The organism is Streptomyces sp. NPDC018947, assembly GCF_044390505.1.
Taxonomy (GTDB): domain Bacteria; phylum Actinomycetota; class Actinomycetes; order Streptomycetales; family Streptomycetaceae; genus Streptomyces.
The window spans coordinates 57,672-115,342 of sequence record NZ_JBIRZD010000020.1 but is presented as its reverse complement, the minus strand read 5'-3'; the positions used below and the strand labels follow the sequence as shown (position 1 = coordinate 115,342).

The 57,671-nt window shown below is 72.6% G+C and carries 45 protein-coding genes, 1 tRNA gene and 1 riboswitch (2 of these 47 cut by a window edge); of the genes, 35 read left to right on the top strand and 11 right to left on the bottom strand.

All coding sequences use genetic code 11. The features are described from left to right. On the top strand, nucleotides 1-752 hold the 3' portion of the coding sequence (locus ACH499_RS30930; protein WP_399020005.1) for a cellulose-binding protein. 133 nt of this gene lie to the left of the window's left edge; the window shows 752 of its 885 coding nt (coding positions 134-885); its start codon lies off the left edge, out of view; it ends in the stop codon at nucleotides 750-752. A gap of 187 nt (nucleotides 753-939) precedes the next feature. Here the strand turns inward: ACH499_RS30930 and ACH499_RS30925 are convergent, their stop codons facing one another. After that, the gene (locus ACH499_RS30925) at nucleotides 940-2,439 is read right to left on the bottom strand and encodes an MFS transporter (protein WP_399020003.1); all 1,500 of its coding nucleotides are present in this window, start codon (nucleotides 2,437-2,439) and stop codon (nucleotides 940-942) included. 479 nt (nucleotides 2,440-2,918) lie between these two features. Between ACH499_RS30925 and ACH499_RS30920 the strand changes: the two genes are divergently transcribed. The 3 genes from ACH499_RS30920 (at nucleotide 2,919) to mfd (ending at nucleotide 10,107) form a co-directional block, all read left to right on the top strand. Then, a complete protein-coding gene (locus tag ACH499_RS30920; protein WP_392834553.1) occupies nucleotides 2,919-3,707 on the top strand; it encodes an ABC transporter ATP-binding protein in 789 nt (262 codons plus the stop codon). Next, nucleotides 3,704-6,268, top strand: coding sequence for an ABC transporter permease (locus ACH499_RS30915; protein WP_399020000.1), 2,565 nt, complete (start codon nucleotides 3,704-3,706; stop codon nucleotides 6,266-6,268). Before ACH499_RS30920 ends, ACH499_RS30915 begins: the two co-directional genes overlap by 4 nt. Before the next feature lie 296 nt (nucleotides 6,269-6,564). After that, nucleotides 6,565-10,107 (top strand): transcription-repair coupling factor, encoded by a 3,543-nt coding sequence (gene mfd, locus ACH499_RS30910; protein WP_399019998.1) that lies wholly within the window; start codon nucleotides 6,565-6,567, stop codon nucleotides 10,105-10,107. Nucleotides 10,108-10,214: 107 nt separating this feature from the next. On the opposite strand, the gene ACH499_RS30905 is transcribed toward mfd, so the two are convergent. Beyond that, nucleotides 10,215-10,412: an antitoxin gene (locus ACH499_RS30905; RefSeq protein ID WP_399019995.1), complete on the bottom strand. Its 198-nt coding sequence runs from the start codon at nucleotides 10,410-10,412 to the stop codon at nucleotides 10,215-10,217. Nucleotides 10,413-10,548: 136 nt separating this feature from the next. Here ACH499_RS30905 and ACH499_RS30900 point away from each other — a divergent pair, with 136 nt between their 5' ends. Together ACH499_RS30900 and ACH499_RS30895 are read left to right on the top strand one after the other, a co-directional pair. Continuing rightward, on the top strand, nucleotides 10,549-11,319 hold the full coding sequence (locus ACH499_RS30900; RefSeq protein WP_399019993.1) for an HNH endonuclease family protein: 771 nt from the start codon (nucleotides 10,549-10,551) through the stop codon (nucleotides 11,317-11,319). A gap of 73 nt (nucleotides 11,320-11,392) precedes the next feature. Next, a complete protein-coding gene (locus ACH499_RS30895) occupies nucleotides 11,393-12,136 on the top strand; it encodes an N-acetyltransferase (protein ID WP_399019991.1) in 744 nt (247 codons plus the stop codon). Nucleotides 12,137-12,166: 30 nt separating this feature from the next. On the opposite strand, the gene ACH499_RS30890 is transcribed toward ACH499_RS30895, so the two are convergent. Together ACH499_RS30890 and ACH499_RS30885 are read right to left on the bottom strand one after the other, a co-directional pair. After that, nucleotides 12,167-12,961 carry a hypothetical protein gene (locus ACH499_RS30890; RefSeq protein ID WP_399019989.1) on the bottom strand — a complete coding sequence of 265 codons (795 nt, stop codon included), beginning with the start codon at nucleotides 12,959-12,961 and terminating at the stop codon, nucleotides 12,167-12,169. A gap of 146 nt (nucleotides 12,962-13,107) precedes the next feature. Beyond that, nucleotides 13,108-13,800 (bottom strand): hypothetical protein, encoded by a 693-nt coding sequence (locus ACH499_RS30885; RefSeq protein WP_399019987.1) that lies wholly within the window; start codon nucleotides 13,798-13,800, stop codon nucleotides 13,108-13,110. A gap of 190 nt (nucleotides 13,801-13,990) precedes the next feature. On the opposite strand from ACH499_RS30885, the gene ACH499_RS30880 reads away from it, so the two are divergent. The 15 genes from ACH499_RS30880 to ACH499_RS30810 all read left to right on the top strand — a co-directional run bounded on the left by ACH499_RS30880 (nucleotide 13,991) and on the right by ACH499_RS30810 (nucleotide 31,085). Then, nucleotides 13,991-16,024 (top strand): N-6 DNA methylase, encoded by a 2,034-nt coding sequence (locus tag ACH499_RS30880; RefSeq protein ID WP_399019985.1) that lies wholly within the window; start codon nucleotides 13,991-13,993, stop codon nucleotides 16,022-16,024. A gap of 124 nt (nucleotides 16,025-16,148) precedes the next feature. Continuing rightward, nucleotides 16,149-16,895, top strand: coding sequence for a hypothetical protein (locus ACH499_RS30875; RefSeq protein ID WP_399019983.1), 747 nt, complete (start codon nucleotides 16,149-16,151; stop codon nucleotides 16,893-16,895). 17 nt (nucleotides 16,896-16,912) lie between these two features. Continuing rightward, complete coding sequence (gene pkaE / locus ACH499_RS30870) at nucleotides 16,913-18,424, top strand: serine/threonine protein kinase PkaE (RefSeq protein WP_399020035.1); 1,512 nt, start codon at nucleotides 16,913-16,915, stop codon at nucleotides 18,422-18,424. Nucleotides 18,425-18,427: 3 nt separating this feature from the next. After that, nucleotides 18,428-18,649 (top strand): hypothetical protein, encoded by a 222-nt coding sequence (locus ACH499_RS30865; protein ID WP_399019981.1) that lies wholly within the window; start codon nucleotides 18,428-18,430, stop codon nucleotides 18,647-18,649. Between the two features lie 147 nt (nucleotides 18,650-18,796). Then, nucleotides 18,797-19,444, top strand: a complete 648-nt coding sequence (locus ACH499_RS30860) for a SurA N-terminal domain-containing protein (RefSeq protein ID WP_356198562.1) — start codon at nucleotides 18,797-18,799, stop codon at nucleotides 19,442-19,444. 105 nt (nucleotides 19,445-19,549) lie between these two features. Next, nucleotides 19,550-20,536 (top strand): nucleoside triphosphate pyrophosphohydrolase, encoded by a 987-nt coding sequence (locus ACH499_RS30855; RefSeq protein ID WP_399019978.1) that lies wholly within the window; start codon nucleotides 19,550-19,552, stop codon nucleotides 20,534-20,536. Next, entirely contained in the window at nucleotides 20,533-21,846 is a 1,314-nt protein-coding gene (locus ACH499_RS30850; RefSeq protein WP_399019976.1) for a cytochrome P450, read from the top strand. The genes ACH499_RS30855 and ACH499_RS30850 overlap by 4 nt, the downstream gene beginning before the upstream one ends. Nucleotides 21,847-21,989: 143 nt before the next feature. After that, nucleotides 21,990-23,018: a transglycosylase family protein gene (locus tag ACH499_RS30845; RefSeq protein ID WP_399019974.1), complete on the top strand. Its 1,029-nt coding sequence runs from the start codon at nucleotides 21,990-21,992 to the stop codon at nucleotides 23,016-23,018. Between the two features lie 176 nt (nucleotides 23,019-23,194). Continuing rightward, nucleotides 23,195-23,361, top strand: a riboswitch (cyclic di-AMP (ydaO/yuaA leader). Between the two features lie 3 nt (nucleotides 23,362-23,364). After that, entirely contained in the window at nucleotides 23,365-24,087 is a 723-nt protein-coding gene (locus ACH499_RS30840) for a transglycosylase family protein (RefSeq protein WP_356198557.1), read from the top strand. 269 nt (nucleotides 24,088-24,356) lie between these two features. Continuing rightward, entirely contained in the window at nucleotides 24,357-25,646 is a 1,290-nt protein-coding gene (eno, locus tag ACH499_RS30835) for a phosphopyruvate hydratase (RefSeq protein ID WP_351018139.1), read from the top strand. Nucleotides 25,647-25,767: 121 nt separating this feature from the next. Then, nucleotides 25,768-26,250: a septum formation initiator family protein gene (locus ACH499_RS30830; RefSeq protein WP_356198555.1), complete on the top strand. Its 483-nt coding sequence runs from the start codon at nucleotides 25,768-25,770 to the stop codon at nucleotides 26,248-26,250. Nucleotides 26,251-26,279: 29 nt separating this feature from the next. Continuing rightward, nucleotides 26,280-26,819: a DUF501 domain-containing protein gene (locus ACH499_RS30825; RefSeq protein WP_399019970.1), complete on the top strand. Its 540-nt coding sequence runs from the start codon at nucleotides 26,280-26,282 to the stop codon at nucleotides 26,817-26,819. Beyond that, nucleotides 26,816-27,757, top strand: a complete 942-nt coding sequence (locus ACH499_RS30820) for an exopolyphosphatase (protein WP_399019968.1) — start codon at nucleotides 26,816-26,818, stop codon at nucleotides 27,755-27,757. Before ACH499_RS30825 ends, ACH499_RS30820 begins: the two co-directional genes overlap by 4 nt. Before the next feature lie 418 nt (nucleotides 27,758-28,175). Continuing rightward, on the top strand, nucleotides 28,176-29,567 hold the full coding sequence (locus ACH499_RS30815) for an NAD(P)/FAD-dependent oxidoreductase (protein ID WP_356198552.1): 1,392 nt from the start codon (nucleotides 28,176-28,178) through the stop codon (nucleotides 29,565-29,567). A 216-nt stretch (nucleotides 29,568-29,783) separates the two neighbouring features. Further along, nucleotides 29,784-31,085, top strand: coding sequence for a class I SAM-dependent methyltransferase (locus ACH499_RS30810; protein ID WP_399019964.1), 1,302 nt, complete (start codon nucleotides 29,784-29,786; stop codon nucleotides 31,083-31,085). Nucleotides 31,086-31,153: 68 nt separating this feature from the next. Here the strand turns inward: ACH499_RS30810 and ACH499_RS30805 are convergent, their stop codons facing one another. Both ACH499_RS30805 and ACH499_RS30800 read right to left on the bottom strand, forming a co-directional pair. After that, nucleotides 31,154-33,682: an ABC transporter permease gene (locus tag ACH499_RS30805; protein WP_399019962.1), complete on the bottom strand. Its 2,529-nt coding sequence runs from the start codon at nucleotides 33,680-33,682 to the stop codon at nucleotides 31,154-31,156. 44 nt (nucleotides 33,683-33,726) lie between these two features. Then, on the bottom strand, nucleotides 33,727-34,497 hold the full coding sequence (locus ACH499_RS30800; protein WP_356198547.1) for an ABC transporter ATP-binding protein: 771 nt from the start codon (nucleotides 34,495-34,497) through the stop codon (nucleotides 33,727-33,729). A 407-nt stretch (nucleotides 34,498-34,904) separates the two neighbouring features. On the opposite strand from ACH499_RS30800, the gene ACH499_RS30795 reads away from it, so the two are divergent. The 7 genes from ACH499_RS30795 (at nucleotide 34,905) to ACH499_RS30765 (ending at nucleotide 43,002) form a co-directional block, all read left to right on the top strand. Continuing rightward, nucleotides 34,905-34,988 (top strand) — tRNA-Leu (locus ACH499_RS30795). A gap of 799 nt (nucleotides 34,989-35,787) precedes the next feature. Then, nucleotides 35,788-38,055, top strand: coding sequence for a CDP-glycerol glycerophosphotransferase family protein (locus ACH499_RS30790; protein WP_356198545.1), 2,268 nt, complete (start codon nucleotides 35,788-35,790; stop codon nucleotides 38,053-38,055). Between the two features lie 179 nt (nucleotides 38,056-38,234). After that, nucleotides 38,235-38,813 carry a hypothetical protein gene (locus ACH499_RS30785; protein WP_356205478.1) on the top strand — a complete coding sequence of 193 codons (579 nt, stop codon included), beginning with the start codon at nucleotides 38,235-38,237 and terminating at the stop codon, nucleotides 38,811-38,813. After that, entirely contained in the window at nucleotides 38,810-39,958 is a 1,149-nt protein-coding gene (locus ACH499_RS30780) for a glycosyltransferase family 4 protein (protein ID WP_399019959.1), read from the top strand. Before ACH499_RS30785 ends, ACH499_RS30780 begins: the two co-directional genes overlap by 4 nt. Nucleotides 39,959-40,267: 309 nt before the next feature. Further along, on the top strand, nucleotides 40,268-41,443 hold the full coding sequence (locus ACH499_RS30775; protein ID WP_399019957.1) for a 4-hydroxybenzoate 3-monooxygenase: 1,176 nt from the start codon (nucleotides 40,268-40,270) through the stop codon (nucleotides 41,441-41,443). Nucleotides 41,444-41,601: 158 nt separating this feature from the next. Next, entirely contained in the window at nucleotides 41,602-42,513 is a 912-nt protein-coding gene (locus ACH499_RS30770) for a Bax inhibitor-1/YccA family protein (RefSeq protein ID WP_356205475.1), read from the top strand. Between the two features lie 177 nt (nucleotides 42,514-42,690). Then, on the top strand, nucleotides 42,691-43,002 hold the full coding sequence (locus ACH499_RS30765; RefSeq protein WP_356205474.1) for a hypothetical protein: 312 nt from the start codon (nucleotides 42,691-42,693) through the stop codon (nucleotides 43,000-43,002). A gap of 21 nt (nucleotides 43,003-43,023) precedes the next feature. On the opposite strand, the gene ACH499_RS30760 is transcribed toward ACH499_RS30765, so the two are convergent. From ACH499_RS30760 to ACH499_RS30750, 3 genes are all read right to left on the bottom strand, one after another. Further along, nucleotides 43,024-43,806: a hypothetical protein gene (locus tag ACH499_RS30760; protein WP_356205473.1), complete on the bottom strand. Its 783-nt coding sequence runs from the start codon at nucleotides 43,804-43,806 to the stop codon at nucleotides 43,024-43,026. A gap of 292 nt (nucleotides 43,807-44,098) precedes the next feature. After that, complete coding sequence (locus ACH499_RS30755) at nucleotides 44,099-45,319, bottom strand: acetyl-CoA C-acetyltransferase (protein ID WP_399019954.1); 1,221 nt, start codon at nucleotides 45,317-45,319, stop codon at nucleotides 44,099-44,101. A gap of 254 nt (nucleotides 45,320-45,573) precedes the next feature. After that, nucleotides 45,574-46,602: an SGNH/GDSL hydrolase family protein gene (locus ACH499_RS30750; protein ID WP_356205471.1), complete on the bottom strand. Its 1,029-nt coding sequence runs from the start codon at nucleotides 46,600-46,602 to the stop codon at nucleotides 45,574-45,576. A gap of 208 nt (nucleotides 46,603-46,810) precedes the next feature. Here ACH499_RS30750 and ACH499_RS30745 point away from each other — a divergent pair, with 208 nt between their 5' ends. Beyond that, nucleotides 46,811-48,199 (top strand): cystathionine beta-synthase, encoded by a 1,389-nt coding sequence (locus ACH499_RS30745; RefSeq protein WP_356205470.1) that lies wholly within the window; start codon nucleotides 46,811-46,813, stop codon nucleotides 48,197-48,199. A gap of 348 nt (nucleotides 48,200-48,547) precedes the next feature. On the opposite strand, the gene ACH499_RS30740 is transcribed toward ACH499_RS30745, so the two are convergent. After that, nucleotides 48,548-48,979 (bottom strand): hypothetical protein, encoded by a 432-nt coding sequence (locus ACH499_RS30740; RefSeq protein ID WP_399019952.1) that lies wholly within the window; start codon nucleotides 48,977-48,979, stop codon nucleotides 48,548-48,550. A 164-nt stretch (nucleotides 48,980-49,143) separates the two neighbouring features. On the opposite strand from ACH499_RS30740, the gene ACH499_RS30735 reads away from it, so the two are divergent. Together ACH499_RS30735 and ACH499_RS30730 are read left to right on the top strand one after the other, a co-directional pair. Further along, on the top strand, nucleotides 49,144-49,995 hold the full coding sequence (locus tag ACH499_RS30735) for a MurR/RpiR family transcriptional regulator (protein WP_356205468.1): 852 nt from the start codon (nucleotides 49,144-49,146) through the stop codon (nucleotides 49,993-49,995). Between the two features lie 114 nt (nucleotides 49,996-50,109). Further along, on the top strand, nucleotides 50,110-50,694 hold the full coding sequence (locus ACH499_RS30730) for a hypothetical protein (RefSeq protein ID WP_356205467.1): 585 nt from the start codon (nucleotides 50,110-50,112) through the stop codon (nucleotides 50,692-50,694). 70 nt (nucleotides 50,695-50,764) lie between these two features. Here ACH499_RS30730 and ACH499_RS30725 read toward each other — a convergent pair whose 3' ends face one another. Next, nucleotides 50,765-52,168 carry a diaminopimelate decarboxylase gene (locus ACH499_RS30725; RefSeq protein WP_399019949.1) on the bottom strand — a complete coding sequence of 468 codons (1,404 nt, stop codon included), beginning with the start codon at nucleotides 52,166-52,168 and terminating at the stop codon, nucleotides 50,765-50,767. A gap of 162 nt (nucleotides 52,169-52,330) precedes the next feature. Between ACH499_RS30725 and hutU the strand changes: the two genes are divergently transcribed. The 4 genes in view from hutU to hutI are tightly spaced (at most 38 nt apart) and all read left to right on the top strand, a layout consistent with a single transcriptional unit that may run on beyond the window. Further along, a complete protein-coding gene (gene hutU, locus ACH499_RS30720) occupies nucleotides 52,331-54,058 on the top strand; it encodes a urocanate hydratase (RefSeq protein ID WP_399019946.1) in 1,728 nt (575 codons plus the stop codon). Next, nucleotides 54,055-55,272 carry an allantoate amidohydrolase gene (locus tag ACH499_RS30715; RefSeq protein ID WP_356205464.1) on the top strand — a complete coding sequence of 406 codons (1,218 nt, stop codon included), beginning with the start codon at nucleotides 54,055-54,057 and terminating at the stop codon, nucleotides 55,270-55,272. The genes hutU and ACH499_RS30715 overlap by 4 nt, the downstream gene beginning before the upstream one ends. Beyond that, nucleotides 55,269-56,612: a formimidoylglutamate deiminase gene (locus tag ACH499_RS30710; protein WP_399019944.1), complete on the top strand. Its 1,344-nt coding sequence runs from the start codon at nucleotides 55,269-55,271 to the stop codon at nucleotides 56,610-56,612. Before ACH499_RS30715 ends, ACH499_RS30710 begins: the two co-directional genes overlap by 4 nt. Nucleotides 56,613-56,650: 38 nt before the next feature. Next, nucleotides 56,651-57,671, top strand: partial view of an imidazolonepropionase gene (hutI, locus tag ACH499_RS30705; RefSeq protein ID WP_356205462.1) — the 5' portion only. It continues 155 nt past the right edge of the window; only the first 1,021 of its 1,176 coding nucleotides appear in the window; it begins with the start codon at nucleotides 56,651-56,653; its stop codon lies off the right edge, out of view.

The following is a 57,671-nucleotide window of genomic DNA, read 5'->3' as shown; positions in this document are numbered from 1 at the left end:
TCACCGTGCTGGCCCGCGACATGGAGGCCGCACTGGCCGCGCTGCGCGAGACGGCGGCGGGGCTCGCCCCGCAGACGTACGAGACGCTCGGGGAGCGCGCACGGCTCCTGTTCCGGCTCGGTCAGGAGGAGGCCGACGCCGTGCGGGAGGGGGCACGGCGCGCGGCGCAGGGACTGGTGGACGAGGCGCGGGCGTACGCGGCCGGCGTGCGGGAGTCCGCCCGCGCCCACGCCGACGCCGTACGCGCCGAGGCCGACGAGGAGGCCGGGCGCCGGCTGTCGGCGGCGCGTGCGCGGGCCGACGAGGTGCGGATCACCGCGCGGCGCGAGGTGCGCGCCGGGCGCCGGGAGGCGCTGTCCGTGCTGCGGGAGGCGCGGGCGCGCACCTCCGCGCTCCTCGACGAGCAGGCGGCCGAGCACGCCGCGCGGTGGGCGGACGCCGAGCGGGAGGAGGCCGGCCGGGCGGCCGCCCTCGACGCCCGCCACGAGGAGCTGATCGCGGACGCCGAACGGAAGCTGGCCGGGGCGCGGCGGGCCCTGGCCGACGCCGAGGAGTCGGCCGGGCACCGTCCGGAGGAGGCCCGCGCCCGGGCGGCGGAGATCGTCGCCGGTGCTCGGGCGCGGGCGGAGCGGATCGCGCGGGAGACGGAGCGGGTGCTGCGCGAGCACGGGGAGCGCTGGGACGAGGTGCAGGAGCAGATCACCTCGGTACGCGGCAGGCTGGGCGCGCTGACCGGCCGCGCGGCGGACTGACGCCCCGCGGGCCGGCTCCGGGGAGCGGCTGCGCCCGCCGGCACCCGGGACCGCCGCACGCGGCGCGGCCTCCCGGCCGCACGGGCGGCCCGGGCTCCCGCGTGGCGGGGGGAGGCGACCCGGCGTCGGCCGCCCCCGCGCCGTCCCGGGGCGCTTGCCGGCCGGCCCCCCGCTTCGAGAGTCCTGGTCAGTCCTTCAGCACCGGGAACCTCCGCGGCGCGACCACCAGCAGCACCAGGAACCCCAGCGTCGCCGCCCCGGCCGCCCCCAGGTAGACCGCGTCGACGGCCTCGGCGATGGCGCGGCGCACGGTCTCCCCGGCGGCGCCCGAGTCCAGGTCCCGGGTCACCGAGTCGAGGTCGCCCGCCCCGCCGAGGTGTGCGGCCAGCACCCCGTTGGCGACCGCGCCGAAGACGGCCGCGCCGACCGTCTGCCCGGTCTGGCGGCAGAAGAGGACCGACGCGGTCGCCGTGCCGCGCTCCGACCAGCCGACCGTCGACTGCACGCCGACGATGAGCGGGAGCTGGAACAGGCCGAGCGCGGCACCGAGCACCAGCATCAGCAGCATCGGCTGCCAGGCCCGGCCGGGATGGGGCAGCAGGGGGAAGGCGGACAGCAGCAGGGCGGCGGCGCCCATGCCCAGCAGCGCCGTGTCGCGGAAGCCGATCCTGCGGTACACGTGCTGGCTCAGCGCCGCCGCCAGCGGCCAGGTCAGCGTCCACACCGACATCACGAAACCGGCGGCCACGGGCGCGAGGCCCAGCACCGACTGGGCGTACGTGGGCAGGAACACGGTCGGGGCCACCATCAGCACGCCCAGCGCGCCGAGCCCCAGGTTCACCGCGGCGATCGTGCGGCGCCGCCACACCCAGCCGGGGATGATCGGCTCAGCCGCCCGGCGCTCGATCACCACCACGGCCGCCAGCAGCACCAGCCCCGCCCCGGACAGGACGAGCGACGGCACCGACAGCCACGGCCAGGCCACCCCGCCCTGCACCAGCGCGGTCAGCAGCACCCCGCCGCACGCGAACACGGCCAGCGCGCCCGCCCAGTCGACGCGCGGCCGCCCCCGCGACGCCGTCTCCCGCGGCCGCTCGTGCAGGTGACGGACGATCAGCCACAGGGCGAACGCGCCGATCGGCAGGTTGATCAGGAAGATCCAGCGCCAGTCGGCGTAGGCGGCCAGCACCCCGCCGAGTCCCGGCCCGGCGACCGCCGACACCGCCCACACGGTGGACAGCCGGGCCTGGATCCTCGGGCGCTCCTCGAGGGGGTACAGGTCGGCGGCGAGGGTCTGCACCGTGCCCTGGAGGGCACCGCCGCCCAGCCCCTGCACGATGCGGAACGCGATCAGGGCGGCCATGTTCCAGGCGAGCGCGCACAGCAGCGAGCCGAGGAGGAAGACGGCCGCGCCCGCGACCAGCACCGGTTTGCGGCCGAAGGTGTCGGAGAGCTTGCCGTAGACGGGCAGCGTCACGGTGACGGCCAGCAGATAGCCGGAGAAGAGCCAGGAGAAGAGGGAGAAGCCGCCGAGGTCGCCGACGATCTGCGGCACGGCGGTGGACACGATGGTCGAGTCCAGGGCCGGCAGCGCCATCGACAGCATCAGCGCGGCGACGACGGCACCGCGCCGGTCCGTTCCGCCGCCCGGTACCGCCTCGCGTACCGCGGATCCGGTGCCGCCCACCCCGGGCCTCCCCTCGCCCTCGCCCGGGGCCAGAGTGCGTGCCCCGTGCATCCATCTGCCGGGACCAGCTTGCCACTTGCGCCTGACGCGGCGGGAGGGTGGAGGCTCGGTGCGCCGGGAGGAGGAGACCGACCCCGAGGGAAGCTCCCCCCGGGGGCGGACTGCCCCTAGGGGTACCTCCGTACTACGGCCCGGGGAGGGTTCGTACCGACGGAGGACGAGAAGGGGCCCGGCGCGTCCTTAATCTGGCTTCACGCCGCTGGGGGGCGGCGAACCGGACCCCGGGGGGTGGGGTTTTCCCCCGTAGAAGACGGTGCCGGGCACCAGCGCGCCCGGCCCCCGGCCCGGGCCAGACTCATGGGGTGACGGACGGGGCTCCGGCGCCCCGGCGGCAGCGGCACAGGCACAGCGGACTTCGAGCGGTACGCGTACCGCGGGCACCACCCGGCTCATCTGATGACCGACATAGGAGACTTGACATGACATCGGCCGTAACCATTCCCCGGCACGGGAGCACTGGAGGGCGTACGGCCGTCGCCGCGCGGGCGCGGCAGGTCGTCAAGGCCTACGGCAGCGGTGAGACCCGGGTCGTCGCCCTCGACCACGTGGACGTGGACATCGCCCGCGGCCAGTTCACCGCGATCATGGGGCCCTCGGGATCCGGCAAGTCCACGCTGATGCACTGCCTGGCCGGCCTGGACACCGTCACCGGCGGGCAGATCTACCTCGACGAGACCGAGATCACCGGCCTGAAGGACAAGAAGCTCACGCAGCTCCGCCGGGACCGGATCGGCTTCATCTTCCAGGCGTTCAACCTGCTGCCGACGCTGAACGCGATCGAGAACATCACGCTGCCCATGGACATCGCCGGCCGCAAGCCCGACCGGGCGTGGCTGGACCGGGTCGTGGAGACCGTCGGCCTGGCCGGCCGCCTCAAGCACCGGCCCACCCAGCTCTCCGGCGGGCAGCAGCAGCGCGTCGCCGTGGCCCGTGCCCTGGCCGCCCGGCCCGAGATCATCTTCGGCGACGAGCCCACCGGGAACCTCGACTCGCGCGCCGGCGCCGAGGTGCTGGGCTTCCTGCGCCGGTCGGTGGACGAGCTGGGGCAGACCATCGTCATGGTCACCCACGACCCGGTCGCCGCCAGCTACGCCGACCGCGTGCTCTACCTCGCCGACGGCCGGATCGTCGACGAGATGTACAAGCCGACCGCGGACGCCGTCCTGGACCGCATGAAGGACTTCGACGCCCGGGGGCGTACGTCATGACCGTCGTCAAGACCTCCCTGCGCAACTTCTTCGCGCACAAGGGCCGCATGGCGCTGTCGGCGGTGGCGGTACTGCTGTCGGTGGCGTTCGTGTGCGGCACGCTGGTGTTCACGGACACCATGAACACGACGTTCGACAAGCTGTTCGCCGTCACCTCGTCGGACGTGACGGTCGGGCCGAAGGACGCCAAGGCCGAGGACACCCCGCAGAGCGGTGTGCCCGAGTCGCTTCCCGCGTCCACGCTGGAGCGGGTCCGCTCCGTCGAGGGCGTCGAGTCCGCCGAGGGCGCGATCGCGTCCATGAACGTCACCGTCGTCGACCGGGACAACGACAACGTGGGAGCCACCAGCGGCGCCCCGACGATCGCCGGGAACTGGACGAAGAACGACCTCAGGTCGATGGAGATCACCTCCGGGCACGCCCCGCGCGGCCCGACCGAGGCGATGATCGACTCCGACACCGCCGACAAGCACGACCTGAAGATCGGCGACGAGCTGCGCACCATCGCGCAGACCGGCGACTTCACGGCGCGGATCGTCGGCATCGCCTCCTTCACCGTCACCAACCCGGGCGCGGCCGTCGTCTACTTCGACACCCCGACCGCCCAGCGCGAACTGCTCGGCTCCGAGGGCCGCTTCACCCAGCTCAACCTGACCGCCGCCTCCGGCGTCACCGACGCGCAGCTCAAGCGGAACGTCACCGAGGCCCTGGGCGGCGACTACAAGGTCCAGACCGCCAAGGAGACCGCCGACGAGAACCGCAAGGACGTCGGCGAGTTCATGGACGTCATCAAGTACGCCATGCTCGGCTTCGCCGGGATCGCGTTCCTCGTCGGCATCTTCCTGATCATCAACACCTTCTCGATGCTGGTCGCCCAGCGCACCCGCGAGATCGGCCTGATGCGGGCCATCGGCTCCTCCCGCAAGCAGGTCAACCGCTCGGTGCTGGTCGAGGCCCTGCTGCTCGGCGTCGTCGGCTCGATCCTCGGCGTCGCGGCCGGTGTCGGGATCGCCGTCGGCCTGATGAAGCTGATGTCGGCCGCGGGCATGAACCTGTCCACCGACGACCTGACCGTCAAGGCGACGACGCCCGCGGTCGGCCTGCTCCTCGGCGTCGTGGTCACCGTCCTCGCCGCCTACCTGCCGGCCCGCCGCGCGGGCAAGGTCTCCCCGATGGCCGCCCTGCGCGACGCCGGTACGCCGGCCGACGGCAAGGCGGGCTGGATCCGCGGCCTGACCGGCCTGGTGCTCACCGGCGCCGGCGCCGCCGCCCTGTACGGGGCCGGCTCGGCGGACAAGGCGAGCGACGGCGCGTCGCTGCTGGGCCTGGGCGTCGTCCTGACCCTGATCGGCTTCGTCGTGATCGGCCCGCTGCTGGCCGGCGCGGTCGTGCGGGTGCTCGGCGCGGTCCTCCTGCGGGCCTTCGGCCCGGTGGGCCGCATGGCCGAGCGCAACGCCCTGCGCAACCCGCGCCGCACCGGCGCCACGGGTGCCGCCCTGATGATCGGCCTGGCCCTCGTCGCCTGCCTGTCGGTGGTCGGCTCCTCCATGGTCGCCTCGGCCACCAGCGAGCTGGACAAGACGGTCGGCGCGGACTTCATCGTCGAGGGCAACCAGCGGATCGTGCCGCAGGCCGAGAAGCAGCTGATGGACACGCCCGGCCTGGAGCACGTCACCCGCTACAAGGTCGTCGATGCCACGCTGACCTCGCCCGACGGCGAGAAGGACGACGACGGTCTGACCGCCGCCGACCCGACGTACGCGCAGGACGTGCGCCGCCCGACCATCGCCGGTGACCTGGCGGACGCCTACGGCCCCGGCGCCATGTCGGTCGGCTCCGACTACGCCGAGGAGCACGGGGTGCGCGTCGGCGACACGATCTCGGTCGCCTTCAAGGGCGGCGAGACGGCGAAGCTGAAGGTCGCCGCCATCACCGACGACAGCACGGCCATCGACCAGGGCGCCCGCTACCTCGCCATCGAGACGCTGCGCACCTACCTGCCTGCCGACCGCGTCCCGCCGAACCTGATCATGTTCGCCAAGGCGAAGGACGGCCAGGAGGCCGAGGCGTACGCGGCGATGAAGAAGTCGCTGGACCAGTACCCGCAGTACCAGGTGCGGGACCAGACCGACTACAAGCAGGAGCTCAAGGACGAGGTCGGCCAGCTCCTGAACATGGTCTACGGCCTGCTCGCCCTGGCGATCATCGTCGCGGTGCTCGGTGTGGTGAACACCCTCGCGCTGTCGGTGGTCGAGCGGACCCGCGAGATCGGCCTGATGCGGGCGATCGGCCTCTCCCGCCGCCAGTTGCGCCGGATGATCCGGCTGGAGTCCGTGGTCATCGCCCTCTTCGGCGCCCTGCTGGGCCTCGGGCTCGGCATGGGCTGGGGCACCACGGCCCAGAAGCTGCTCGCCCTGGAGGGACTGAACGTCCTGGACATCCCCTGGCCGACGATCATCGGCGTCTTCGTCGGGTCGGCCTTCGTGGGCCTCTTCGCCGCCCTGATCCCGGCCTTCCGGGCCGGCCGGATGAACGTCCTGAACGCCATCGCCACGGACTGACACCCACGACCACCGCACACGGGGGTTGCGGGGGGAGCCCGGTGCCGGAGTCCCGAGGGACTCCGGCACCGGGCTCACTGCTGCCCGCGCGACGCCACGACCCCCGGCCCACGGAGCCGGGGCGTGGGCGAGGGCCCGAGGCGTGCGGGCCGCACGCCGGGGCACCCGTCGACGGACGGGGCGTCGTCCACAGCCCCCGGCGCCCGCCCGCGCGGCGACGTACGCTGGAGAACCCCCGGCCCGCAGCGCGCGTCGGGCCCGTCGTGTTGTACATCCCCGGACGGAAAGCGCCCCGAATGAGCCTGCACGGTCTGCTCGACGCCGTAGTCAAGGACACCGCCCTCGCGGAAGCGATCACCGCCGCCGCCGACGGCAACCGCATGCACGTCGATCTGATCGGCCCGCCCGCGGCCCGCCCCTTCGCGGTCGCCGCGCTGGCCCGCGAGACGAGCCGCCCCGTCCTCGCGGTGACGGCGACGGGCCGCGAGGCGGAGGACCTGGCCGCGGCCCTGCGCTCCCTGCTGCCGCCCGAGGGCGTCGTCGAGTACCCCTCCTGGGAGACCCTCCCGCACGAGCGGCTCAGCCCGCGCAGCGACACCGTCGGCCGCCGCCTCGCCGTTCTGCGGCGCCTGACCCACCCCCGCCCCGACGACCCGGAGACCGGCCCGGTCTCGGTCGTCGTCGCACCCGTGCGCTCCGTGCTCCAGCCGCAGGTCAAGGGCCTGGGCGACCTGGAGCCCGTCTCCCTGCGCACCGGCCGGAGCGCCGACCTGGAGGAGGTCGTCGAGGCCCTCGCCGCCGCCGCGTACGCCCGCGTCGAGCTGGTGGAGAAGCGCGGCGAGTTCGCCGTGCGCGGCGGAATCCTCGACGTGTTCCCGCCCACCGAGGAACACCCCCTGCGCATCGAGTTCTGGGGCGACGACGTCGAGGAGATCCGCTACTTCAAGGTCGCCGACCAGCGCTCCCTGGAGATCGCCGAGCACGGGCTGTGGGCCCCGCCCTGCCGCGAGCTGCTGCTCACCCCCCAGGTCCGCGAGCGGGCCGCCGCCCTCGCCGAGGAGCACCCGGAGCTGGGCGAACTGCTCAACAAGATCGCCGAGGGCATCGCCGTGGAGGGCATGGAGTCCCTCGCGCCCGTCCTCGTGGACGACATGGAGCTGCTGCTCGACGTCCTGCCCAAGGGCGCCATGGCCGTCGTCTGCGACCCCGAGCGGGTGCGGACCCGCGCCGCCGACCTGGTCGCCACGAGCCAGGAGTTCCTCCAGGCGTCCTGGGCGGCCACCGCGGGAGGCGGCGAGGCGCCCATCGACGTCGACGCGGCCTCCCTGTGGTCCCTCGCGGACGTACGGGCCCGGGCCCGCGAGCTGGACATGATGTGGTGGTCGGTGTCGCCCTTCGCCGCCGACGAGGCGCTGACGCCGGACGACGACTCGGACACCCTCAAGCTCGGCATGCGCGCCCCCGAGACCTACCGCGGCGACACCGCGAGGGCCCTCGCCGACACCAAGGGCTGGCTCTCCGACGGCTGGCGCGCCGTCTACGTCACCGAGGGCCACGGCCCGGCCTCCCGCACCGTCGAGGTGCTGGGCGGCGAGGGCATCGCGGCCCGCCTGGACAACGACCTGGGCGAACTGTCCCCGTCCGTCGTCCACGTCTCCTGCGGCTCCATCGACCACGGCTTCGTCGACCCGGCGCTCAGGCTCGCCGTCCTCACCGAGACCGACCTGACCGGCCAGAAGGCCGCCGGCCGCGAGGGCGCCCGGATGCCCGCCCGGCGCCGCAAGACCATCGACCCGCTCACCCTGGAGACGGGCGACTACATCGTCCACGAGCAGCACGGCGTGGGCCGCTACATCGAGATGGTGCAGCGCACCGTGCAGGGCGCCACCCGCGAGTACCTGGTGGTGGAGTACGCCCCGGCCAAGCGCGGCCAGCCCGGCGACCGGCTCTACATCCCCACCGACCAGCTCGAGCAGATCACCAAGTACGTCGGCGGCGAGGCGCCCACCCTGCACCGGCTGGGCGGCGCCGACTGGACCAAGACCAAGGCGCGCGCCAAGAAGGCCGTCAAGGAGATCGCCGCCGACCTGATCAAGCTCTACAGCGCGCGGATGGCGGCGCCCGGCCACGCCTTCGGCGCCGACACCCCCTGGCAGCGCGAGCTGGAGGACGCGTTCCCCTACGCGGAGACGCCCGACCAGCTCACCACCATCGCCGAGGTCAAGGAGGACATGGAGAAGACGGTCCCCATGGACCGCCTGATCTGCGGCGACGTCGGCTACGGCAAGACGGAGATCGCGGTCCGCGCCGCCTTCAAGGCCGTGCAGGACGGCAAGCAGGTCGCCGTGCTCGTCCCGACGACCCTGCTGGTGCAGCAGCACTTCGGCACGTTCAGCGAGCGGTACACGCAGTTCCCGGTGAACGTGAGGGCGCTGTCCCGCTTCCAGAGCGACGCCGAGGCCAAGGCCGTCCTGGAGGGCCTGCGCGAGGGCTCGGTGGACGTCGTCATCGGCACCCACCGGCTCTTCTCCTCCGAGACCAAGTTCAAGGACCTGGGCCTGGTCATCGTGGACGAGGAGCAGCGCTTCGGTGTCGAGCACAAGGAGCAGCTCAAGAAGCTCCGCGCCAACGTCGACGTGCTGACGATGTCCGCGACCCCGATCCCGCGCACCCTGGAGATGGCGGTCACCGGCATCCGCGAGATGTCGACGATCACCACCCCGCCGGAGGAGCGGCACCCGGTGCTCACCTTCGTCGGCCCCTACGAGCAGAAGCAGATCGGCGCCGCCATCCGCCGCGAGCTGCTGCGCGAGGGCCAGGTCTTCTACATCCACAACCGCGTCGAGTCCATCGACCGGGCCGCCGCCCGGCTGCGGGAGATCGTCCCCGAGGCGCGGATCGCCACCGCCCACGGCCAGATGTCGGAACAGGCCCTGGAACAGGTCGTGGTCGACTTCTGGGAGAAGCGGTTCGACGTGCTGGTCTCCACGACCATCGTGGAGTCCGGCATCGACATCTCCAACGCCAACACCCTGATCGTGGAGCGCGGCGACAACTTCGGCCTCAGCCAGCTCCACCAGCTCCGCGGCCGGGTCGGCCGGGGCCGCGAGCGCGGCTACGCCTACTTCCTCTACCCGCCGGAGAAGCCGCTGACCGAGACCGCGCACGAGCGGCTCGCCACCATCGCCCAGCACACCGAGATGGGCGCGGGCATGTACGTGGCGATGAAGGACCTGGAGATCCGCGGCGCGGGCAATCTGCTCGGCGGCGAGCAGTCCGGCCACATCGCCGGCGTCGGCTTCGACCTGTACGTGCGGATGGTCGGCGAGGCCGTCGCGGACTACCGGGCCTCCCTGGAGGGCGGGGTCGAGGAGGAGCCGCCGCTCGAGGTCAAGATCGAGCTGCCCGTCGACGCGCACGTCCCGCACGACTACGCCCCCGGCGAGCGGCTGCGCCTCCAGGCGTACCGCTCCATCGCCTCCGCGAACAGCGAGGAGGACATCAAGGCCGTACGGGAGGAACTGGTCGACCGCTACGGCAAGTTGCCGGAGCCGGTGGAGAACCTGCTGCTGGTGGCGGGCCTGCGGATGCTGGCGCGGGCCTGCGGGGTCGGCGAGATCGTGCTCCAGGGCAACAACATCCGCTTCGCACCGGTGGAGTTGCGTGAGTCGCAGGAGCTTCGCCTCAAGCGGCTGTACCCGGGCACGGTCGTCAAGACGCCCGCCCACCAGGTGCTGGTGCCGCGCCCGAAGACCGCGAAGGTGGGCGGCAAGCCGCTCGTCGGGCGGGAACTGCTGGCGTGGGTGGGGGAGTTCCTGACCTCGATCCTGGGCTCGTAGCCTCTCCCCGGCGGTCGCCCCTGCCGGGGGACCGCCGAAGAAGCCGTCCGCGGATCCCTTTTCCGTGGACGGCTTCCCTGTGCGCGGTGCGGTTCGAAGGAGCGCGCCTACCGCTGCTCCGGCCGGTCGCCCCGCTCGCGGCCGAGACCGAGCTGGTCCTCGGCCCGCTGCTGCGCGGCGTCGACCTGCTTCTCGTACGTGCCGCCGGTCCTCTCGTTGACCTGGCGCTCGGCCGCGTCGGACATCTTGCGTGACCTGTCCTTGTCCTTGCCGGCCATGCTCTTCATCTTGTCGAGGATGCCCATGCGAGCTCCTTCCGAGACGTGACTCACTTTCGACCGTACGCCAGTTGTGCCCCGTATGCCCAACAAAGGTCCGGTGTGGTCTGAACCTCTGGCTCGCTACCGTGGTGGTGGCGTTACGGCAAGGGGAGGGGCGCGCATGAGGCGGCACGGCAGGATCGGCACCCGATGGGCCGCGGGCGCGGCCCTCGCCCTCGCGCTGGTCACCGGGTGCGAGGGGCTGGAGGGGGAGGGCGCCCCTGCGACGGGCGGCGGCGCCGAGGCACCGGCCTCCACGGGGGCCGTCAGTCCCCTGCGCAACCCCGACGGCACCCGGCCCGGCCTCGCCCCGGTCACGGGCGACACGGACCGGGCGAGCGCCCGCGAGCTCATCGAGTCGCTGAAGACCAAGGGGCGCGGCCCCAGGACCGGCTACGACCGCGACGAGTTCGGCTACGCCTGGATGGACACCGCCGACGGTGTGCCGCTGGCGAGGAACGGCTGCGACACGCGAAACGACCTGCTGCGGCGCGACGGCCGGGACGTGCGCTTCCGCTCCGGCTCGAACTGCGTGGTCGTCGCCATGACCCTGCACGACCCGTACACGGGCACGACCATCGAGTGGCGCAAGCAGAAGGCTAGCGAGGTCCAGATCGACCACGTCGTGCCGCTGTCCTACAGCTGGCAGCTGGGATCCTCGCGGTGGCCGGAGAGCAAGCGCAGGCAGCTCGCGAACGACCCGCTCAACCTCCTGCCGGTCGAGGGCCGGGCCAACTCGGCCAAGAGCGACGCCGGTCCGGCGACCTGGCTGCCGCCGAGCAAGGGCATCCGGTGCGCGTACGCCGTCCGGTTCGCCCAGGTCGCCGTCAAGTACGAGCTGGCGGTGACCGCGCCGGACCGGCAGGCGATGCTCCGTCAGTGCGGCGGCTGAGCGGGGCCGTACCAGCCGCCCGCCCGGGAGAAAAGCGGTTTGCCGGGTGCGCCGCCCTGCCTACGGTGAGCCCATGGAGCTGACGATTTCGAGCCTCGCCGAGCGCCCCGGGATGGCGGAGCGCGTCCTCGGCATGGCCGACAGCTGGCCGGCCTTCACGGTCAACGACCTCGTGGGCAACGCCCACTATCCGCGGATCGCCGCCGAGCTGCCCGAGTACGTGCAGTTCGCCGAGGACGAGCACGGCGAGGTCGTCGCCCACGCGCACAGCGTGCCCTTCGCCCTCGACGCCGAGGGGCGCGGACGGCTGCCCGCCCGAGGCTGGGACGAGGTCCTCACCTGGGCCTTCTCCGACCTGCGGCACGGCGTGGCGCCCGACACCGTCAGCGCGATATCGGTCGTCGTCGCCCCGCACGCCCAGGGCCGCGGGCTGTCCGCCCGGATGCTCGTGGCCATGCGCGACAACGCCCGCGCCCGGGGGTTCCGTGAGGTCGTCGCGCCGGTGCGTCCCAGCGCCAAGCACCTCGAACCGCACACCCCCGTCGAGGAGTACGCGCGCCGCGTCCGCCCCGACGGCCTGCCGCACGACCCCTGGCTGCGCGTGCACGCCAGGGCCGGCGCCACCCTCGACTCGGTGGCGCCGGCCTCGATGACCGTCGCCGCGTCACTGGAGGAGTGGCGCGGCTGGACCGGGCTGCCCTTCGACACCGCCGGGGACGTCGAGGTGCCCGGCGCCCTGGTCCCGGTGCGCTGCGAACCGGAACGCGACTGCGCGGTGTACGTCGAGCCCAACGTCTGGATGCGGCACCGGCTGTGACCACGCCCCCGGCCGGTGCCGTACGGCCGCTCAGCCGGTCAGCGCGTCCAGGTCGAGGACCTTCCCGGTGGGTGCCTTGGCGCCCACCGGCTCGTCGTACGCGCTGAAGGTGAGGGCGCCGGGGTCCTTCTCGGACGCGCTCTCGAAGCGCAGCAGGTACGGCTCGCCCTCGGTGGCCACGTACAGCGTGTTGCGGTCCGTGCCGTCCTTCTCGTGCAGGACGATCGCGGGCGTGCCGTCGACGGTGGTGGTCCTGCCGCGGGTCACGTCCGTGCTGCCGGAGCCCTCCGCGTCGTCCAGCATCGTGTCCAGATCGCAGAAGCCCGTCATGTCCTCGGCGTCCTGGCCGGTGGCGGACGTCTTGGTCCACCGTCCGGCCAGCAGCGCCACGGCCGCGTCGGTGTCGGCCTTCGGCTCGCCCTCGCTCTGTGCCCGAAGGAACCGCTCGTCGTACTTCATGTAGAGCGTGTCACCGGTCTTGATCAGCTCGGCCTCGCCCTGCCCGTCCAGGCTCATCGTGCCGGCGCACTCGCCCTGCCGGTCCAGGGCCATGTCGATCCGGATGGTGCCGCCGCTCTCGTCGTCGGGGACGTCGCCCGTCATGCGCAGCGAACGCGCCCCGGTGGTGGCCTCCAGGGCCCGGTCGGCGATCTCGTCGCCGGACAGGCCGGCGAACGGCTCGGCGGAAGCCTTCGCGGTCGCCGAAGCGGTCGCGGCGGCCGCCCCGCCGCCACCGCCGTCGCCGTCCTTGCCGGACTGGCAGCCGGTGAGGCTCGCGGTGGTCGCTGCCATGAGGCAGAGGGCGACGAGCGTGGTGCGCCGCATGAGGACTCCTTGGTGACACTGGTGGTGATGAACGGACCGGCCGGTACGCCGGGTGCGACGGTCCGGTGGTGCGGTGGTGCGGTGGTGCGGTGGTGCGGGGCCCGGGGGCCCGGGGTGCGGTGGACCGGCGGGGCGGACGCGTCGGGTCAGCCGGTCTTCTGCCAGTCCTCGCAGCCGACCGTCTTGAAGTAGGCGTCCGAGGCGCTGATCTTCACGACCCCCGTGCCGGACACGTTGTCGTTGGCGAGGATCGACTCGAGCGAGTGGTCGGCGTTCTTGCTCCGCTCCCAGTAGCACGAGTCGTCGGTGTTGCCCGTGGACTTGTAGGTGCCGGGGGCGATGTCGGTGCCGACCGCGAACATGCCGCCGTCGCCGGCCATCTCGGAGGCGGGGTCGCCCTTCGCCTTCGGGTCGACGGCCTCCCAGTCGTTGCAGCCGTTCGACTTGAAGAACTTGTCGGTGGCCTTGACGGTGACGTAACCGGTGCCGCTCACATTGTCGTTGGCGAGCAGCGAGTCCAGTTCGCCCGAGGCGTCCTTGGCACGCTCCCAGTAGCACATGCCGTCCGAGTTGCCGGTGGTGCGGTAGGTGCCGGGCTTGACGTCCGAGCCGACCTCGAAGTCGCCGTCCCCCTCGAAGGCGGCCTTCTTCTCCGCGGCCTTCGCCCCGTCCGAGCCCCCCGCCGAACCGCCGTCCTTCGAGCCGCCGGACTGCTGCGCGGATGCCGAAGAGCCCTTGCCGTCGGAGCCGCCGTCGCCGTCGCCGGAGTTCGCCGAGACGGCGGCGATGACGACGATCCCCACGACGGCGCCCAGCGCGACCTTGCCCTTCATGCCCATGACTGTGTCCCCTCCCGTGCGGCGACCGCCCTGCCGGCGGTTGCTCGTTGGCGAGGTCAATAAGAACAGAGTCTGTGAACCGAGTCAACACGATTCACAGTGAACGGTCGATACACGCTGTGAATCTCCGTATCGCATCCCCGTCGGTATGATCGGCACCACACGGAAGCCAGGACGGGGGTCGGAAACGGTGCAGGACGACAGCACAGAGGTGACCGCCGCGGGGATCGCGCGGCTCGCCGGCGTCGGCAGGGCCGCCGTGAGCAACTGGCGCCGCCGGCACGGCGACTTCCCCAAACCCGTCGGCGGCACCGAGACCAGCCCCTCCTTCGCGCTCGCCGAGGTCGAGGCATGGCTGCGCGCCCAGGGCAAACTCGCCGAGGTCCCCCTGCGCGAACGCGTCTGGCAGCAGCTCGCCGGTCACCCCGACGGGCCCGTCACCGCCCTGGCGCACGCCGGCTGCGTCCTCCTGCTCATCCACGACCGGCCCACCGACTGGCTGGAGCTGTCCGCCGGTTCCGACGAGCGCCTCGCCGCCCTGCTGCCCGCCGCCCTCGACCAGGTCCTCACCCCCCGCTTCGGCGCCGACCCCGGCCGCACGGTCGCCACCCCGATCAGCCCCCGCCTGCTGCTCTCCGTCCCGCTGCTGCGCGGCGCCGCCGAACTCGCCGCGGGCCAGGGCGCGCGCCAGACCTACGAGTTCCTGCTCGGCAGGCACCTCGACGCCAACCCGCGCCAGTACACGCTCACCCCCACCCCCCTCGCCGACCTGATGGCCGAACTCGCCGGCCCCGCCCGGACCGTGCTCGACCCCGCCTGCGGCACCGGCGCCCTGCTGCGCGCCGTCGACTCCCGGCCCGGCACGCACCTGTACGGCCAGGACAGCGCCGCCGAACTCGCCGCGCTCACCGGGCTGCGGCTCGCCCTGAGCGCTCCGGCCGCCGTGCGCATCGCCGCCGGCGACACCCTGCGCGCGGAGGCCTTCCCCGAGCTGCGCGCCGACGCCGTCCTGTGCCACCCCCCCTTCAACGAGCGCAACTGGGGCCACGACGAACTCGCCTACGACGCCCGCTGGGAGTACGGCTTCCCCGCCCGCACCGAGTCCGAGCTGGCCTGGGTGCAGCACGCGCTCGCCCGGCTGAGGGACGGCGGCACGGCCGTCCTGCTCATGCCGCCCGCCGCCGCCTCCCGCCGCTCGGGCCGGCGCATCCGCGCCGACCTGCTGCGCCGGGGCGCGCTGCGGGCCGTCGTCACGCTGCCGGTGGGCGCGGCACCGCCGTACAACATCCCGGTCCACCTGTGGGTGCTGCGCCGGCCCGAGAAGGCGCCCGCGCAGCCGGAGGTGCTGCTCGCGGACGTGGGTCAGTTCGCCGGGGAGGGGCGCGGGGGACCGGACTGGCGGGCCGTGCGCGAGGCGGTCCTCGACGCCTGGCGGGACTTCGACGGCTCCGGCCACCTCGACGAACGCCCGGGTCTGGCCCGCTCCCTGCCGGTCATCGAACTCCTCGACGACGACGTCGACCTCGCCCCCGCCCGCCACCTGCCGCCGCCCACGGCCGCCGACGGCGCCGAACAGCTCGCGGACGTCCGCGCACGCCTCGGCGAGACCCTCCGCCTGGCCACCGGGCTCACCCCGCCCCCCGCCGACACCACGCGTCCCGCCCCCCGCTGGCCGCTGACCACCGTCGGCGAACTCGCCCGCGGCGGCGCCCTGCTGATGCGCACCGGCACGAACGGCGGCCACGCGCGCGTCCCCGTCCTCACCGACCTCGACGTCCTCGCCGGCACCGCCCCCTCCGGCACCCTCCCGGAGAGCGACGAGGAACCCGTGCTCACCGAACAGGGGGACGTCGTCCTGCCGGTCCTCGGCGGCGACTCCGTGGCCCGCGTGGTCGACGAGGCCGCCGCCGGCGCCGCCCTCGGCCGCAACCTGGTCCTCCTGCGCCCCGACCCGGCCGCGCTGGACGCCTGGTTCCTCGCCGGGTTCCTGCGCGGCACCGCCAACAACCGCCAGGCCAGCAGCTACGCGTCCACCGCCACCCGGCTCGACGTGCGCCGTCTCCAGCTCCCGCGGCTGCCGCTGGAGGCCCAGCGGCGCTACGGCGCCCGCTTCCGCGCCCTGGACGAGTTCGAACGGGCCGTCAGGCTCGCGGGCCGCCTCGGCGACCAGCTCGTGCGCGGCCTGTACGACGGGCTGACCGACGGCACGGTCGCGCCCGACTGACCTCGCGGGCAAGGGAAGTGACCAGCACGACAACGGTTCGGTACAACCCGGGACCGTTCGTCCGTGTCGGCCTATACGCTCGATGCCGACACGTCGGTCCACGTCCCAGGTACCAGGAGAAGCCATGCATGGCCACGGCTACCCGCAGCCGGTGAAGCCGCCGCCCCCCACGGGCTGGCTCGTCTTCCTGCGCGTGCTGTTCGTGGCCCTCTCGGTCCTGACCATCGGCATCCTCGCCTGGTCGATGCTGCTGCGCCTGGCGATCGTCACGCGCAGGGCCCTGGACTGGGGCCTGTTCGCCGCCGCGTTCACCGCGGACGCGATCGCGCTCGTCCTCGTCGGCAGCGAACCCGGCGACGAGATCCACACCCCGGCCGGCTGGACGGGCATGGGCCTGCTGTTCGGCACGCTGGTGGCCGCGATGGCGTACTACCTCTCCGCCGACGTCCGCCACTTCCACCAGCTGCGCTACGGCGCCGGTTACGCCCCGCAGCCGGTCCCGCCGGTCCCGGCGCCGGGTTACGGCTATCCGCAGCCCGTGGCGTCCCCGTACACGGCGACCACCGTCCCGCAGACGGCCCGTCAGCCGCTCGCGCCCCAGCAGCCGCTCGCGCCCCAGCAGCCGCTCGTGCCCCAGCAGCCGCTGGCGCCCCGGCAAGCGGCGATGCCCCAGGGGCCCGTGGGGCCCCAGCAGTCCCTCCACACCCCGCCGCCGATGCCCCCGGCACCCGCGCCCGCCGCGGCGCAGGCACCCGCGCCCGCCCCGCCTCCGCACACCCCCGCGCCCGCCCGCATCGACCAGGTCCGCGCCGAACTCGACGAGCTCAGCGACTACCTCCGCAGGCACGACGGCCACGAGGGCGGAAGGTGACCGTGGCGACAGGACGTGTGGTCGCCGGCCGCTACGAGCTGTCCACGCTCATCGGCCAGGGCGGCATGGGACAGGTCTGGACGGCGTACGACCAGCGGCTCGACCGGCGCGTCGCGGTGAAGCTGCTGCGCCCCGACAAGATGGCCGGGCAGGAGGCCGACGAACTGCGCCGCCGCTTCGTGCGCGAGTGCCGCGTGACCGCCCAGGTCGACCACCCCGGCCTGGTCACCGTGCACGACGCGGGCAGCGAGGGCGAGGAACTGTTCCTCGTCATGCAGTACGTCGACGGCGCCGACCTCTCCGACCACCTCGCCGAGCACGACCCGTACCCGTGGCAGTGGGCCGTCGCGGTCGCCGCCCAGCTCTGCGCCGTCCTCAGCGCCGTGCACGCCGTGCCGATCGTCCACCGCGACCTCAAGCCGCGCAACGTGATGGTCAAGCAGGACGGCACCGTCACCGTCCTCGACCTCGGCGTCGCCTCCGTCATGGACGCCGACACCACCCGCCTCACCCACACCGGCACCCCCATCGGCTCGCCCGCCTACATGGCCCCCGAGCAGGCCATGGGCGGTGCCGTCGGCCCGTACACCGACCTGTACGCGCTCGGCGTCCTGCTGCACGAACTCCTCAGCGGCGACGTCCCGTTCGCGGGATCCACGGCCCTCGGCGTGCTCCACCGGCACCTGTACGAGCCGCCGCTGCCGGTGCGCCGCATACGCCCCGAGGTCCCCGAGGCGCTGGAAGCGCTCGTGCTGCGCCTGCTCGCCAAGGACCCCCAGCACCGGCCCGCCTCCGCCCAGGAGGTGTACGAGGACCTGGCCCTGCTGCTGCCCGCGCCCGGCATGCCCACCGGCGGCCCCCTCGACCCCACCCGCCCCTTCGTCCGCCCGCACGCCCCCTGGCCCGACCGCGCCCGCACCCCCGCGCCCCGGCCGGCCCCCGCGCCGCCCGTCGCCGAGGCCGGGAAGCCGGACGTCGCCCGCGCCGTGGACGACGTCAAACGCCTCCTCGGCGAGGGCCGCATCACCCAGGCCGTCGACATCCTCGGCGCGATCCTGCCCGCCGCCGCCGAACAGCACGGCGAACGCTCCCCGGTCGTGCGCACCCTGCGCAAGCAGTACGCCGCCACCCTCATGGACGACGGGCAGTACCGCCGCGCCCTGCCCGAACTGCGCCGCCTCGCCGACGAACGCGCCGCCGAGGCCGGCCAGGCCGACCCCCAGTCCCTGCGTCACCGCTACGACGCCGCGCAGTGCCTGGAGCAGCTCGGCGAACCGGCCGCGGCCCTCGCCGAGTACCGCGCCCTGCTGCCGTACTACGAGAACCAGTACGTCGCGGGCGACCCCGACCTCGCCCACGACGTCCGCCGCCGCATCGGCCACCTGCTGCTCGCCCTCGGCGACCGCGCCGCCGCCCACGAGACGCTGGCCCGGCTGCTGCACGACGTGGAGCGCGCGCACGGCCCCGGGCACCCGCTCGCGGCCGACATCCGGCGCACGCTCCAGTGGCTCGGCCAGGTGCGCGGCTAGTTCTTGCCCACGGCCCGGACCGCACCGACCCTGCCGGGCAGCCTCTGGCACGCGCTGTGGGACGGCCGGAACACCGCCACGGGCGACTGGCCGTGGGGAGCGGGCCAGTACACCGGCCACAGCCGCGGCCACCCGTACAGGGTGAACAGCGAGGAGACCCGCGGCGGTCACGCGATCACCGTGGACCGCGACGCCCGGGACGGCCCGGCGGCGGCCACCGTCTGACCGCCGGGCCGTCCGCCCGGCGGCGCGGCGGTGCCCGAAGTCCCCGTGAATCGTTGGTCGAATGGGTTGGCCAGAGCCGGGCCACTGCCTACCATCGATCATCGCAAGACCTTGTGCACCGTCGCACAATCTCCTCGGGAGGTTTCCTTGCACCGCCGCCGTCGCACCGCGCTCCTCTTCACCGCCGCGATCGCCGCCGCGGCACCCCTGCTCACCGCCTGCGGCAACGATGCGCACCCCGGCGCGGCGGCCGTCGTGGGGGACCAGCGGATCACCGTCGCCCAGCTCGAGAACCGGGTCGACGAGGTGCGCGAGGCGCAGCGGGCCGCCGTCCCGGACGAGACCCAGTACCAGCAGGTCGTCGCCCGCACCGGCACCCTCGCCCGCGACACCCTGCACGGCATGGTCCTGGACCGGGTGCTGCACCGCGCCGCCCAGGACGCGGGCGTGACCGTCACCCGCAAGGAGGTCCAGCAGATGCGGGCCGGCCTCGAGGAGCAGGCCGGAGGCGCCGAGGAGCTGGAGAACGTCTGGCTCCAGCAGTACGGCATCGCCCCCGGGCGGCTCGACGAGAACCTCCGCCTCCAGATCGAGGCCCAGAAGCTCGCCGAGCACCTCGGCACCGACACCAGCCGCCCCGAGTTCTGGCAGGCCCTGTCCGAGTCCTCCCGGCGGCTCGACGTCGACCTCAACCCGCGCTACGGCACCTGGGACGTCCAGAAAAGCGGCCGCGTCGACGCGAAGACGCCGTGGGTGCGGGAGATCACCGCGGCCGGGACCCAGCAGACGGCGTAGCGCACCCGCGGGGTGCCGTCCCCGGGGACGGCCGGGCGTCCGGGGGTCCGGGCGTCCGGGCGTCCGCCGCCCGGGCCGGCCGGCGGGGTGCGTTACGTTCGGAGAGTGAACGCAACCAGCGCCGACCCCGCTCACGGCACCGCCCCCGACCCGGGCCGCATCGTCCTGCTCACCACCAGCCACCGCGTCGCCCCCGGCCTGCTGTCCTGGCCCGCCTGGCAGGCGCTGCGCACGGCCGACCGCGTGCTGTGCGCCGACGGTGCCCATCCCCAGCTTCCGTACCTGGGCGAGGCGGGCATACGCGTGGAGGAGGCGTCCCCGGCCGCCGAGGAACTGGTCGAGGCCTGCTCCGGGGGCCGCACGGTGGTGGTCGTCGCGACCGGCGAGGGCGAGCCGGCCCTCACCGACGGCCTGGCCCGCCTCGCCGGCTCGGGCCGCGTCGCCATGCCCGAGCTGGAGCTGCTGCCCGCCTCCTACGACCTGCCCGGCGCCCGCCTCCTGGACCTCGTCCAGGTGATGGACCGCATCCGCGCCGAGTGCCCCTGGTCCTCCCGCCGCACCCACGCGGGCCTGGCCAAGTACGCCATCGAGGAGGCGTACGAACTCGTCGAGGCCATCGAGGACGGCGACCGCGACGAACTGCGCGAGGAACTCGGGGACGTCCTCCTCCAGGTCGTCTTCCACGCCCGGATCGCCGAGGAGGACACCGAGGCGCCGTTCTCGATCGACGACGTGGCGGCCGGCATCGTCGCCAAGCTCGTCCACCGCCACCCGCACGTGTTCGGCGACGAGAGCGCGACCACGCCGGAGGAGGTGAGGGAGCACTGGCTGCGCACCAAGGCCGAGGAGAAGCGCCGCACCTCGGTCACCGAGGGCGTCCCCCTCGGCCAGCCCGGTCTCGCGCTCGCCGCCAAGCTGGCCTCCCGGGTGCGCACCGCCGGCCTTCAGGTGCCCATGCCCCGGGGTGAGGGGATCGGCTACGAACTGCTCGCCCTCGCGGCCCGAGCCGAGGCCGAGGGCACGGACCCGGAGGCGGCCCTGCGGGCGGCGGCCCGCGCGTACCGGGACGCGATCAGGGAGGTGGAGGGGTGACCGCGCGCCCCGCGCCCGAGCTGTTCACCTGGGAGTTCGCGAGCGACCCCTACCCGGCGTACGCCTGGCTGCGCGAGCACGCCCCCGTGCACCGCACCACGCTGCCCAGCGGGGTGGAGGCCTGGCTGGTCACCCGGTACGCGGACGCCCGGCAGGCCCTCGCCGACCAGCGGCTGTCCAAGAACCCGGCGCACCACGACGAGCCCGCCCACGCCAAGGGCAGGACCGGCATCCCGGGGGAGCGCAAGGCCGAGCTGATGACGCATCTGCTCAACATCGACCCGCCGGACCACACCAGGCTGCGTCGGCTGGTCAGCAAGGCGTTCACACCGCGCCGCGTCGCCGAGTTCGCGCCCCGGGTGCAGGAGCTGGCCGACGGCCTGATCGACCGGTTCGCCGCCACCGGCTCGGCCGACCTCATCCACGAGTTCGCGTTCCCGCTGCCCATCTACGCCATCTGCGACCTGCTCGGCGTCCCCCAAGAGGACCAGGACGACTTCCGCGACTGGGCGGGCATGATGATCCGTCACGGCGGCGGGCCCCGGGGCGGTGTCGCGCGGTCGGTGAAGAAGATGCGGGGCTACCTCGCCGAGCTGATCCACCGCAAGCGCGCCGCGCTGCCGCCCGAGCCCGGTCCCGGCGAGGACCTGATCTCCGGTCTCATCCGCGCCTCCGACCACGGGGAGCACCTCACCGAGAACGAGGCCGCGGCGATGGCCTTCATCCTGCTCTTCGCGGGGTTCGAGACCACGGTCAACCTCATCGGCAACGGCACCTACGCCCTGCTCACCCACCCCGGGCAGCGCACCAGGCTGCAGACGTCCCTGGCCGCGGGCGAGCGCGGGCTGCTGGAGACGGGCGTCGAGGAACTCCTGCGCTACGACGGCCCGGTGGAGCTGGCCACCTGGCGTTTCGCCACCGAGGCGCTCACCCTCGCCGGGCAGGACATCGCCCCCGGAGACCCCGTGCTCGTCGTCCTGGCCGCGGCCGACCGGGACCCGGAGCGCTTCGCGGACCCGGACACCCTGGACCTCTCGCGCCGGGACAACCAGCACCTGGGGTACGGCCACGGCATCCACTACTGCCTCGGCGCCCCGCTCGCCCGGCTGGAGGGGCAGACGGCGCTCGCCACGCTCCTCACCCGTCTGCCGGACCTGCAGCTGGCCGCGGATCCGGCCGAGCTGCGCTGGCGCGGCGGGCTCATCATGCGCGGGCTGCGCACCCTGCCGGTGTCGTTCACCCCGGCCCCGCCGGTGCCGGACGAGGCCCCCTCGGCGCCGGACAAGACCCCGTCGCCACCGCAAAGGTGACACGCGCTCACCTCTGTGATCTTCACGTGATCTGCGCGGCATGAACTTGTGACAAGCGATCATCTGCCTATACCTTCACGGATCAGCGTGGCGCCGAGCGTCATCCGCCACGCCGTCATCGCTGTCTCGGGAAAGGTCGCCGCATGCTCTCCGGGAACGGTCGTCACCGTCGCCCCCGCCAGGCCCCCGCTCTGGTCGTCGCCGCCGGAGTGACGGGCTCCGCCATCGCGATCCCTCTGCTGGGGGCCACGGGTGCGCACGCGGCCGACGGTGCGGGCTGGGACCGGGTCGCCGAGTGCGAGACGGGCGGTGCCTGGAGCCAGAACAGCGGCAACGGCTACTACGGCGGCCTCCAGCTCTCCCAGGACCTGTGGGAGCGCTACGGCGGTCTGGACCTCGCGTCCAGCGCCGACCAGGCCAGCCGTTCGCAGCAGATATCGGTCGCCGAGAAGGTGCTCGCGGACCAGGGCATCGTCGCCTGGCCCACCTGCGGCCTGCTCGCGGGCCTGGGCAACGGCTCCGGCACCGCGACGGGGGACAGCGGGGCCCCGGATGACGGCGCGTCGGCACAGGAGGGGACCACGGGCGCGGCCGAGCCGTCCGTCACGGCCGGTTCCGCCGGGTCCGACACCGAAGCGTCCCCCGCGCCCTCCGCCTCCCGGTCGCCGTCGCCCTCCGCCACGGAGACGCCTGACGCTTCGTCGGGCAAGAGTGAGGAAACTCCCGAATCGGGCACCTCCGCCACGCCGGACGCCCCGGCCGCGGACGCCACGCGGGGCTCCGGCGGCGCCGGCGCGACCGCCCCGGCGGGCGAGGAGTCGGACAAGTCGGGGCAGAACGGCTCCGTTTCGGGGAGCACCGGCACCGAGGAGACCGCGACCGGCCGGCACCGGGGCGGCAGCGCGGAGGAGAGTCCCGCGGACGGCCGCACCGCCGAGTCCTGGGGCCGGCACGCCTCGCGTGGCGACGACAGCGCACGCGGCCTCACGGACGCCTCGTACACGGTCCGTTCCGGGGACAGTCTCTGGGGCATCGCCGACTCCCTTGACGTCACCGGCGGATGGCGCGCGCTCTACGACGGCAACAAGGACGTCGTCGGAGCCGACCCGGACCACATCCTGCCCGGTCAGACGCTCACGGTCGGGGGCGAAACGGGCGAAAACCAGGGCTAGTTCGCGTCACGGTTCAGCCTGTATGTCCGTTTTGGATCACGTGAGAGATAGGTCTCAGAAGCCGTGATCGTCTTTGAAAAACGGCCGAACCCGTGTCTACGGTCATGACCGCTCGCCACCGCGGGCCCCGGCCGCCGCAACGCCGAATCCTGCCAGCGGCAGCCCGGGAACAGTCGTCGCGTCAAGCGCCGCAGGCAGGAGCGGGGGACCCAAGGTAAGTGCCGCACCGGGCAAGCGAATCGGAGCGGCTAGGGGTGAAGCCGAGTCCCGTGAGGGACCCGGCCGGGCAACTCAACCGGCCCGAACCCGACAGCTCACCTCGCAGGCGTCGGTGAGGGGATCAACCATGCTGTTTTCCAGCAAGGGCAAGCACCGTCGTCCGTCCAAGGCCGCTCGCGCCATCGCCGTCGCCGGCGTGGCCGGCGCCGCCGTCGCCGCCCCGCTGATGGCGGCCGGCAACGCCTCCGCCGCCACCGCGTCCGAGTGGGACGCCGTCGCCCAGTGCGAGTCCGGCGGCAACTGGTCGATCAACACCGGCAACGGCTACTACGGCGGTCTGCAGTTCTCCGCCTCCACCTGGGCCGCCTACGGCGGTACGCAGTACGCCGCCACCGCCGACCAGGCCACCAAGTCGCAGCAGATCGAGATCGCCGAGAAGGTCCTCGCGGGTCAGGGCAAGGGTGCCTGGCCGGTCTGCGGCACCGGCCTGTCGAGCGCCGCGTACACCGGCGGCTCCGCCGCGAGCACGGACAGCGGCTCCTCGCAGAGCCAGAGTGGCGGCTCCACCGCCGAGCGCTCCACCGAGCAGAAGGCGTCGCGCTCCTCCGAGCGTCCGGCCGCCGAGCAGAAGGTGGAGAAGAAGGCCGAGAAGAAGACCGTCACCACCCCGACCGGCAAGAAGGTCGAGAAGGGCGACGGCGAGTACAAGGTCGTCAAGGGCGACACGCTCAGCTCGATCGCCGCCGAGCACCACGTCAAGGGCGGCTGGGCGAAGCTGTTCGACCTGAACGACGACATCGTCGACGACGCCGACCTGATCTACCCGGGCCAGCAGCTCCACCTCAAGTAAGCGGCGGCCCGCCCCTGCTCCCGCCCCGGTGCGTGTTCCCCCGTACGCACCGGGGCGGGTTTTTTCGCGCCCGGCGCCGCGGGCGCGTACCCCCGGTTTCCCCGAACCGTCTTTGTTCCGTTCGGAAACAATTTACTCTCGGTTCTGTCCACCGGGTGGGCGACCGGCTGGCCGATCGCCCGGAGCCGGTTAGGCTCGTCCCGCAGAGCCGCCGCGGACCCTGCGGGCCCGCGTCACACCGAAGCGTCACATTGAAGAAGGAGATGCTCGTGCCGTCCATCGACGTCGTCGTAGCCCGGGAAATCCTGGACTCCCGAGGCAACCCCACGGTCGAGGTCGAGGTCGGCCTCGACGACGGCAGCACGGGGCGTGCCGCCGTTCCCTCCGGTGCCTCCACCGGTGCCTTCGAGGCCATCGAGCTCCGCGACGGCGACCCCAACCGCTACCAGGGCAAGGGCGTCGAGAAGGCCGTCCTCGCCGTCATCGAGCAGATCGGCCCCGAGCTGGTCGGCTACGACGCCACCGAGCAGCGCCTGATCGACCAGGCCATGTTCGACCTGGACGCCACCGACAACAAGGGCTCGCTCGGCGCCAACGCCATCCTCGGCGTCTCGCTCGCCGTCGCCCACGCCGCCTCCGAGGCCAGCGACCTGCCGCTCTTCCGCTACCTGGGCGGCCCGAACGCGCACCTGCTGCCGGTGCCGATGATGAACATCCTGAACGGCGGCTCGCACGCCGACTCCAACGTGGACATCCAGGAGTTCATGATCGCCCCGATCGGCGCGGAGTCCTTCTCGGAGGCGCTGCGCTGGGGCACCGAGGTCTACCACACCCTCAAGAAGGTGCTGAAGGGCAAGGGCCTGGCCACCGGCCTCGGCGACGAGGGCGGCTTCGCCCCGAACCTCGGCTCCAACCGCGAGGCCCTCGACCTCATCCTCGAGGCCATCAAGGAGGCCGGCTACACCCCGGGCGAGCAGATCGCGCTCGCGCTGGACGTCGCCGCGTCCGAGTTCTACAAGGACGGCTCCTACACCTTCGAGGGCAAGGAGCGCTCGGCCGCCGAGATGACCGAGTACTACGCCGAGCTGGTCGAGGCGTACCCGCTGGTCTCCATCGAGGACCCGCTGTTCGAGGACGACTGGGAGGGCTGGAAGACCATCACCGACAAGCTCGGTGACAAGGTCCAGCTCGTCGGCGACGACCTGTTCGTCACCAACCCGGAGCGCCTGGCCCGCGGCATCGAGGACGGCGCGGCCAACGCCCTGCTGGTCAAGGTCAACCAGATCGGTTCGCTGACCGAGACCCTGGACGCCGTGGAGCTGGCCCAGCGCAACGGCTTCAAGTGCATGATGTCCCACCGCTCCGGCGAGACCGAGGACGTCACCATCGCCGACCTGGCCGTCGCCACCAACTGCGGCCAGATCAAGACCGGTGCCCCGGCCCGCTCCGAGCGCGTCGCCAAGTACAACCAGCTCCTGCGCATCGAGGAGATCCTCGACGACGCCGCGGTGTACGCCGGCCGCAGCGCCTTCCCGCGCTTCCGCTCCGCCAACCAGTAGGCACGGCGAGGGCCGAGTGCCACCTCTGTAGGAAGCGTCGTACGTACGTCCCCGTACTCGGTCCCGTACCGTGTGCGGGGACGTACGCACGTAGGAGACGGACGAAGGCGGAGGCGGGGACATGGCGGTGAAGGACCGGGACCGTTTCTCCACCGCGACCAGGATCCGGCTGATCGGGGAACAGACCGCCGCCCGGGTCTACCGCTCGCAGACCAAGCGCCAGGCGCGCCGGTCCCGGCTGACCGGCCGGGCCGCGCTGCTCGCCATGGTGCTCTGCTCGCTCGTCGTGGCGCTCGCCTACCCGTTACGGCAGTACGTCGCCCAGCGCGCCGAGATCGCCGACCTGCGCGAGGAACAGGCCCGCACCCGCGAGCGGGTGGAGGACCTGCGCGACCTCAAGGCACGCTGGCAGGACGACGCCTACGCCGAGCAGCAGATCCGGCTGCGGCTGCACTATGTGATGCCGGGCGAGACGGGCTTCGTCGTCGTCGACCCGGAGGCGGCGAAGAAGTCGCGCACCGACCTCGGCGCGGCCGACCGTCCCTGGTACCGCAATGTGTGGGACGGGGTCGACAAGGCCGACGCCGGCGCCGACCGGCAGTGACCCAACAGGAAGACCAGCAGAAGACAGCCATGCAGACTCCCCCTCCCACCACCCCGCGCACCGAGCCCAGCGACGCGGACGTGGAGGCCTTCAAACAGCAGCTCGGGCGCCCGCCGCGCGGCCTGCGGGCCATCGCGCACCGCTGCCCGTGCGGACAGCCGGACGTCGTGGAGACGGCGCCGCGGCTGCCCGACGGCACGCCCTTCCCCACGCTGTACTACCTGACCTGCCCGAGGGCGGCCTCCGCGATCGGCACGCTGGAGGCGAACGGCGTGATGAAGGAGATGACCGAGCGCCTCGCCGCCGACCCCGAGCTGGCCGACGCCTACCGGGCCGCGCACGAGGACTACATCCGGCGCCGCGACGAGATCGAGGAGCTGACCGGCTTCCCGAGCGCGGGCGGCATGCCCGACCGGGTGAAGTGCCTGCACGTGCTGGTGGCCCACTCGCTGGCGGCCGGCCCCGGCGTCAACCCGCTGGGCGACGAGGCCATCGCGATGCTGCCCGAGTGGTGGCGCAAGGGACCGTGCGTGACGGTCGCCGAGAGCCACGGGGAGGACGCCCAGTGACCCGCGTGGCCGCCGTCGACTGCGGTACGAACTCCATCCGGCTCCTGGTCGCGGACGCGCACCCGGAGACCGGCGAGCTGGTCGAACTGGACCGCCGCATGACCATCGTGCGGCTCGGCCAGGGCGTCGACCGCACCGGGCGGCTGGCGCCCGAGGCGCTGGAGCGCACCTTCGCCGCCTGCCGCGAGTACGCCGGGATCATCAAGGAGCACGGCGCCGAGCGGCTGCGCTTCGTGGCGACCTCCGCCTCCCGGGACGCCGAGAACCGGGACGAGTTCGTGCGGGGCGTCCTGGAGATCCTCGGCGTGGAGCCGGAGGTCATCTCGGGCGACCAGGAGGCCGAGTTCTCCTTCACGGGCGCGACGAAGGAGCTGACGGGCCGCGAGGACCTCCGCCGGCCCTACCTGGTCGTGGACATCGGCGGCGGCTCGACCGAGTTCGTCGTCGGCGGCGGCCGGGTGAGCGCCGCCCGCTCGGTGGACGTCGGCTGCGTCCGGATGACCGAACGTCACCTGGTCCACGACGGCGCGGTGACCGACCCGCCGGCCGCGGAGCAGATCGCGGCGATGCGGGCCGACATCGAGGCGGCCCTCGACCTGGCCGAGCGGACGGTGCCGCTGCGCGAGGCGCACACGCTGGTCGGCCTGGCCGGCTCGGTGACGACGGTGTCCGCGATCGCGCAGGAGCTGCCCGAGTACGACTCGGCGGCCATCCACCACTCCCGGATCTCCCACGCCCGGGTCCGCGAGATCAGCGAGTGGCTGCTGCACTCCACCCACGCCGAGCGGGCGGCGGTGCCCTCGATGCACCCGGGCCGCGTCGACGTGATCGCGGCAGGGGCGCTGATACTGCTGGCGATCATGGAGCGCACGGGTGCGGAGGAGGTCGTCGTGAGCGAGCACGACATCCTCGACGGCATCGCCTGGTCGTTGGCGTAGGGATTCGCGGCACCTTTCTGAGCAGGGCGGACGACGTTTGAGCGCGCCCGGGGGCCCTTCGGGGCCCCCTCGGCGACATCCCGTCGGGAAACTTCGTGAAGTTCTTCACAAGGAAATGGGGCCTGTCGGCCCGGGAAAGGGCGCCGGTTGGCCCTTCCGGTGGTTCAACTGCCGTTTGAACGTGTTCAGGAGGGCCCGTCGAAGGGGCCCGGGCGCAGGGTCTCGGGAGGGTGCTCCACCGCCCTCGGCGACACGGAGGGGCAGCTCACGCGGCATTGACAACGGGACGCGCTCCACGTCGGTTCCGTCTCCCGCCATGATCTCCGTCACGTGGGCGGCGGATGGTAGCACAAGCCCCCTCGAAGCTTGTGAAGGGGCGCACGAACCACCCCCCTGGGGCGGGTGGATACTCGATGCCATGAGCACCACGGAGCGTCCCAGGATCCTCGTAGTAGGCGGTGGGTACGTAGGCCTGTACGCAGCTCGACGCATCCAGAAGAAGATGCGTTACGGCGAGGCGACCGTCACCGTCGTCGACCCGCGGTCGTACATGACCTACCAGCCCTTCCTCCCCGAAGCCGCCGCCGGCAACATCTCCCCGCGGCACGTCGTCGTCCCCCTGCGACGCGTGCTTCCCAAGGCGGAGGTCCTCACCGGCCGGGTCACCACCATCGATCAGGACCGCAAGGTCGCCACGATCGCCCCGCTCGTCGGCGAGGCGTACGAGCTGCCCTTCGACTACCTGGTCATCGCCATGGGCGCGGTCTCCCGCACCTTCCCGATCCCCGGCCTCGCCGAACAGGGCATCGGCATGAAGGGCATCGAGGAGTCCATCGGCCTGCGCAACCACGTCCTGGAGCAGCTCGACAAGGCCGACTCCACCACCGACGAGGAGATCCGCCGCAAGGCGCTCACCTTCGTCTTCATCGGCGGCGGCTTCGCCGGCGCGGAGACCATCGGTGAGGTCGAGGACATGGCCCGCGACGCGGCCAAGTACTACCGGAACGTGTCCCGCGAGGACATGCGCTTCATCCTCGTCGACGCCGCCGACAAGATCCTTCCCGAGGTCGGCCCGAAGCTCGGCCAGTACGGCAAGGAGCACCTCGAGTCCCGCGGTGTCGAAATCTACCTGTCCACCTCCATGGACTCCTGCGTCGACGGCCACGTGGTGCTGAAGAACGGCCTCGAGGTCGACTCCAACACGATCGTGTGGACGGCCGGCGTCAAGCCGAACCCGGCGCTCGCCCGCTTCGGCCTTCCCCTCGGCCCGCGCGGTCATGTCGACTGCCAGCCGACCCTCCAGGTCACCGGCACCGACTACATCTGGGCCGCGGGCGACAACGCCCAGGTCCCGGACCTGGTCGGCCGCAAGAACGGCAACCCCAACGCCTGGTGCCCGCCCAACGCCCAGCACGCGCTGCGCCAGGCCAAGGTCCTCGGCGACAACGTCGTCTCCGGCATGCGGGGCTTCCCGCAGAAGGAGTACAGCCACGCCAACAAGGGCGCGGTCGCGGGCCTCGGCCTGCACAAGGGCGTCGCCATGATCGTCATGGGCAAGATGAAGATCAAGCTCAAGGGCCGTCTCGCCTGGTACATGCACCGCGGCTACCACGGCATGGCGATGCCGACCTGGAACCGCAAGATCCGGGTCTTCGCCGACTGGACGCTCGGCATGTTCCTCAAGCGCGAGGTCGTCTCGCTCGGCGCCATCGAGTCGCCGCGCGAGGAGTTCTACGAGGCCGCCAAGCCGGCACCCGCCGCGCCCAAGGCCGACAAGCCCGCGGAGAAGACCGAGGCCAAGGCCTCCTGACCCCCGGTCACCCCGCAGCGCCAGCACAACCCCGAAGGGGCCACCCGCCATCCGTGGTGCGGGCGGCCCCTTCGGTGTTGCTCCGACGGGGCGATAAAACGTGGTGGGTACAAGTATTTTGCTCACTCGTAACGCGCGCCGGGGACTGTGCGGCGGCCCCCCAGGTGTTTTCGTGGTGTCAGGACATTCCGGGATCGGTCGTCACGGAGGTATGCCATGGCTGACGCCGCGCTGCGGCTGCAGAACCTCTTCGAACAGTTGCTGGGAGTGCCCCTCCCGGTCCGTGTTCGCGCCTGGGACGGTTCGCAGGCGGGTCCGCCGGACGCGCCGACGCTGGTCGTACGGCGTCGCAGGGCGCTGCGCCGGCTGCTGTTCAAGCCGGGGGAACTCGGGCTGGCCCGGGCCTGGGTCGCGGGTGACCTGGACATCGAGGGCGACCTCTACACCGCCCTCGACCTGCTCGCCGGCCTCGTCTGGGAGCGCGGCGAGGACGCCCGGGGGCTCGTCGCCTCCCTCCGGGACCCCGAGGTTCGGGCCGCCGTACGCGGACTGGTGAAGCTCGCCGGTCCGCCGCTGCCGCCCGCGCCGCCCCAGGAGGAGATCCGCAGGGTCCGCGGCCACCTGCACACCAAGCGCACCGACCGCCGCGCCATCAGCCACCACTACGACGTCGGCAACGACTTCTACGAACTCGTCCTCGGCCCCTCCATGGTGTACTCCTGCGCCTACTGGCCGGCCCCCGAGTCCGAGGGCGGCACCCTGGAGACCGCCCAGCGTGACAAGCTCGAACTGGTCAGCCGGAAGCTCGGCCTGAGGGCAGGTCAGCGCCTCCTGGACGTGGGCTGCGGCTGGGGCTCCATGGCGCTCCACGCGGCCCGCGAGCACGGTGTCGGCGTCGTCGGCGTCACCCTCTCCCAGGAGCAGGCCGCCTACGCGCGCAAGCGGGTCGCGGACGAGGGCCTCACCGACCGCGTGGAGATCCGCGTCCAGGACTACCGGGACATCGCCGACGGGCCCTACGACGCGATCTCCTCGATCGGCATGGCCGAGCACGTGGGCGCCGAGCGGTACCTGGAGTACGCCGAGGACCTGTACCGGCTCCTCAAGCCCGGCGGCCGGCTGCTGAACCACCAGATCGCCCGCCGCCCCCAGCGGGACGAGTCGGCGTACCACGTGGACGAGTTCATCGACTCCTACGTCTTCCCCGACGGTGAACTCGCCCCCCTCGGCACCACCGTCACCCAGCTCGAACGCGCCGGCTTCGAGGTGCGCGACGTGGAGTCGATCCGCGAGCACTACGCCCTCACCCTGCGCCGCTGGGTCGCCAACCTGGAGGCCGGCTGGGAGACGGCCACCCGGCTCGTCAGCCCCGGCCGCGCGCGCGTCTGGCGCCTCTACATGGCGGCCTCCGCGCTCTCCTTCGAGCGCAACCGCATCGGCGTCAACCAGGTCCTCGCCGTGAAGACCCCCGACTCCGGGGCCGCCGGCCTGCCGCTGCGCACCCGCACCTGGAACTGACCGCACCGCCCCGCGCACGGGAAAGGGCCCCGTTCCGCCGTGGAACGGGGCCCTTCGCCTGCGTACGGCTACTCGGCCTTGATGGCCTGGAGCATGTTCAGCCGCGCCGCCCGCCGGGCCGGCCACAGGGCGGCCAGGACGCCCACCACGGCGGCCAGCAGCAGGAAGACGGCCATCCGGCCCCACGGCAGGACCAGTTCGTACGTGGCCATGGTCGAGCCCATCAGCTCGCCGGCCGCCCAGCCGAAGAACACGCCGAGGCCGATGCCCAGCACGCCGCCGAACAGGGAGATCACCAGCGACTCCAGGCGGACCATCCGCTTGATGCCCCCGCGGTCGAGGCCGATCGCCCGCAGCATGCCGATCTCCTGGGAGCGCTCGAAGACCGACATGGCCAGGGTGTTGATGACACCGAGGACGGCCACGATCACCGCCATGGCCAGCAGGCCGTAGAGCATGTTCAGGATCAGCGTGAACATCTTGGCGATCTCGCTGGAGATGTCCTTCTTGTCCTGGATCTTGATGGCCGGGTTGGTGCCCAGCGCCTTCTCCAGGCCGTCCTTGGCGGACTGCGAGGCGCCGTCGGCGGTCTTCACCATGACCTGCATGTCGACCGGGTCGGTCAGGTGCGGGGCGAGGACGGCGTTGTCCAGCATGATGCCGCGGATCATGTCGTTGCCCTCGTAGACCCCGGCCACGGTGAGCTGCTGCTTCTCGCCGTCCTCGTAGGTGGTCCAGAAACGCGACCCGGCCTTCCAGCCGCGGTCCTTCGCGGTGTCGGTGTCCACGACGACCTTCGTGCCCGCGACCTCGAACGCGCCGTCCTCGACCGGGAGGTCGGTCAGCTCGCCGATGGTGGAGCCGGTGACGCCGGTGAGGTACTCCGTGTCGCCGTCGATGCGGGAGGCGGAGTTGCGCAGCGGGCTGATGGCGGTGACGCCGTCGGCCTCGCGCAGCTTCTCGCCGACGTCGGGGGAGAGCGGGTTGCCGTTGGCCATGGAGACGACGTAGTCGGCCTTGATCGAGGCGGACGCCATCTTGTCGATCGACTTCTGCAGGCTGCCCGCCATCACCGTCATGCCGGTGATCAGGGTCAGGCCGATCATCAGCGCGGACGCCGTGGCGGCGGTGCGGCGCGGATTGCGCACCGAGTTCTGCCGGGCGAGCCTGCCGGAGACGCCGAACAGGCGCAGCACCGGTGCGGCGGTGGCGATCAGCGGGCGGGACAGCAGCGGCGTCAGGATGAACACGCCGATGATCAGCAGGACCGCGCCCACACCCATGGGGGCCTGTCCGTCCGAGCCGCCCATCGTCGTCGCCGCGAGGACGACCGCGATGCCGGCGGCCGAGAACAGCGCGCCCAGCGTGTTGCGAAGCACCAGCGACTTGGTCGTGGCGGTGGCGTGCACGCTGCTCATCGCCGCCACCGGCGGGATCTTCGCCGCACGGCGGCCCGGCAGCCACGCGGCGAGCATGGTGACCAGGACGCCGACCGCGAGGGCCGCGCCGACGGTGCCCGGCGAGATCACCAGCGGACCGTCGGGCACGAGCGCGCCCAGCGACCCCACCAGGGAGCGCATCCCCGCGCCGATGCCGATGCCCGCCAGCAGGCCGGCCACCGCCGCGACGACGCCCACGAGGAACGCCTCGATCAGCACCGAGCGCGTCACCTGGCGGCGGGAGGCGCCGACCGCCCGCATCAGGGCCAGCTCCTTGGTGCGCTGGGCGACCAGCATGGTGAAGGTGTTGGCGATGATGAAGGTGCCGACGAACAGCGCGATCCCGGCGAAGACCAGCAGGCCCTGCCGCATGCCGCTCATCGACGCGGTGATCATCTCCGCCTGCTCGTCGGCGAGCTCCTTCGCGGTGGTGGTCTCGACGAGGCCCTTCGGCAGCGCCTTGTCGAGCTGCGCCTTCAGCGCGGCCTCGGTGACGCCGTCCTTCGCGGCGACGTCGATCTCGTCGTACGTGCCCTTCTTGCCGAACAGGTGCTGCGCGGTCGCCGTGTCGAACAGGGTGAGGCTGCCGCCGGCCGCGACGCTGCCGTCGTCGGTGGTGAAGACGCCGACGACCTTCGGGGTCAGGACGGGGCCGTCGACGGACATCCGCACGCGGTCGCCGACCTTGTAGCCGGTGCGCTCGGCGGTCTTGGAGTCGATGAGGATCTCGCCCTCGCCCTTCGGGGCGTGCCCGTCGACCAGCGGGTACCGGGGGTCCTCGGCACCCCAGTAGTTGGCGCCCTCGGTGCTCCAGCCGTCGCCGATGAGGTCGCCGTCCTTGTCGGCGACCGCGGTGAAGCCCCGGACCACGCCGACGGCCGAGGCGGCGCCCGGCACCTTCGCGCTCGCGTCGAGTTCGGCCTGCGTCAGCTCGGGGACCTCGCCGACCTTGTCGCCCTCGGCGTCCTGGTACTTCGCCTTCACGGCGACGTCGACGTGGTCGAAGCCCTTGGCGGAGCTGTTCTGGAGGGCGTCGGAGATGGTGTTGGTGAAGACCAGGGTGCCCGACACGAACGCCACGCCGAGCATCACGGCGAGCACGGTCATCAACAGCCTGGCCTTGTGCGCGAAGACATTGCGCAAGGCGGTACGGAACATGGGTCTTCTCTGTCCAGACGTACGGGGGGCGAGGGGGCGGGGCGTCAGCTCGTGCGGCCCTTGGCGTCGAACCGCTTCATGCGGTCCAGCACCGAGTCGGCCGTCGGCCCGTACAGCTCGTCGACGATGCGGCCGTCGGCGAGGAAGACCACCCGGTCCGCGTAGGCGGCGGCCACCGGGTCGTGGGTGACCATCACGACGGTCTGGCCCATCTCGCGCACCGAGTTGCGCAGGAATCCCAGGACTTCCGCGCCCGAGCGGGAGTCGAGGTTGCCGGTCGGCTCGTCACCGAAGATGATCTCCGGCTTGGAGGCCAGCGCCCGTGCCACGGCGACGCGCTGCTGCTGGCCGCCGGAGAGCTGGGAGGGGCGGTGCCCGAGGCGGCCGGACAGGCCGACCATCGCGATCACCGAGTCCAGCCACTGCTTGTCCGGCTTGCGGCCCGCGATGTCCATCGGAAGGGTGATGTTCTCCAGGGCGGTGAGCGTCGGCAGCAGGTTGAACGCCTGGAAGATGAAGCCGATCTTGTCCCGGCGCAACTTGGTGAGCTGCTTGTCCTTCAGGGAGCCCAGCTCGGTGTCGCCGATGCGCACGGAACCGGAGGAGAAGGTGTCCAGCCCGGCGACGCAGTGCATCAGCGTCGACTTGCCGGAGCCCGAGGGGCCCATGATCGCGGTGAACTCGGCCTGCCGGAAGTCGACGGAGACCCGGTCCAGGGCGACCACCTGGGTCTCGCCCTGGCCGTAGATCTTGGAAAGCTCCGTGGCGCGTGCGGCCACGCTGGTGGACCGGTCGGCGATGGGTGCGGTGGTCACGGGAAGGGTTCTCCTTCGGTACGGCGCTGCGAGGGGGACGACATCCATCGTCGCGGCCGCGGGGCGCCCTGGAGTCAGCCGCTGTTCCGGTTTCCGGGGGCGACTGAGGTCGGACGGCGGGGGCCGGTGTCATACCTGCGGATGACGGGTGACCCCGACGCGCCGGGGGACCGCGTGCGCCGGCGAGAACGGGGTGGGCGTCCTTGTAGAGACGGTGAAATCCCGTCATTCCGCGTGCGCGGCCGGCCGTCACGGGTGAGGCTGTTCGGGCAAGTGCCGAGGGGCCTGGCCGCGGAGCTGATGCACCCTCAGCCGCCAATAAAATAAGACAACATCGGTCCGCCCGCCCGCTGCCGCGAAGGTGCGTCCCGATAGGGTCGAGGCACTCGAAGCGGAGCCCATGGCCTGCCCGGATGGTGGAATGCAGACACGGCGAGCTTAAACCTCGCTGCCCCTTCGCGGGCGTGCCGGTTCAAGTCCGGCTCCGGGCACTCGCTCAAGCACGGCGGCGCACCTGCGGCCACGCGGGCAGTGTGCCGTTTCCCTTCCGGGAGACCGCGAGACCCTGTGCGCCCGCCCCGCCCGCTGGACGCGGGGAGCGGGCGCTCTCCCGTCCGCTCGACCGGCCGGGAGCGACCCCCGCGGTCCGGCCCGGGCGTCTCGTCCCTCCCGCACCGAAACCGCTGTCGGACGCCGGCGTGCCGCAGGGGCGTCCTCCGCGGGCCCGACAGCGACCGGCCGGCCCACAGCGACCGGCCCGACAGCGACCTGCCCCACAGCGACCGGCCGGACAGGACCTGCCGGACAGGACGGCCCGTTCTTCGGCGCGTTCGTCGAAGACCGCGGGACGACTTCGGCCCGGCCTGACGCGGCGCCGGGATCGCTTCGGGAGCCTGTGAGACTTCTCCCAGGAAGACTGTGGCGAACCAGGGAACCGATGCCACCGAGAAGGTTGTTGGCGGAAGTGCCGCATTCTCACCGGCGCGATGACGGAACCCCGCGACCGGGGGTTTTGCCTAACGAAAGCGGGCGCCGTCTCAGTCCCCCGACTACGAAGGGGATCACGGCCGGCTCCGGAGTCATGATTCACGTCACAGGCCGGGCGAGTCCCCACGACGAGGCGTCAGCTTGTGTGCATAACATATGAGCTGTTCGTCAGTGTATCCTGCCTCATCCGTCAACCTCGCGCCTGCCCTCCAGGCCCTTCGGATGACGAAAGACTCAGGACCCGGACCCGGCCCCGGACTCGGTCAGCGAACCGGTGCGGTCATAGGATTGGAAGAGCAGGGCGTGTCGAAGCCGCGTATCAGTGTGATTGTGCCGATTTACCAAGTGCAGTCCTTCTTGCGGGAGTGCCTCGAGTCCGTCCTTGAGCAGTCCTTCCGCGACATCGAGGTAATCGCCGTCAACGACTGCTCCCCCGACCGCTGCGGGGAGATCGTGGACGAATTCGCCAAGGCCGACGAGAGGGTACGGCCGCTGCACCTGCCCGAGAATGTGGGACTGGGCCGGGCGCGGAACGCCGGTATGGAGCTGGCGCGCGGAGACTATCTCTTCTTCCTCGACAGCGACGACACGCTGACGCCCGGCTCGCTGCAGCTCATCGCGGACCGGCTGGCGGAGACCACCGACCCCGACGTCCTGATCTTCGACTACGCGCGCACCTTCTGGTGGGGCGGGGTGACCCGCAACAGCCTGGCATCCGTCTTCCGGACGGAGGGGCCGGAGGTCTTCACCGCGAAGCAGCGGCCCGAGTTCCTCACCCTGCTCATGGTCGTGTGGAACAAGGTCTACCGGCGCGAGTTCGTCGAGCAGCGCGGCTTCCAATTCCCGCCGGGGTACTACGAGGACACTCCGTGGACCTTCCCGGTCCTCATGTCGGCCGACCGGATCGCCGCCCTGGACCACGTGGTCGTCCACTACCGCCAGCGTCGCCAGGGCAACATCCTCCGCACCGTCAGCCGCAAGCACTTCGACATCTTCGACCAGTACGAGCGGGTCTTCGCCTTCATCGACAGCGACCCCTCGCTCGACGAGTGGCGTACGCGGATCTTCACCCAGATGATCGACCACTTCATCGCGATCCTGGCGAAGAGCAACCGCGTACCCGAAGAGCTGCGGGCCGAATTCTTCACCCTGGCCCATCGTCACTATCGGCGCTATGTGCCGGCCGGCTACGTGCGCCCCCAGGGACACACCGGCATCCGGCACGCACTGATCGCGCGCGACGCCTACCCGGTCTACCAGACTCTGAAGGTCGCCAACCAAGGCCGGCGCAAGGTCCGCAAGACCGTCCGAGCGACCAAGAAGAAGATTGCCGGCAAGCGCCAGGACCGCCATTACGAAACCGCGCTCAAGCAGCCCATCGACCCGAATCTGGCCGTCTACTCGGCTTACTGGGGCCGCGGTTACGTGTGCAATCCCGCCGCGCTGCACGCCAAGGCCAAGGAGCTGGCTCCCCACATCAGGGGCGTGGTGGTCGCCAAGCAGGACGAGGTGAAGAAGCTCCCGCCGGGCACCGATTACGTGATCCCGGGGACCCCCAGGTACTGGGAGGTCATGGCACGCGCCAAGTACTTCTTCAACAACGTCAACTTCGAGGACCGCTTCGTCAAGCGGCCCGGCACCGTCCATGTGCAGACGCAACACGGCACGCCGCTCAAGCACATGGGCGTCCACCTGCTGGCGCACCCGGTCGCCGCGAAGGGCACGAACTTCAAGAAGCTCCTGGAGCGCTCGGACCGCTGGGACTTCTGCATCGCCTCCAACCGGTTCTCCTCGGAGATCTGGGAGCGGGCCTTCCCGTGCTCCTTCGCACCGCTGGAGAGCGGCTACCCCCGCAACGACGTCTTCTACAACTCGACCGCCGACGACGTCCTGCGCCTTCGGGAGGAGCTCGGCATCCCGCGGGGCAAGACCGCCGTCCTCTACGCGCCCACCCACCGGGACTACACCGCGGGCTTCGTCCCCCAGCTCGACGTCGCCCGCCTCGCCGACGCCCTCGGTGACGACTTCGTGGTGCTCATGCGAGGCCATCACTTCTACGAGCAGACGGCGGAGCTGCGGGCACTGGAGGGGGCGGCCCGTGTCATCGACGTCACCTCCCACACGTCCTCGGAGGAGCTGCAGCTCGCCGCGGACGTGCTGTTGGCGGACTACTCGTCCATGATGTTCGACTACGCCAACCTCGACCGGCCGATCGTGATCTACGCGAACGACTGGGAGGTGTACAAGGTCTCCCGCGGCGTGTACTTCGACCTCACGGAGGAGCCGCCCGGCCACGTGGCGCGCACCCAGGAGGAACTGCACGACATCTTCGCCAGCGGCGCCTGGCAGGACGAGCGGTCCGACGCCCTGCGGGACGCCTTCCGCCGCAAGTTCTGCGAGTACGACGACGGCCGGGCGGCCGAGCGCGTCATACGGCAGATCCTGCTGGGTGAGCCGGCGGAGAACCTGCCGGTCGTGCCGCTGGACGAGCGGACGCCGGCCCCGTCGCCCAAGGCCGCCGAGGCCGCGAGCATCAGGCGGCCTGTGGTCGAGCCGTCCAGGGCCGCGTAGATTTCCGGTCGGGCGTCGGCGCGCCACCGAGTGGAGCGCCGACGCCGGGGACCGAGACTCGACGGCTTCGGCATGTGCGCACGGACTCCCGCCCTGCCACCCTCGGGGAGCCTGGCGGAACGAAGCGGACCGGCGCCGCCGCTCTGCCCGACCTCTCGCCTCGTCCAGGGACAAGGCCCATGACAGGAACAGAAGAGAAGGTGGCCATGCAAGCCAGTGCCGGGGAGCGGCCCCACGCTGAAATCAGTCGGGTCTGGCCGCGCGACGGGCACATCCGGATCCTCGGGACGCTCCTCGCCGGCGGGGTGCCGGACGACGCGCCCGTGGACAAGGGGTGGACGTTGCGCCTCACCTCCCGCGAACGGCCCGAGGTCCCCGTCCTGACCGGTGTCCAGCGGTTCAAGGACCGGCTCAGGCGCAGTGTGACCCGCACGTCGCCGCCCACCCCGCGTCGGCTGTACTTCCCCGTCGTCAGCGACGGCGCGCGCTTCGAGGCGCTCGTGCCCGTCCGCGACCTGGCCGTCTGGGACGCGCTGCCCCGCGAGCACTGGGACGTGCACGTGATCGGGATGCGAGGCGGCAAGAAGCTGTTCCTCCGGGTCGGCCGCCACCTCGACGACATGCCGGGCAAGAAGCAGATCGTGAAGTTCCCCGAGCAGTACGAGGCGGGGGTCGCCGTACTGCCGTACTACACCGACGGCGACGACCTCTCGGTACGCTGCGCCCGACGCGACAACGGCAACCGGAGCGCGACATGAAGCTGACCTACGTGATCTACAACGCGTTCGGCGTCGGGGGCACCGTCCGGACCGTGTTCAACCAGGCCAACGCCATGGCCGAGCGCGGCCACGACGTCGAGATCGCGACCATGCTGCGCTACCACGAGGAGCCGCCCTTCCCGCTGGACCCGCGGGTGAGGGTGACCGCGCTCGTGGACAACCGGTCCGGCTCGTACGTGGACTGGGACCGGTACGAGGGCCCGGAGGACACCTCTTGGCACGACCTGTTCCCGGCCGGCCTCGCCAAGAACGCGGACAGCCGTCGCCGCATCGGCGCGATGATCCGCTTCCTGCGCGGCCTGGAGGACCGGATCGTGATCGGCACCCGCCCCACGATCAACCTGGTCGTCGCCGAGTTCACGGACCCGTCGCTGGTCCGGGTCGTCCAGGAGCACGCGGGTCTGTCCACGCACAAGGGCGAGTGGCGCAAGGCCATCGACGCCGCCTACGTGAAGATGGACGCGCTCGTCTGCCTCACCGAAGCGGACCGTGCCGCCTACGCCGAGGCGTTCCCCGGCGTCCGCGTCGAGCGGATCCCGAACGCGCTGCACTCCCTGGACGTCCCGCGCAGCGACCTCTCACGGCCCCTGGTGGTCAGCGCCGGACGGCTCGACGGCAACAAGGGCGTGGACAAGCTGATCGAGGCCTTCGGCCGGGTCGTGGAGGCCCACCCGGACTGGACGCTGCGCATCCACGGCGACGGCCCCGAGCTGGAGGCCCTGCGCAAGGCCGTCCGCGTCAGGCACCTGTACAACCACGTCTTCCTCATGGGGCCGACGCGCAAGCTCGACGAGGAACTCGCGAAGGGGTCCGTCTTCGCCATGAGTTCCAAGTCCGAGGGCTTCGGCATGGTGCTGCTGGAGGCGATGAACTGCGGCCTGCCCGTGGTCAGTTTCAACTGCCCGGTCGGCCCGCGCGAACTCGTCGCCGACGGGGTGGACGGCCTGCTCGTCCCCGAACTCGACGTGGAGGCACTCGCCGCGGGCATCATCCGCCTCATCGAGGACGAGGAACTGCGCCGCGACTTCTCCAGGGCGGCCCTGCAGAAGGCCGCCGAGTACGGCCCCGAAGTCGTCACCAAGGCCTGGGAGATCCTCTACGAGGACCTGACCGCGGCGAAGTGAGCCGCGTGGGTCGGGGCGACCGCACCCCGACCCCGGTCCCTGGGTGTTCCGCGTCCCCGCTCCGGCGAGCGGACGCCGGCCCCGACCCGCGCCGCGAAGGCTCCACCCGCGCCCTGCCCCGGCCATCGGTGCCGGGGCGGGTGAACTCCTCCCCCCGAACCCGTTGACAGTGGCGGGCGTCCGGCCGGAAACTCACGTCGACAAATGGTGAAGGAAATTTCACCAGGCGAACGCGTACGCCCGTGGCGGCGCGGACGCCACGACACGCTCGTGAGCGAAGGCAACGACGCCAAGCGAAGGGAACGACCGATGCGCACCACCGTCGGCATCATCGGGGCCGGCCCCGCCGGACTCCTGCTCGCCCGGCTGCTCCACAACGCCGGGATCGACTCGGTCGTCCTGGAGAGCCGCGACCGCGCCTACGTCGAACGCCGCCAGCGCGCCGGGATCCTGGAGCAGGGCACGGTGGACGTCCTGCGCGCGGCGGGCGCGGGTGAGCGGATGGACCGCGAGGGGCTGCGCCACGACGGCATCGAGCTGCGCTTCGACCGGCGCCGCCACCGCGTCGACTTCCCCGCCCTGACCGGCGGCAGGTCCGTGACGGTCTACGCCCAGACCGAGGTCTGCAAGGACCTCATCGCCCTCCAACTCGAGGACGGCGGTCCGCTGCTGTTCGAGGCGGAGGCGCTGGCCGTCGAGGGCGCCGAGGGCGACCGGCCGCGCGTCCGCTACCGCCACGAGGGCGTCGAGGACGTCCTGGAGTGCGACTACGTCGTCGGCTGCGACGGCTTCTGGGGCGTGGCCCGCAAGGCCGTCCCGGCCGGACTGAGCCGCACCTTCGAACGGACGTACCCCTTCGGCTGGCTCGGTGTCCTCGCCGACGTCGCGCCCTCCCACGACGAGCTGGTCTACGCCCGCCACGACCGCGGCTTCGCCCTGCTCTCCATGCGCTCCCCGTCCGTCTCCCGCCTCTACCTCCAGGTGCCCGAGGGCACCGACGCCGAGGCGTGGAGCGACGAGGAGATCTGGGCCGAGCTGGAACGCCGCCTCGAGACGGACGACGACTGGACGCTGCGGCGCGGCCCCCTCACCCAGAAGTCCGTCACCCCGATGCGCTCCTACGTCCACGAGCCCATGCGGCACGGCCGGCTCTTCCTGGCCGGCGACGCCGCGCACATCGTGCCGCCCACCGGCGCCAAGGGCCTCAACCTCGCCGTCGGCGACGTCGTCACCTTCGCCCGCGCCCTCACCCACCGCGCCGAGACCGGCTCCGACGAGCTGCTAGACGCCTACTCCGCCACCTGTCTGCGCCGCGTCTGGCAGGCCGAGCGGTTCTCCTACGACATGACGACCCTCCTGCACCGCGCCCCCGACGCCACGCCCTTCGACGACCGCCTCCAGGTCGCCCGTCTGGCCCGCATCGCCGGCTCCCGCGCTGCCGAGACCGACCTCGCCGAGGCCTACACCGGCTTCCCGATCGGCTGAACGGGCCCGGAGCCCCGCCAGTGAGGGGAATCACCGCCGCGCGTAGCGTGTTGCGCGACAGGACGAGGGAAAGATCCTCCCCAAGCAGTAGGGTCAATCCTTTGCCGTTCTATTACTCTTGAGCCCAAGGCTGCGCAGTGTGGCCATGGAGGAGTGAAATGAGGAGCAGAAACCCGGTCTTCTCGCGACGGGGGTTCAGCCGCGACAACGGCTACGCGGGCTTCAACGCCGCGCCGCAGGCCGGGGGTCCCGCTGTCGCCACGCAGGGCAACCCGTACGCGCAGGGCGCCCCGTACGCCCAGCCCGCCGGCAACCCGTACGCCCAGAACCCGTACGCCCAGCAGGACCTGCAGTACGGCACGCCGCCGCAGGCGCCGGCGACCACCGGCCGGATGACGATCGACGACGTCGTCGTCCGCACCGGTTCCACGCTCGGTGTCCTCGTCGTCACCGCCGCGCTCGCCTGGGCGCTGCTGCCGGTCGACGACGCCAACATCAGCCGCTCCTACGGCATCGGTATCGGCGCCGCGCTGATCGGCATGGTGCTGGCCTTCGTCCAGTCCTTCAAGCGCAAGCCCGCGCCCGCGCTGATCCTGGCCTACGCGGCGTTCGAGGGCGTGTTCCTCGGCGTCGTCTCCAGCGTCGTCGACAACCGCATCGCCGACGGCGCGGCCATGCAGGCCGTGATCGGCACGATGGCGGTCTTCGCCGGTGTGCTGATCGCGTACAAGGCCGGCTGGATCCGCGTCAACCGGCGCTTCTACGGCTTCGTGATGGCGGCCGCGCTCGGCTTCGTCTTCCTGATGATGGTGAACCTGCTGTTCGCCGTCTTCGGCGGCGGTGACGGCCTCGGCTTCCGCAGCGGCGCGCTGGGTGTCGTCTTCGGCATCGTCGGCATCATCCTCGGTGCCTGCTTCCTCGCCCTGGACTTCAAGCAGGTCGAGGACGGCATCGCCTACGGCGCCCCGCGCGAGGAGGCCTGGTTCGCGGCCTTCGGCCTCACGCTGACGCTGGTGTGGATCTACCTGGAGTTCCTGCGGCTCATCTCGATCCTCAACAGCAGCGACTGACGCATCCGCCGCGCGCCCACGTGGGAGCGCGTGCGTGAAGGGGCCCCGGGCACTCGCCCGGGGCCCCTTCGTCGTCCTCGTCGGCGGGACGGACACTCCCGCCGCGGCCCGCGCGGGCCCCCTCGGGTCGTACCCGCCCGTTGGCGACGGCCCCGGAACGCCGCGTACGCTCGCGCCGTGGTGGATACGACGTCTTTGACCCGGGCCGTGGACGACTTCGCCGACCGCTTGCGGGCCGCCCCGCAGAGCAGACTGCAGCGCGGGGCCGCCGCCGAGGCGCTGGAGCTGGCCAGGGAGCTGGCCCGGCGCGCCCAGCTCATCGAGGAGCCGGAGGCCGAGCCGAAGGTGATGCCGGACGCGGGGATGTTCGCCGCGGCCGACCAGATCGCCGTCGCCGCGCACGACCTGGCCGTCGTGGTGACGGACGAGGACCAGGTGGAGGAGGCCGTGCGGCTGGTGGAGGAGGCCCGCAAACGCGCCGGGGTGTGAGGCGCGGGGCCGGGGCGCCGGCTACAGGGACGCGATGACCCGGTCGGCCAGGATGTAGACGTTCTCCTCGCCGCAGGCGAAGGTCAGCGTGTAGGCGCCGGAGATGCCCGAGCCGCCCAGCAGGTACGGCGTCCGCCCGGCGCTCAGGGCGGCGGCCAGGCGCTCGGCGGTCTCGCGGTGGCCCGGCGTCATGCACAGGGTGGTGCCGTCGGCGAACACGTACACGTCGAGCGTGCCCAGCGGGCCCGGGCGGACGTCCGCCAGCGCGACGTGGGAGGCGGCCAGGCCCTCCAGCGCGGCGACCGTGCGCTCGTGGTCGTTCACGGACGGGGACGGATTCGGTACGAAGTCCGGGTGCGAGGGGTGGCGGCGGCGCGCGGCGGCCAGCTCGGCGCTCTCCCCGGCCGGCTCCTCGGTGTCCGTGCCCGGCTCGGTCACCGGCTCCAGGCCCGCGAGGTCGGCCTGGCGGGGCAGGAACAGCTCACTGTCGGACAGACCGAGCAGCAGCGGGGCGTCGGAGGAGTCACGGGTCTCCTGGGCCGCCCAGAACGCCCGGGCCTCGGCCAGCTCGCGCTCGCGCTCCTCGGCGAGGGCCTCGGCGACGGCGGCGCGTATCTCCTCGGTGTCACTGGTGGTGCGGGCGGCCGGGACCCGGCTCCGCGCGGCGTCTGCCCGGCTCTCGGCCAGCTCGGCGTGCAGGGCCGTGACCTGGCGGCGCAGCACGAGGACAGCGCGCAGGACGGCGACGCCCACGGCGCCGGTGGCGGCCGTGGTGAGCAGCAGGGCGATCGGCATGGCGCTCACTGACGTACTCCCGGTTCAAGGTCGACCCCCGACTTCCTACCTCAGCTTGAAGGGCGGACTAACCGCCTGTCAGTGCGTAACGTCACGAAACGGACAGGACTTTGGGCCCGGCCGTGGGGGGTGTGACTGGTCTGACCTGCGTAAATCAAGGTGACGGGAGAGGTAGGTCACATCCTGGGGGCGTTTGGATCACAAAACGGTCCGGAACCCCGTCGCTCGCGGGGCTCCGGACCGAAGCGTGACGCTGGGTCCCCGGCGGGCTACTGACGGTGCCTCAGTGGCCCTGGGTGGTTCAGCTCAGGCGCTCGATGACCATGGCCATGCCCTGGCCGCCGCCGACGCACATCGTCTCCAGGCCGAACTGCTTGTCGTGCCACTGGAGGGAGTTGATCAGCGTGCCGGTGATGCGGGCGCCGGTCATGCCGAAGGGGTGGCCGACGGCGATGGCGCCGCCGTTGACGTTCAGCTTCTCCAGTGGGATGCCGAGGTCGCGGTAGGAGGGGATGACCTGCGCGGCGAACGCCTCGTTGATCTCGACCAGGTCGATGTCGCCGATGGTCAGACCGGCGCGGGCGAGGGCCTGCTTGCTCGCCTCGACCGGGCCCAGGCCCATGATCTCGGGGGAGAGACCGGAGACGCCGGTGGAGACGATGCGGGCGAGCGGGGTCAGGCCCAGCTCGCGGGCCTTGGTGTCGCTCATGATCACGAGGGCGGCGGCGCCGTCGTTGAGCGGGCAGCAGTTGCCGGCGGTGACCAGGCCGTCGGGGCGGAAGACGGGCTTGAGGCCGGCCACGCCCTCCATGGTGACGCCGACCCGCGGGCCGTCGTCCTTGGAGACGACCGTGCCGTCGGGCAGCGTGACCGGGGTGATCTCGCGCTCCCAGAAGCCGTTCTTGATGGCCTCCTCGGCGAGGTTCTGCGAGCGGACGCCGAACTCGTCCATCTCCCGGCGGGTGACGCCCTTCCAGCGGGCGAGGTTCTCGGCGGTCTGGCCCATCGCGATGTAGGGGTCGGGGACGAGGCCGTCCTCGCGCGGGTCGTGCCAGGTGGTGCCCTCCTGCGCGGCGACGGCGGCGGTACGCGCCTCGGCGTCGGCGAACAGTGGGTTGTGCGTGTCCGGCAGGCTGTCGGAGTTGCCCTTGACGAAGCGGGAGACCATCTCGACGCCGGCCGAGACGAAGACGTCGCCCTCGCCGGCCTTGATGGCGTGCAGGGCCATGCGGGAGGTCTGGAGGGACGAGGAGCAGTACCGGGTGATGGTGCAGCCGGGCAGGTGGTCCATGCCCATCTCGACGGCGACGATCCGGCCGAGGTTGTTGCCCTGCTCGCCGCCGGGCAGGCCGCAGCCGAGCATCAGGTCGTCGATGTCCTTGGGGTCCAGCTCGGGGACCTTGGCGAGCGCCGCCTGGATGATCGTGGCGGCCAGGTCGTCGGGGCGCAGGTCCTTCAGGGAGCCCTTGAAGGCGCGACCGATGGGGGAGCGGGCGGCTGAGACGATCACGGCTTCGGGCATCACGGCTCCAGTGGCGTCGCGGGGTTGAGGCGGCTGGTTGGGAAGTTACCCGGAGGTATGGCCCAGGTCACGGGTGCGGGGGTGTGAGATGGGCCGCAGCTTTCTAAGCGCTTGCTTGGGCCTCCGGCGGTGGGCGGTGCGAGGTGGGGGGTGGTGCGGTGCCGCGGTCGGGTGCGGGTGGTGTGCGGGCGAGCGGGCGGTTCCCCGCGCCCCTACGGGGCGGGTGTGACCGACGGGCGTGTGGCTTCTCCTCTCTAATACCTCGGTTGCGGCGATGTCGCCGGTTCCGTCTCGGACAGCCGCCGGCGGCGTCGGCGCTTGAGCAGGGCCCACGGTCCCCGCGGGCCCGTGGGCATCGCCGCGGCGACCTCCGTGCCCGCCTCGTCGGCGGCCTCCGCCGCGGCCCGGGCCACCGGCAGGAAGCCCTCGCGACGGGCGACGTCGGGACGCTCCTCCTCCGCGGGCCACAGTCCGAGCGCCGCGCAGACGGACGGCAGCACCGCCATCGCCGCCGTGGCGTACCCCTCCGCCGAGGGGTGGTAGTTGTCGGGGCCGAACAGCTCCCGCGGGTTCTCCGCGAACTCCGGGCCCAGCAGGTCGCCCAGCGACACCGTGCGTCCGCCCTGCTCCACGACCCCGATCGTCTGCGCCGCCGCGAGCTGCCGCGACGCCCGCCGGGCCAGCCAGCGCAGCGGCTGCTGCACGGGCTCGATCGTGCCGAGGTCGGGACAGGTGCCGACCACCACCTCCGCGCCCGCCGTGCGCAGCCGCCGTACCGCCGCCGACAGGTGCCGTACCGAGCGGGTGGCCGGCATGCGGTGGGTGACGTCGTTCGCGCCGACCATGATCACGCAGATGTCGGGCACCCGGCCCGGGTCGGCCAGCACCAGCGAGACCTGCCGGTCCAGGTCGTCCGAGCACGCCCCCGGCACCGCGACCGAGGACAGCTCCACCGGCCGCTCGGCCACCGCCGCCAGCCCCGACGCCAGCAGCGCGCCCGGTGTCTGCCCCGCCCGGTGCACGCCCTGTCCGGCGGCCGTGGAGTCGCCCAGCATCACCAGCCGCAGCGGCGTCCCGCCGGCCACCGTCAGCGTGCCCCCGTACAGCCCCGCGGCGTTCGGCACCCGGTCGGGCGTGCCGATGCCCACCCGGCGCCTGGCCAGTTGGACCTCGGCCAGCAGCAGACCGACCGTGGCCGCACCGGCCAGCCCGATCCCGCCGCCGCCGTACGCCGCGCCCGCCGCGATCCGCCGGGCCACCCTCGCCCTCGACATGCTCGTCATGCGTCGCCGCCACCTCCTTCAAGCCGTCACCCACTGCTTGCCCCGTACGGACGGTCGCCCAATCTCGACGGGGAGTGAACGGGGGAGTGAAGCGCCGGTACGAAGCTACGGACCCCGTCCTCCCGGAGGACGGCCGGAATCCGCCGCGCAGGCCATAGGCTGGCGGAACCAATCACGACCACCTCTTTTGCGGCATCCGGAGACCACGGTGCAATTCCACGACTCGATGATCAGCCTCGTCGGCAACACCCCGCTGGTGCGGCTCAACAGCGTGACCAAGGGCATCAGGGCGACCGTCCTGGCCAAGGTGGAGTACTTCAACCCCGGCGGCTCGGTCAAGGACCGCATCGCCTTGCGCATGATCGAGGCGGCCGAGCAGAGCGGGGCGCTGAAGCCCGGCGGCACGATCGTCGAGCCCACCAGCGGCAACACGGGCGTCGGACTCGCCATCGTGGCCCAGCAGAAGGGCTACAAGTGCATCTTCGTCTGCCCCGACAAGGTGTCCACGGACAAGATCAACGTGCTGCGCGCCTACGGCGCCGAGGTCGTGGTCTGCCCGACGGCCGTCGACCCGGAGCACCCGGACTCCTACTACAACGTCTCCGACCGCCTGGTCCGCGAGACGCCGGGCGCCTGGAAGCCGGACCAGTACTCCAACCCGAACAACCCGCTCTCCCACTACCACTCGACCGGCCCCGAGCTGTGGGAGCAGACGGAGGGGAAGATCACCCACTTCGTCGCGGGCGTCGGCACCGGCGGCACCATCTCCGGCACCGGGCGCTACCTGAAGGAGGCCAGCGACGGCCGGGTGAAGGTGATCGGCGCGGACCCCGAGGGCTCGGTGTACTCCGGCGGCTCCGGACGCCCGTACCTCGTCGAGGGCGTCGGTGAGGACTTCTGGCCGACCGCGTACGACCGGACCGTCGCGGACGAGATCGTCGCCGTCTCCGACAAGGACTCCTTCCAGATGACCCGCCGCCTCGCCAAGGAGGAGGGCCTGCTGGTGGGCGGCTCCTGCGGCATGGCCGTGGTCGCGGCGCTGGAGGTGGCCGAGCGGCTCGGCGAGGACGACGTGGTGGTCGTCCTGCTGCCGGACAGCGGACGCGGCTACCTCAGCAAGATCTTCAACGACGAGTGGATGGCCGACTACGGCTTCCTGGAGGACGCCGGCCCCAGCGCCCGCGTCGGCGACGTCCTGAACGACAAGGAGCACGGCGCCATCCCCTCCCTCGTCCACATGCACCCGGACGAGACCGTCGGCCAGGCCATCGAGGTGCTGCGCGAGTACGGCGTCTCGCAGATGCCGATCGTCAAGCCCGGCGCCGGCCACCCGGACGTGATGGCCGCCGAGGTCGTCGGCTCGGTCGTGGAACGCGAGCTGCTGGACGCCCTGTTCGCCAAGCGCGCCTCGCTGGAGGACCCGCTGGAGAAGCACATGTCGGACCCGCTGCCGCAGGTCGGCTCCGGTGAGCCGGTCGCCGACCTGATGTCCGTGCTCGGCTCGGCCGACGCGGCGATCGTCCTGGTCGAGGGCAAGCCGACCGGTGTGGTGAGCCGTCAGGACCTGCTGGCGTTCCTGGCCAAGGGCGGCAAGTAGGGGACGACGGGGCACCGCCGGGCCCGGTGATCTTCGCGGCTTCGCGGAAGCGGTACGCACGCGTCATGTCCGCGCAGCACACGCTTAACACGGGTCCGGCAGAGTGAGGGATGTCGGCGGGACGGGAGCGGCTCCCCGTTCCGGCCGGCACCGAACGGCGTCACGGACCTTCCGGAGCGGCTCCCGGACCTCCACCGACGCCATGGACGCGCCGCCCCGGCCGTGAGGCCCGGCGCCGCGTCCCCCGCGGGGACCGTCGTCGTCCCGCCCCCCGGTGACGGGGGTGCGGCGGTCCCCGCGCAGTCCTGCCCGGCCCGTCGCACCACCCGTGCGGCGGGCCGGCGCGGCTCAGTCGTCGAGGCCGTCCCCCTGGTGCGGCCGGCGGCGCCCGAAGAGCCCCGGACGGGTGCGGGCCGCCTGGACGACGTTCACCGCGACGACGCCCGCCCAGGTGACCAGCAGTCCGGAAAGGCCGGCGACGCCGCCGCCGATCCCGGAGAGCGGCACGGCGAGGACCAGCGACACGATGCCGAAGCCGAAGCGCTCACCGAAGGAGTCCGTCGGCCTCGGCGTCCGGCTGTCCCGGGCCGCCGTCATCTGCTGCTCGGCGAGGTGCCTGCGCACCCGGCGCTCCACCGCGCCGTCGATGCGCTGATCGACCTTCTCCAGGAACGAGTCGACCAGCGCGGACTCGTACTCCTCGCCCAGCTCCCTGCGGGTCTGCAGGGTGGCGTCGAGTTCCTTCTTGAGTTCGGTGTCCCGCCCGTCCATTCCCGTCATGGTCCCCACGGTAGGGAGCCGGGGCGGCCCCGGCACTGGGGTTAGCCCCCGTTTCCGGGCGGGGGGTGGCTGCGGGGGAGGAGCGCTCGCGGCGCCGGGAGGGGCGCTCGCTGTATAACGGTATGCAGAAATCGCGGCGTGAATAGGTCGAGGGGGAGCACGGGATGAGCGGGACCGGCGGGAGCGACAGCCCGGCCGCACGGCTGCAGGCGCTCTTCGAGGGGCACCGGCTGACGCCGACCCAGCGGCGCATCGCGCACAGCATGGTGCGGCGCGCGTCCGACGTGCCCTTCCTGTCCAGCGTGGAACTGGCCGACCTGGCCGGGGTCAGCCAGCCGTCCGTGACCCGGTTCGCCGTCGCCCTCGGCTTCGACGGCTACCCGGCGCTGCGCCGCCATCTGCGCGAGGTCGCCCCCGTGGAACCGGCCGCGGACACCGGCTCCTGCAACGAGTACCAGCAGGCCGTGGAGGCCGAGATCGCCAACCTGCGGCACCTGGCGGAGGCGCTGGCCGACCCCGGGCCGGTGCGGGAGGCGGGCCGGGTCCTCGCGGGCAGCCGGCCGCTGCCGGTCCTCGGGCTGCGGGCCGCGGCCGCCCAGGCGCACGGCTTCGCCTACTTCGCCGCCAAGGTCCACCCCGACGTCCGCCTCCTCAACGAGGGCGGCACGATGATCCACGACCGCATCGACGCCGCCGTCCGCGCCGGGGCGAGCGCACTGCTCTGCTTCGCCCTGCCCCGGCATCCGCGCGAGGTCGTCGACACGCTCGCCCACGCCAAGGAGGCGGGGCTCCTGGTGGTGACCGTCGCCGACTCCGCCTTCGCGCCGGTCGCCAAGGTGTCCGACCTGCTGCTGCCCGCCGCCGTCGGCACGGGCCTCGCCTTCGACACGGCCTGCGCGCCGATGCTGCTGGGCCGGGTGCTGCTGGAGGCGATGTGCGACGACCTGCCGGACGCGCAGGCCCGGCTGGAGGAGTTCGACGCGAAGGCGGCGGCACGGGGGCTGTTCGTGGAGTGACGCGGACGGCCGACGCCTTCTCAGACTCGTCTCAGCTTGCCCCGTTACCTTGCTGCGCCTGACACGTCCGTCAGACGCATCGCACGGACAGGACATGGGACGGGAGGCCGGAACGTGGCGCGTGGAGGACAGGGACTGGCTCGGGTCGCCGTCGTCGTACGGGCGGGGGCGGCACCGCTGTGGTGGCTGGGCGTACTCGCGGCGGGCATCGGGACGCTGGTGCCGGGCCTGACCGGACGCCGGATCGGGGTACTGGCCGGCGCGGCGCTGTTCGTCGTGGCGGTGGCCGTCGTGGCGTCCGTGCGCCGCAAGCGGTACTCCGCCCTGTCCGCCTCGGCCGCCCGCGCGGGCAAGCACGACGTGCTCCAGGACCGCGCGGTGACCGTCCGCAACTGGCGCCGGGGGCACCGCTGGTGGCTGCTGCTCGCCTTCCTCGCCGCCGTCGGCAGCGCCTTCGCGGTGCCCGCGGCGGCCGGGCTGCTGATGGCCGGCTGCGGGGTGGGCCTGTGGCTGAAGTCGGCCTGGATCGGCCGCCGCGAGGAGGCGGACGACGCCCTGCTGTGGGTCCGCGTGGACTGGCTCGACCGCGCCGCCGGCCGCCCGGCGGGCAAGGCCGTCAGGGCCTACCGCGGCACCGGCATCGCGGCGGGTGACGCGGCCCCCGGCGGCGCCAGGCGCAAGGCGGCGGCACTGGTCTGACCGGCGGCGGCTCCCGGGCCCTCCGCGAGGGCACCGGGAACCGCCGCGCCCGGCGGCTTCGGGGCGTGGCCTACGAACCCCCCGGGCCCTCACGGCGAAGGACGCCGGTCAGCGCGTCGGCGTGCTCCCCGCCCGCCTCGGCCACGATCTCCTCGATCTCCTGGGGCCGGCGCACGGGCGCGAAGGCGACGCCGCCGGCGCCCGACGCCACGAACCCGTAAATGCCGGGCCGCGCGAGGGAGTTGTAGGCGTAGTGGTGCGCGAAGTAGTACGCACCCGTGTCCAGGGCCGCCACGTAGTCGCCCTGCTCCAGCAGCGGCAGCTCCCGCGCCGTCGCCAGCAGGTCGCCCGCGAAGCACGCGGGCCCGGCCACGTCCTGCACCACGGCGGGCCCCTCCTTCGGCAGCCCCTTGCCGCTGTACGCGGCGATCCGCAGCGGCCACGCCTCGGGGGCGTACACCGTCCGCGTCGCCACCTGCACGCCCGCGTGCGTGACCGCGACCGGCCGCCCCCCGGCGCTCTTGGCGTACTCCACGCGCGCCACCACCGTGCCGTGCTCCGCCAGCAGCGACCGCCCGAACTCGGTGACCAGCCCGTACCGCCCGTCGAACAGCCCCGGCACCGCCTCCCGCAGCACACGCGCGTACTGCGCGTACGTCGGCGTCGTCTCCTCGGAGGCGAAGTTCACCGGCAGCCCGCCGCCGATGTCGAGCGTGTCCACCTGCCGGCGCCCGGCCCGCCCGTTGATCTCCTCGGCGAGCGCGTACGCCTCGGCCACGCCCTCGGCCATCAGGGCCAGCGGGATGCCCTGCGACCCGGTGTGCGCGTGCAGCCGGGTCAGCCACGGCCGGTCCAGGTACGCCCGTACGACCCACTCGCGCGCCCCCTCGTCGCGCAGCGCCACGCCGAACTTGGAGGTCGCCGTGGCCGTCGAGAGCGCCTCGATGGAGCCCCCGCCGATCTGCGGATTCACCCGGATGCCGAGGGGGGAGCGGGTCGTCGTCCCGGACGCCATCAGGGCGTCGACGCGCTCCAGCTCCTGCGGGTTGTCCGCGTTGACGGCGATGCCCAGCGACAGCGCCTCGCGCAGCTCGCCCGGCGTCTTGGCGGGCGAGTCCAGCACCGTGCGCTCCGCCGGCACCCCCGCCGCCCGCGCCAGCGCCAGCTCGCCCGGGCTCGCCACCTCCGCCCCGATGCCCTCCTGGTCGAGCAGCCGCAGCACCGGCACCAGCGGCGTCGCCTTCACGGCGAAGGCGTGCAGCACGGGCGTTCCGGGCGCCGTCACCGCCTCGAACGCCGCACGCAGTTCCGCCGCCGACTCCCGGATCCCGGTGACGTCCAGCAGCCCGGCGATCGGGGCGCCGGGTCCGAGCAGCCCCTGCTCCAGGGCCGCCCGCACCGCCTCGTCCCGCCGTGCCGCCCGCCGGGCCCCGCTGCCGCCGAGGGCGCCGGTCCCGTCCGTGCCGTCACTCATGTGCTCCTCCGTCCCCTCGCTGCCTGACCGACGCGCTCCAGCCAAACACCTGCGACGCGCTCGTGCCGGGACACGGCCGTATTGACTAGTTCTATTCAGGTGAGCAGGATATGAATATCCGCAGTACTCATCCGCCGGGAGCAAGCCACCAGGAGGCAGACCATGTCCGGACCCCGCCCGCCCGTCTCCCGCCACCGCCCTCAACCGAGGCCCTACGGGCCGCCTCCTGGTCCCGTCCGAGCGCCACGCGGTACGCAGCCGAGCGCCCTGGGCTGGCAGCAGGAGGCCGCCCTGCGGATGCTGCAGAACAACCTCGACCCCGAGGTCGCCGAGCACCCCGACAAGCTCGTCGTCTACGGCGGCACCGGCAAGGCCGCCCGCGACTGGCGCTCCTTCGACGCCATGGTCCGCACCCTGAAGACCCTCAAGCAGGACGAGACGATGCTCGTCCAGTCCGGCCGCCCCGTCGGTGTCATGCAGACCCACGAGTGGGCGCCGCGCGTCCTGATCGCCAACTCCAACCTCGTCGGCGACTGGGCGAACTGGGAGGAGTTCCGCCGCCTGGAGGCCCTCGGCCTGACCATGTACGGGCAGATGACCGCGGGCTCCTGGATCTACATCGGCACCCAGGGCATCCTCCAGGGCACCTACGAGACCTTCGCCGCCGTCGCCGCGAAGAAGTTCGGCGGCACCCTCGCCGGGACGATCACCCTCACCGCCGGCCTCGGCGGCATGGGCGGCGCCCAGCCCCTCGCCGTCACCATGAACGACGGCGTGGCGATCTGCGTCGACTGCGACCCGCGCGCCATCGACCGCCGCATCGAGCACCGCTACCTCGACGTGCGGGCCGACTCCCTCGACCACGCGCTCCAGCTCGCCACCGAGGCCCGCGACCGGCGCGAGCCGCTGTCCATCGGCGTCCTCGGCAACGCCGCCGAGCTGGTCCCGCAGCTCCTCGCCATGGGCGCGCCGATCGACATCGTCACCGACCAGACCTCGGCCCACGACCCGCTGGCCTACCTCCCCGTCGGGATCGCCTTCGAGGACATGGCCGACGCCGCCGCCAAGGACCCGGCCGGCTTCACCACCCGCGCCCGCGAGTCCATGGCCCGGCACGTCGAGGCCATGGTCGGCTTCCAGGACGCCGGCGCCGAGGTCTTCGACTACGGCAACTCCATCCGCGGCGAGGCCCAGCTCGCCGGCTACGACCGCGCGTTCGCCTTCCCCGGCTTCGTCCCCGCCTACATCCGCCCCCTGTTCTGCGAGGGCAAGGGCCCCTTCCGCTGGGCGGCCCTGTCCGGAGACCCCGCCGACATCGCCAAGACCGACAAGGCGATCCTCGACCTCTTCCCGGAGAACGAGTCCCTGGCCCGCTGGATCAAAATGGCCGGCGAACGCGTCCACTTCCAGGGCCTGCCCGCCCGCATCTGCTGGCTCGGCTACGGCGAGCGCGACAAGGCCGGCGAGCGCTTCAACGACATGGTCGCGAGCGGTGAACTGGCCGCGCCGATCGTGATCGGCCGCGACCACCTGGACTGCGGCTCCGTCGCCTCCCCGTACCGCGAGACCGAGGCCATGCTCGACGGCTCCGACGCCATCGCCGACTGGCCGCTGCTCAACGCCATGGTCAACGTGGCCTCCGGCGCCTCCTGGGTCTCCCTCCACCACGGCGGCGGCGTCGGCATGGGCCGCTCGATCCACGCCGGGCAGGTCACCGTCGCCGACGGCACCGCGCTGGCCGGGGAGAAGATCCGCCGGGTCCTCACCAACGACCCCGGCATGGGCGTCATCCGGCACGTCGACGCCGGGTACGACATCGCCGAGTCCGTCGCCGGGGAGCGGGGCGTGCGGGTGCCCATGCGCGAGGGCCGCGAGGGTGACGGCGCGTGAGCTTCCACAGCATGTGGGCGGAGCTGCTGCCGGTCGGCCGCAGCTCCGCCTCCGGCGGCTACCGCAGGTTCGCCTGGACCGGCGCCGACGCCGACTGCCGGGCCTGGTTCCGGCAGCAGGCCGAGGCACGCGGACTGACCCACGAGGTCGACCGCAACGGCAACCAGTGGGCCTGGCTCGGCGACCCGGCCGCCGGGAACGCGGTCGTCACCGGGTCCCACCTGGACTCCGTGCCCGACGGCGGTGCCTTCGACGGCCCCCTCGGCGTGGTCTCCGCCTTCGCCGCCCTGGACGAACTGCGCGCGAGGGGAGCCCGGTTCACCAGGCCCCTCGGCATCGTCAACTTCGGCGACGAGGAGGGGGCCCGCTTCGGCCTCGCCTGCGTCGGCTCCCGGCTCACCGCGGGCGCGCTCACCGCCGAGGACGCCCGGCGCCTCACCGACGCCGACGGGATCACCCTGCCCGAGGCCATGGAGGCCGCCGGGTACGACCCCGACGCCATCGGCCCCGACCCCGAACGGCTCGCCCGCATCGGCGCGTTCGTCGAGCTCCACGTCGAGCAGGGCCGCGCCCTCGACCTGTCCGGCGACCGCATCGGCATCGCGTCCGCCATCTGGCCGCACGGACGCTGGCGGTTCGACTTCCGGGGCGAGGCCAACCACGCCGGGACCACCCGCCTCGCCGACCGGCGCGACCCCATGCCGTCCTACGCCGAGACCGTCCTCGCCGCCCGCCGCGAGGCCGAACTCGCCGGTGCCGTCGCCACCTTCGGCAAGATCGCCGTCGAGCCGAACGGCGTCAACGCGATCCCGTCCCTGGTGCGCGGCTGGCTCGACTCCCGCGCCGCCGACCAGGCGAGCCTGGACACCGTGGTCACCGGCATCGAGAAGGCCGCCCGCGAGTACGCCGCCGCCCACGGCGTGGACCTCGACGTCGTCCGCGAGTCCTTCACGCCGGTCGTGGAGTTCGACCACGCCCTGCGCGACGAACTGGCCCGCATCCTCGGCCACGACACCGAGCTGTCGGTCCCCGTCCTCGGCACCGGCGCCGGACACGACGCCGGGATCCTCTCCGGACGCGTTCCGACCGCCATGCTGTTCGTACGCAACCCCACCGGCGTCTCGCACTCCCCGGCCGAATCCGCGACCGAGGACGACTGCGTGGCCGGGGTGACGGCACTCGCCGACGTACTGGAAGGGCTGGCCCGCACGTGACGACCACCGCACGGACGTACTGGCTGGAGCACGCCTGGCTCGGCACCCACGCCGAGCCGGGCGTCGCCGTGGACGTGCGCGACGGCCGCGTCGCCGCCGTCCGCACCGGCACCCCCGCGCCGCCGCCCGGCGCCGAGGTGCTGCGCGGCCTGACCCTGCCCGGCCTCGCCAACGCGCACTCGCACGCCTTCCACCGCGCCCTGCGCGGCACCGTCCAGGTCGGCTCCGGCACCTTCTGGACCTGGCGCGAGGTCATGTACTCCGTCGCGGACCGGCTGGACCCCGACACCTACCGCGACCTCGCCCGCGCGGTCTACGCCGAGATGGCGCTCGCCGGCGTCACCGCGGTCGGCGAGTTCCACTACGTCCACCACGCCCCGGACGGCACCCCCTACGCCGACCCCAACGCGATGGGCGAGGCCCTGATCGAGGCCGCCGCCGACGCCGGCATCCGCATCACCCTCCTCGACACCTGCTACCTGTCCTCCGGCTTCGGCGAGCGCCCCAACGCCCACCAGCTCCGCTTCTCGGACGGCACGGCCGACGCCTGGGCCGAACGCTGTTCCCTTCTCCGGGAACGGGACCACGCGCGGATCGGAGCCGCGATCCACTCCGTACGGGCCGTGCCCGCCGGACAGTTGGCGACCGTGGCGGACTGGGCCGCGGAGCGGCGGGCCCCGCTGCACGTGCACCTGTCGGAGCAGACCGTCGAGAACGAGGCGTGCCTGCGAGCCCACGGACGCACCCCCACCCGGCTCCTCGCCGACCACGGCGTGCTCGGCCCCCGCACCACCGGCGTCCACAACACGCACCTCACCGACGAGGACATCGCCCTGCTCGGCGGCAGCCGCACCGGCACCTGCATGTGCCCGACCACCGAACGGGACCTCGCCGACGGCATCGGCCCCGCCCCCGCGCTCCAGGCCGCCGGCTCCCCGCTCTGCCTCGGCTCCGACAGCCACGCCGTCGTCGACCTGCTGGAAGAGGCGCGCGCCCTGGAGCTGAACGAGCGCCTGCGCACCCGCACCCGCGGCCACTGGACCGCCGCCGCCCTGCTGCGCGCCGCCACCGCCGACGGCCACGCCGCCCTCGGCTGGGACGACACCGGCCGCATCGAGACGGGCGCCCGCGCCGACCTCACCACGATCGCGCTGGACTCGGTCAGGACAGCGGGCCCGCTGCCCCGGCTCGGCGCCGAGACGGCCGTGTTCGCGGCGACCGCGGCGGACGTACGGCACACGATCGTGGGCGGACGGCACGTCGTACGCGACGGGGCGCACGCCCTCGTCCCCGACGTACCGCAGGCCCTCGCGCGGGCCGTGGAAGCCCTGCGCGCATGACCCCCCGCCCCCGCCCCCACGAGGATGTCCCGGACACCATGAGCACCAGCACCGTCATCACCAACATCGCCACGCTGGTCACCAACGACCCCTCCCTCGGCGACAACTCCCCCCTCGGACTGGTCCGGGACGCGGCCGTCGTCATCGAGGGCGACCGCGTCGCGTGGACCGGTGGATCAGGCGAAGCACCCGCCGCCGACAACCGGGTCGACGCCGGCGGCCGGGCCGTCCTGCCCGGCTTCGTCGACTCGCACTCCCACCTCCTCTTCGCGGGCGACCGCACCGAGGAGTTCAACGCCCGCATGTCCGGCCGCCCCTACAGCGCGGGCGGCATCCGCACCACGGTCGCCGCCACCCGCGCCGCGAGCGACGAGGAACTGGAGGCGGGCCTCACCCGCTACCTCGCGGAGGCCCTGCGCCAGGGCACCACCACCTTCGAGACCAAGTCCGGCTACGGCCTGACCACCGCCGACGAGTCCCGCGCCCTGCGCATCGCCGCCCGCCACACCGACGAGGTGACGTTCCTCGGCGCCCACATCGTCGCCCCCGAACTCGCCGACGACCCGGCCGCCTACGTCGCCCTCGTCACCGGAGAGATGCTCGACGCCTGCGCCCCGCACGCCCGCTGGATCGACGTGTTCTGCGAGAAGGGCGCCTTCGACGGCGACCAGGCCCGCGCCATCCTCACCGCCGGCCGGGCCAAGGGCCTGCACCCCCGCGTCCACGCCAACCAGCTCACCTACGGACCCGGTGTGCAACTGGCCGTCGAGCTGGACGCCGCCAGCGCCGACCACTGCACCCACCTCACCGACGCCGACGTGGACGCCCTCGCGGGCAGCCGCACGGTCGCCACGCTGCTGCCCGGCGCCGAGTTCTCCACCCGCGCCGCGTGGCCCGACGCCCGCCGCCTGCTGGACGCGGGCGCCACGGTCGCCCTGTCCACCGACTGCAACCCCGGATCGTCCTTCACGTCCTCCGTGCCGTTCTGCATCGCGCTCGCCGTACGGGACATGGGGATGACGCCGGACGAGGCGGTCTGGTCGGCCACCGCGGGAGGCG

Coding starts and splice junctions, on each gene's coding strand:
- ACH499_RS30740 (WP_399019952.1), bottom strand. CDS start 48,979: ATGACGGGAATGGACGGGCGGGACACCGAACTCAAGAAGGAACTCGAC.
- ACH499_RS30875 (WP_399019983.1), top strand. CDS start 16,149: ATGCATGGCCACGGCTACCCGCAGCCGGTGAAGCCGCCGCCCCCCACG.
- mfd (WP_399019998.1), top strand. CDS start 6,565: ATGAGCCTGCACGGTCTGCTCGACGCCGTAGTCAAGGACACCGCCCTC.
- ACH499_RS30890 (WP_399019989.1), bottom strand. CDS start 12,961: ATGCGGCGCACCACGCTCGTCGCCCTCTGCCTCATGGCAGCGACCACC.
- ACH499_RS30840 (WP_356198557.1), top strand. CDS start 23,365: ATGCTGTTTTCCAGCAAGGGCAAGCACCGTCGTCCGTCCAAGGCCGCT.
- ACH499_RS30810 (WP_399019964.1), top strand. CDS start 29,784: ATGGCTGACGCCGCGCTGCGGCTGCAGAACCTCTTCGAACAGTTGCTG.
- hutU (WP_399019946.1), top strand. CDS start 52,331: ATGTCCGGACCCCGCCCGCCCGTCTCCCGCCACCGCCCTCAACCGAGG.
- ACH499_RS30845 (WP_399019974.1), top strand. CDS start 21,990: ATGCTCTCCGGGAACGGTCGTCACCGTCGCCCCCGCCAGGCCCCCGCT.
- ACH499_RS30815 (WP_356198552.1), top strand. CDS start 28,176: ATGAGCACCACGGAGCGTCCCAGGATCCTCGTAGTAGGCGGTGGGTAC.
- ACH499_RS30735 (WP_356205468.1), top strand. CDS start 49,144: ATGAGCGGGACCGGCGGGAGCGACAGCCCGGCCGCACGGCTGCAGGCG.
- ACH499_RS30805 (WP_399019962.1), bottom strand. CDS start 33,682: ATGTTCCGTACCGCCTTGCGCAATGTCTTCGCGCACAAGGCCAGGCTG.
- ACH499_RS30725 (WP_399019949.1), bottom strand. CDS start 52,168: ATGAGTGACGGCACGGACGGGACCGGCGCCCTCGGCGGCAGCGGGGCC.
- ACH499_RS30915 (WP_399020000.1), top strand. CDS start 3,704: ATGACCGTCGTCAAGACCTCCCTGCGCAACTTCTTCGCGCACAAGGGC.
- ACH499_RS30775 (WP_399019957.1), top strand. CDS start 40,268: ATGCGCACCACCGTCGGCATCATCGGGGCCGGCCCCGCCGGACTCCTG.
- ACH499_RS30825 (WP_399019970.1), top strand. CDS start 26,280: ATGCAGACTCCCCCTCCCACCACCCCGCGCACCGAGCCCAGCGACGCG.
- ACH499_RS30905 (WP_399019995.1), bottom strand. CDS start 10,412: ATGGGCATCCTCGACAAGATGAAGAGCATGGCCGGCAAGGACAAGGAC.
- ACH499_RS30785 (WP_356205478.1), top strand. CDS start 38,235: ATGACAGGAACAGAAGAGAAGGTGGCCATGCAAGCCAGTGCCGGGGAG.
- ACH499_RS30750 (WP_356205471.1), bottom strand. CDS start 46,602: ATGACGAGCATGTCGAGGGCGAGGGTGGCCCGGCGGATCGCGGCGGGC.
- ACH499_RS30770 (WP_356205475.1), top strand. CDS start 41,602: ATGAGGAGCAGAAACCCGGTCTTCTCGCGACGGGGGTTCAGCCGCGAC.
- ACH499_RS30900 (WP_399019993.1), top strand. CDS start 10,549: ATGAGGCGGCACGGCAGGATCGGCACCCGATGGGCCGCGGGCGCGGCC.
- ACH499_RS30885 (WP_399019987.1), bottom strand. CDS start 13,800: ATGGGCATGAAGGGCAAGGTCGCGCTGGGCGCCGTCGTGGGGATCGTC.
- ACH499_RS30755 (WP_399019954.1), bottom strand. CDS start 45,319: ATGCCCGAAGCCGTGATCGTCTCAGCCGCCCGCTCCCCCATCGGTCGC.
- ACH499_RS30830 (WP_356198555.1), top strand. CDS start 25,768: ATGGCGGTGAAGGACCGGGACCGTTTCTCCACCGCGACCAGGATCCGG.
- ACH499_RS30920 (WP_392834553.1), top strand. CDS start 2,919: ATGACATCGGCCGTAACCATTCCCCGGCACGGGAGCACTGGAGGGCGT.
- ACH499_RS30780 (WP_399019959.1), top strand. CDS start 38,810: ATGAAGCTGACCTACGTGATCTACAACGCGTTCGGCGTCGGGGGCACC.
- ACH499_RS30895 (WP_399019991.1), top strand. CDS start 11,393: ATGGAGCTGACGATTTCGAGCCTCGCCGAGCGCCCCGGGATGGCGGAG.